Origin of the sequence: Pseudoalteromonas amylolytica, from assembly GCF_001854605.1 — a bacterium.
Taxonomy (GTDB): Bacteria; Pseudomonadota; Gammaproteobacteria; order Enterobacterales; family Alteromonadaceae; genus Pseudoalteromonas; species Pseudoalteromonas amylolytica.
This window is the reverse complement of the sequence record NZ_MKJU01000025.1, coordinates 922,743-980,413: the sequence shown is the minus strand read 5'-3', so window position 1 is coordinate 980,413 and position 57,671 is coordinate 922,743. Positions and strand designations below refer to the sequence as shown.

General features: G+C 44.5%; 27 protein-coding genes (1 of these 27 only partly in view). 21 read left to right on the top strand and 6 right to left on the bottom strand.

Annotated elements, in window-relative coordinates; all coding sequences use genetic code 11:
- Window positions 1-221: 221 nt before the first annotated feature.
- The 4 genes from BET10_RS10695 to bioA form a co-directional block, all read right to left on the bottom strand.
- Window positions 222-1,052, bottom strand: coding sequence for an acyl-CoA thioester hydrolase/BAAT C-terminal domain-containing protein (locus BET10_RS10695; protein WP_070985533.1), 831 nt, complete (start codon window positions 1,050-1,052; stop codon window positions 222-224).
- A gap of 57 nt (window positions 1,053-1,109) precedes the next feature.
- Window positions 1,110-1,481: a hypothetical protein gene (locus BET10_RS10690; RefSeq protein ID WP_070985532.1), complete on the bottom strand. Its 372-nt coding sequence runs from the start codon at window positions 1,479-1,481 to the stop codon at window positions 1,110-1,112.
- Between the two features lie 77 nt (window positions 1,482-1,558).
- Complete coding sequence (locus tag BET10_RS10685; protein WP_070985616.1) at window positions 1,559-2,896, bottom strand: KamA family radical SAM protein; 1,338 nt, start codon at window positions 2,894-2,896, stop codon at window positions 1,559-1,561.
- A 130-nt stretch (window positions 2,897-3,026) separates the two neighbouring features.
- Window positions 3,027-4,316: an adenosylmethionine--8-amino-7-oxononanoate transaminase gene (gene bioA, locus BET10_RS10680; RefSeq protein WP_070985531.1), complete on the bottom strand. Its 1,290-nt coding sequence runs from the start codon at window positions 4,314-4,316 to the stop codon at window positions 3,027-3,029.
- A gap of 120 nt (window positions 4,317-4,436) precedes the next feature.
- On the opposite strand from bioA, the gene bioB reads away from it, so the two are divergent.
- From bioB to bioD, 4 genes are read left to right on the top strand one after another with little or no spacing between them, the layout of a single operon-like run.
- Complete coding sequence (bioB, locus tag BET10_RS10675) at window positions 4,437-5,480, top strand: biotin synthase BioB (RefSeq protein ID WP_070985530.1); 1,044 nt, start codon at window positions 4,437-4,439, stop codon at window positions 5,478-5,480.
- Window positions 5,480-6,619, top strand: a complete 1,140-nt coding sequence (locus BET10_RS10670; protein WP_070985529.1) for an aminotransferase class I/II-fold pyridoxal phosphate-dependent enzyme — start codon at window positions 5,480-5,482, stop codon at window positions 6,617-6,619. Before bioB ends, BET10_RS10670 begins: the two co-directional genes overlap by 1 nt.
- Window positions 6,616-7,404 (top strand): methyltransferase domain-containing protein, encoded by a 789-nt coding sequence (locus BET10_RS10665; protein ID WP_070985528.1) that lies wholly within the window; start codon window positions 6,616-6,618, stop codon window positions 7,402-7,404. Before BET10_RS10670 ends, BET10_RS10665 begins: the two co-directional genes overlap by 4 nt.
- Window positions 7,401-8,084: a dethiobiotin synthase gene (gene bioD / locus BET10_RS10660; RefSeq protein ID WP_070985527.1), complete on the top strand. Its 684-nt coding sequence runs from the start codon at window positions 7,401-7,403 to the stop codon at window positions 8,082-8,084. The genes BET10_RS10665 and bioD overlap by 4 nt, the downstream gene beginning before the upstream one ends.
- 23 nt (window positions 8,085-8,107) lie before the next feature.
- Here bioD and BET10_RS10655 read toward each other — a convergent pair whose 3' ends face one another.
- Window positions 8,108-8,320, bottom strand: a complete 213-nt coding sequence (locus BET10_RS10655; protein ID WP_070985526.1) for a hypothetical protein — start codon at window positions 8,318-8,320, stop codon at window positions 8,108-8,110.
- 78 nt (window positions 8,321-8,398) lie between these two features.
- On the opposite strand from BET10_RS10655, the gene BET10_RS10650 reads away from it, so the two are divergent.
- On the top strand, window positions 8,399-8,887 hold the full coding sequence (locus tag BET10_RS10650; protein ID WP_070985525.1) for a GNAT family N-acetyltransferase: 489 nt from the start codon (window positions 8,399-8,401) through the stop codon (window positions 8,885-8,887).
- A 33-nt stretch (window positions 8,888-8,920) separates the two neighbouring features.
- Here the strand turns inward: BET10_RS10650 and BET10_RS10645 are convergent, their stop codons facing one another.
- The gene (locus BET10_RS10645; RefSeq protein WP_070985524.1) at window positions 8,921-9,442 is read right to left on the bottom strand and encodes a TetR/AcrR family transcriptional regulator; all 522 of its coding nucleotides are present in this window, start codon (window positions 9,440-9,442) and stop codon (window positions 8,921-8,923) included.
- A 137-nt stretch (window positions 9,443-9,579) separates the two neighbouring features.
- Between BET10_RS10645 and BET10_RS21480 the strand changes: the two genes are divergently transcribed.
- The 16 genes from BET10_RS21480 to BET10_RS10575 form a co-directional block, all read left to right on the top strand.
- On the top strand, window positions 9,580-9,750 hold the full coding sequence (locus tag BET10_RS21480) for a hypothetical protein (protein ID WP_170829133.1): 171 nt from the start codon (window positions 9,580-9,582) through the stop codon (window positions 9,748-9,750).
- Between the two features lie 91 nt (window positions 9,751-9,841).
- A complete protein-coding gene (locus BET10_RS10640) occupies window positions 9,842-11,434 on the top strand; it encodes an ABC-F family ATPase (protein WP_083330504.1) in 1,593 nt (530 codons plus the stop codon).
- Between the two features lie 249 nt (window positions 11,435-11,683).
- Window positions 11,684-12,166, top strand: coding sequence for a 5-(carboxyamino)imidazole ribonucleotide mutase (gene purE / locus BET10_RS10635; RefSeq protein ID WP_070985522.1), 483 nt, complete (start codon window positions 11,684-11,686; stop codon window positions 12,164-12,166).
- Between the two features lies 1 nt (window position 12,167).
- The gene (locus tag BET10_RS10630; protein WP_070985521.1) at window positions 12,168-13,316 is read left to right on the top strand and encodes a 5-(carboxyamino)imidazole ribonucleotide synthase; all 1,149 of its coding nucleotides are present in this window, start codon (window positions 12,168-12,170) and stop codon (window positions 13,314-13,316) included.
- A 54-nt stretch (window positions 13,317-13,370) separates the two neighbouring features.
- Window positions 13,371-14,303, top strand: a complete 933-nt coding sequence (locus BET10_RS10625; protein WP_070985520.1) for a YeiH family protein — start codon at window positions 13,371-13,373, stop codon at window positions 14,301-14,303.
- 235 nt (window positions 14,304-14,538) lie between these two features.
- The gene (locus tag BET10_RS10620) at window positions 14,539-17,022 is read left to right on the top strand and encodes a S9 family peptidase (protein ID WP_070985519.1); all 2,484 of its coding nucleotides are present in this window, start codon (window positions 14,539-14,541) and stop codon (window positions 17,020-17,022) included.
- A 112-nt stretch (window positions 17,023-17,134) separates the two neighbouring features.
- Window positions 17,135-18,598, top strand: a complete 1,464-nt coding sequence (locus BET10_RS10615; RefSeq protein ID WP_070985518.1) for a metallophosphoesterase — start codon at window positions 17,135-17,137, stop codon at window positions 18,596-18,598.
- 192 nt (window positions 18,599-18,790) lie between these two features.
- The gene (locus BET10_RS10610; RefSeq protein WP_070985517.1) at window positions 18,791-19,573 is read left to right on the top strand and encodes a sporulation protein; all 783 of its coding nucleotides are present in this window, start codon (window positions 18,791-18,793) and stop codon (window positions 19,571-19,573) included.
- Between the two features lie 878 nt (window positions 19,574-20,451).
- Window positions 20,452-30,519 carry a non-ribosomal peptide synthetase/type I polyketide synthase gene (locus BET10_RS10605; protein WP_240503673.1) on the top strand — a complete coding sequence of 3,356 codons (10,068 nt, stop codon included), beginning with the start codon at window positions 20,452-20,454 and terminating at the stop codon, window positions 30,517-30,519.
- Window positions 30,520-30,521: 2 nt separating this feature from the next.
- Window positions 30,522-40,418 carry a non-ribosomal peptide synthetase gene (locus BET10_RS10600; RefSeq protein ID WP_083330503.1) on the top strand — a complete coding sequence of 3,299 codons (9,897 nt, stop codon included), beginning with the start codon at window positions 30,522-30,524 and terminating at the stop codon, window positions 40,416-40,418.
- Window positions 40,418-52,492 (top strand): non-ribosomal peptide synthetase, encoded by a 12,075-nt coding sequence (locus BET10_RS10595; RefSeq protein WP_070985515.1) that lies wholly within the window; start codon window positions 40,418-40,420, stop codon window positions 52,490-52,492. Before BET10_RS10600 ends, BET10_RS10595 begins: the two co-directional genes overlap by 1 nt.
- Before the next feature lie 59 nt (window positions 52,493-52,551).
- A complete protein-coding gene (locus BET10_RS10590; protein WP_070985514.1) occupies window positions 52,552-53,514 on the top strand; it encodes a TauD/TfdA family dioxygenase in 963 nt (320 codons plus the stop codon).
- Between the two features lie 124 nt (window positions 53,515-53,638).
- Complete coding sequence (locus BET10_RS10585; RefSeq protein ID WP_240503669.1) at window positions 53,639-54,994, top strand: serine hydrolase domain-containing protein; 1,356 nt, start codon at window positions 53,639-53,641, stop codon at window positions 54,992-54,994.
- A gap of 208 nt (window positions 54,995-55,202) precedes the next feature.
- Complete coding sequence (locus tag BET10_RS10580; RefSeq protein WP_070985512.1) at window positions 55,203-55,754, top strand: YcjF family protein; 552 nt, start codon at window positions 55,203-55,205, stop codon at window positions 55,752-55,754.
- Between the two features lie 71 nt (window positions 55,755-55,825).
- Window positions 55,826-55,999, top strand: a complete 174-nt coding sequence (locus BET10_RS21475) for a hypothetical protein (RefSeq protein ID WP_170829132.1) — start codon at window positions 55,826-55,828, stop codon at window positions 55,997-55,999.
- A 131-nt stretch (window positions 56,000-56,130) separates the two neighbouring features.
- A protein-coding gene (locus BET10_RS10575; protein WP_070985511.1) for a cyclic peptide export ABC transporter crosses the window boundary here: on the top strand, window positions 56,131-57,671 show its 5' portion. The gene runs 118 nt beyond the window's last position; the window shows 1,541 of its 1,659 coding nt (coding positions 1-1,541); it begins with the start codon at window positions 56,131-56,133; its stop codon lies off the right edge, out of view.

Here is a 57,671-nt window from a genome sequence, read left to right as displayed (position 1 = left end):
ATTTACCAGTTGTGCAATAACAAGCTGCTCTGACACTGTCAGCGCCTCTAATGAGCTTTGAACCTACATTCCCACCCACTCGGGCTAGTTTGCCCTTGACCACTACAACCAAACGGGTAGAGGTTAAGTGTCATCATTACTAAGGTTTTGGCAGACTTTACGACATTGAGATGGTTGAGTAATTAAATGGCGCCAACATAATGATGTTGGCCCTTAAATGCTTAAAGCGTTGTGACAATGTGTTGTACAATTGACTGTTTGATTTTTGGCGCGGTTTGTTGGCTAAACCCGTGGCCTGTGGCATAGGTGTCATGCACTACTGGGTAGGCAAATTCTTTGCTATTTAAGTATTGTTCTATATCTTTTGCCATTTGATACGATGGCCAGACTTGGTCTTTCTGCGCAGAGATCATCAGTAGCGGGCCATTGATTTGTTCAAATTTGAACTGTGACTGCGCCACATTTTGTTTATTCTGCAATGACACGCTAAAGCGCTCCAGTAAATTGGCTTTGTTATCAAGTACTAAGGCCAGAGCTGGAATGTCTTTGCCTTGGTAGGTCCACGCTGACTTTGCTTGTGTTAATCCGTTCCATGCAACTTTACTGGGTGTGGTAACCACTATTGACTTGATACGTTTATCAAGCGTAGCCATTAAAAACGCAGCTTCAGATCCTCTTGAGCCACTGACAACGCCAATTCTGTTAGCATCTATTTTTGAGTGGGATGCAAGATAATCAATGGCATGAATAAAATACTCTATGGGGATTTGATCAAGTGTCTTGGCAATCCCTGGTGAATCAAAAAACGCAAGTCCAAGCACGGCAACACCGTGAGGTGCAATCATTTCACCGTTAGCTCTACCAGCGCTGAGTCCACCTTCTGAACCGCCAAAGGCGATGACTGCTGGGAGTTTATTTTGTGCTTCAGGTAGGTATAGCTCAGCTACTAAGTTTTTATATTGGACTTTTTCAATCGCGTAGTCAGCGCTTTTAGCGAAGGCTTTTACGAACAAAAATGGGGTAAGTAGTAAAATGGTAAATATTTTACGCATTATAAGTCCTTTTAAAGTTTGAGTTTTGGGTAAACTTAAATCCAAGTTTTTATTATCTTACAACGAGCTGTAACTAACAACTATACACAGTAGCGTAAAAACAACACCAAAGGTGTAAGAAAAAATTGCGTACCAGCGGGGGATTGTGACCTTAAACTCATTATCTTTTTGCCTCGCGGCTAATATAAACCCATATGCCCAGCCGATTAGATTATGAGTGATGTACAGAGTCGGCACCAAAACCTGTACTGCAGACAGCGGTAATTTGAATAGGGCAGTAATACTAATTACCATCCAGGTAAACTCAATCAACGATGTGATGATGGCGACTCTGTTGATTGGGACTGAGGCGGTATTAAGAATGTAGCGGGCTTCATAAATAACTACTAAGCCAATCAATATACTTAAGTCGAGGTATAAATTGAGCATTACTTTACGCCTGTATATTTAACTCAATGATAAAAGCGGGATGGAATAATTGGTACTCATCCCGCCATAACGGCTGTTTACATAGCGTTATATTCATCTTCCCAGAAAAACTTCTCTTGCCCAAACGCGGGCTTTAAATCACATAACCATGTTGCCTTTTCGTCATATTTAGCGAAAAAGGGCTGTTGCACCCAATCAGGGTTGCGGGCTTGAATAAAACGTAGCACAAATACCTTTTCCCCATTAATATCTGCAACGCCGCTTACCTCTACTTTACCTGGGCCGGCGCTCATAGATGGGCCACGAACCGTTCTGCTCACGCCTGAGACTTGTTTATAGGCATCGCGAAATATTTCCCACGTTTTATAAAGTGGTATTTCAAAATACCTTTTCGCACCGGTATCGCGTTCGATAAACATGTAGTAGGGGATCATGCCCAGTTGAGTTTGCTCTTTCCACATTTGTGACCACATATCTGCATCAACATTTATATGGTTGAGCAAAGGTGCCTGCGTGCGGATCTGCACGCCGGATTTTCGCAGCAGTCGAATTGCTTCTTTTGTCACTTCAGAACGTAGCTCTTGCTTGTGGTTAATATGCGCCATGATTGACACATGTTTGCCTGCATCAACCAGCTCTTTGAGTAATGCCAGTAGCTCTTTGGCATCAGGATCTGTCACATATCTAAACGGCCAAAAAGTGAGAGACTTGGTGCCGATACGAATCGTTTTAATATGATCAAAACGCGACTCTTTAAGTGCTTCTAAATACTTACGCAACTTAACGGTACGCATCACCATAGGGTCACCACCGGTCATCAACAAGTCTGTGACTTCTTTATTGGTACTTAAGTAATTGTGAAGTAAATCTGCGTCATTATTATTAAAGCGGGTTGCTTTGCCTACAAACTGTGCCCATCGAAAACAAAATGTACAGTAAGAGTGGCAGTATTGCCCTTGAGAAGGGAAAAATAATACGGTTTCTTTGTATTTGTGTTGGATGCCTTCAACACGCTCGCCTTCAAACTGTGGGACGTTTTTCTCCATCTGCCCGGCTGGGTGAGGGTTGAGTTTGTGGCGGATCTCAGTGGCAAGTTCGAACACTTCATCAGGTGTGTGCGAGCGCTTCAATAAAGCGGCCATTTGCTCGTATGATTCGTCATCTAACATACCGCGTTGTGGGAATGTCAGTTGAAAAATTGGATCATCAGGTACTTTATGCCAGTCAATTAGCTCTTCAATAACAAAGTTATTCACGCGGAATGGAAAGACGTTTGCAACGACCTTCATCTCAAAGCGCAAATGCTCAGGAAGTTTATCTAGTTGTTCAATTTTGTCGATTTGGCGATGTTGATAAACTTTAAACCTTGGCGCTTGATACGCTTGTGCAGGTTGTAAATGAACGGTTTGCTGCATAAATCCTCGTACTTTTACTGGTTGCTGTGTAAAAGCAATACATTGTAACAGCTTTTGCCAAGCAAGTTTACCTAACTGTACCAAATAAGATCACAATTAGGCGAAGCAAAGTGATTTCGCCTAATAACAGTTAATATTGCTGTTGCTCTATAGCTTGGTATATGGCGTTAGCTAAACGCTCGATATCCTCAGTGGGTGTTATGTAAGGCGGCATAATGTAAATCAGCTTGCCAAATGGCCTTATCCATATTCCCTGCTCAACAAAAAACCTTTGTATTTTAGCTACATCGACATTTTTGTCTATTTCAACAACACCAATTGCGCCTAATGTTCTAACATTGGTCACTTCATCTAATGCTTCACAGCGTTTTAGCGTGCTCATCGCTTGGTTGATACGGGTAATTTGTTGCTGCCAGTTAGTTTCAATCAATAAGTCAATACTGGCGTTTGCAACTGCACAGGCCAAAGGGTTTCCCATAAAAGTAGGACCATGCATGAGCACACCCGCTTCGCCTTCACTGATACCAATGGCTACTTTTTCAGTTGTGAGTGTTGCCGACAATGTCATTGTGCCACCGGTAAGTGCTTTACCAATACACATTATATCAGGGCTAATATTGGCGTGTTCACAGGCAAATAGCTTTCCAGTTCGGCCAAAACCTGTGGCTATTTCATCCAATATAAGTAACACATCATACTTATCACATAACTCTCTGAGTTTGGCTAAATAAGTAGGGTTGTAGAAATTCATGCCGCCAGCGTTTTGCACAATCGGTTCGATGATGAAGGCTGCAACTTCACGATGGTGTGTATGAAACGCCTGTTCTAACTGTTCAAGTTCGGCCAAATCAACAGGACCGCCGAACTTAGCCCGTGGCGCGTTTACAAAAACGTGTTCAGGCAAAAAGCCTTGATACATACTGTGCATTGAATTTACAGGGTCGCAGACACTCATCGCAGCAAAGGTATCACCGTGATAACCTTTTTGTGCGGTCATCAACTTATTCTTTTGCGTGTTGCCTTTGCTTATCCAATACTGCAGCGCCATCTTTATTGCCACCTCTACACTCACAGAGCCACTATCAGCGAGAAACACTCGATTTAATGGTTCTGGCGTGATTGCAACGAGTTTTTTGCATAATTCAACTGCGGGCGCATGAGTAATACCACCAAACATAACATGGCTCATAGTTTGGGCTTGTTGAGTAATTGCGCTTACCAATTTAGGATGGTTATAGCCATGAATTGCACTCCACCAAGATGCCATACCATCGATTAACACCTCGCCAGTATCAAGGTATAACTTATTCTGGTCTGTATGTGTTACTCCGTAAGATGGAAGGGGGTTGAGCATGGAAGTATAGGGGTGCCAGATATATTTTTTATCAAATTCTTTATCTATTGCTCGAAAATCACTCATTGGTAAACCTTTGCTAACTGGTTGGCGTTGACAATACTACGCCAGAAAGTAGACTAAGCCAATCACCGTCAAGTTAACTGCATCATTTTTAAGCAGTGATGTTTTACAATAAAAGAGAAAATAACAATGGCCACAGTTCGTCACGATTGGACTCATGAAGAAGTAAAAGCACTATTTGAAATGCCGTTTAATGATTTGCTATTTAAAGCGGCCAGCATTCACCGTGAGAACTTTAACCCCAACGAAGTGCAGATCTCGACACTGTTATCTATTAAAACAGGTGCTTGCCCAGAAGATTGTAAATATTGTCCACAGTCAGGGTATTATAAAACGGATCTAGAGCGTGAGCGCTTGATGGAAGTTGAAAAGGTAGTTGAGCAAGCGCGTTTAGCAAAACAAAAAGGCGCAACGCGTTTTTGTATGGGCGCTGCGTGGTCAGACCCAAAAGACAGAGATATGCCATACATAGAAAAGATGGTGCGCGAAGTAAAAGATCTAGGCTTAGAAACCTGTATGACACTTGGCATGCTAGACAATGATAAGGCCCATGCGCTTAAAGATGCGGGTCTGGATTACTACAACCATAACCTAGATACGTCTCCTGAGTACTACCAGCAAATCATCACAACTCGAACTTATCAAGACCGTTTAGATACCATTGATAACGTACGTGATGCAGGCATGAAAGTATGTTCAGGTGGTATTGTTGGTATGGGCGAGCAAGCAGCGGACCGTTTTGGTCTGTTAATGCAACTTGCAAACCTACCACAACAACCTGAAAGTGTGCCAATCAACATGTTGGTTAAAGTCAAAGGCACGCCGTTGGAGGATGTTGAAGATTTAGATCATTTCGAGTTTATTCGTACTATCGCTGTTGCACGTATTATGATGCCAAAAAGTTATGTTCGTTTGTCAGCGGGGCGTACAGCAATGAATGAACAGATGCAGTCAATGTGCTTTTTCGCGGGCGCAAACTCAATCTTTTATGGCGATAAATTGCTAACTACTGAGAATCCTGAAGCAGATGCGGATATGAACCTGCTTAAAAAGCTAGGCATGAAACCTGAAGAGCGTCACGATTATTCAGATGAAGCGTACGAAGCATCGCTCTCGTCAGCCATTGCGGACAAAGCAACTTCTGAGCTGTTTTACGAAGCAAATTAATGGCGTTTGAGTATATACAACAAAGCTTAGCTGCGCGTAAAGAGCAAACTTTACTTAGAAGTAGGGTATTGGTTCAGCATAGCAATGCGCGCAGTATAACGATTGCTGGCAAGTCATATTTAAATTTTGCCAGCAACGATTATCTAGGGCTTGCTGATCAAAGTTTAGAGGGTAATCACGGTACCACGGGCAGCAGAAGCTCAGCCTTGGTCACGGGCTATCAGCAAGTACACAAGCAGCTGGAAGATAGATTGTGCGAGTTACTCGGCTATGAGTCTGCGCTGCTATTTAGCACCGGCTTTAGCGCTAACTCCAGCGTATTAAAAGCGTTGTTTAATGACAGCGCGCCACTGCAAAACTGTGCTATTTTTCAAGATAAACTTAACCATGCCAGCTTAATTGATGGTGCTTTGCAAAGCACCGCAAAGCATATCCGCTTCAATCACAATGATATGGGCCACTTGCGTTCTCGATTAGAAAAATCAGCAGCAAGCAATAAGCTTATTATCAGCGAAGGTGTGTTTTCAATGGATGGCGACAAAGCACCACTGGAAGCTTTGTTTAAGCTCAAGCAGCAACATAATGCATGGTTGATGTTAGATGATGCGCACGCTTTTGGGGTGGTTGGGGAGCATGGTTTAGGCTCTTGTGAGCGCTATCACGAGAAACCAGAAATACTGGTGATCACCTTCGGAAAAGCCATGGCTAGCCAAGGTGCAGCAGTACTGACTAGCAAAGCTGTGGCTGATTATATGTTGCAGTACAACCGCGATTATATCTATTCGACCTCGATGTCACCTTTGATGGTAGATGCTGCTCGTTTTCAACTAGAGCGTCTAGTGAAAGCTGATAATGAACGAGCGAAGTTGAATGAAAATATCACCTTGTTTAAATCGCTGGCAGAGCAAGCGAGCATCGCTTTGATGTCGTCGGATACCGCTATCCAGCCTGTTGTGTTAGGGAGCGCTGAAAATGTTCTCAATGCGCAGCGTGCGTTACAACAAAAGGGCATTTGGCTTGGTGCAATTCGCCCACCAACCGTACCGGCTAACACTGCTCGGTTGAGGATCACGTTGACCGCGGCACATACGCACGATGATATTCGTTTTCTGGTCCAGCAACTTGAGGGTTTGCTATGAATGCAATATTACAAGATGTGCAACTTGCTTCCTCGAGCCTCAAGCAAAGCACTGCACACAGGTTCTCAAAAGCTGCACAGTGTTACCAGCATCACGCAAGAGTGCAACAGCAAGCCGCCAAACAACTTTTTACAATGCTGCAAAGTGGTCATGATTGCCTATTGGATTTAGGAGCTGGGCCTTTATTACATCATGATAGTCTTGCACGACATGCGTCCCATGTTGTGAATATGGATTTAAGTCATGGTATGTTACAGCAGGGCCATAGCGACGCATGGCGCATATGTGCAGATATGGACCGTTTACCCTTGCAAGAAAAGAGTATCTCTGCGGTATTTTCAAATTTTGCGATACAGTGGAGCAGCTCACCCGCGCAGTTATTTAAAGAGTTGAGCCGCGTGTGCAAACCCGGTGCTCAATTGGTTATGTCTAGCGTGTTAGATGGGTCACTCAAGGAGATTGCACAAGCGTGGCAAATGTTAGATAGCCGCTGTCATGTAAATCAATTTCTTAACCTTGAGCAGCTGCAACAGTTTGCAACCAGTGCAGGCTTTGAGGTTAAAACAGCACAACAGGTTTGTTTGAAAGACCGCTTTGCAACGCCCAAAGAGGCGTTTAAATCGGTAAAACATATCGGTGCCAACCAAATCCAGTCACGAGATGGTAAACCAAGCGGCTTAATGGGTAAAAAACGATTTGGCCAGTTGTTGTCTGGTTATCCGCTTGAGAACGAACAGGCCGTGGTAAGTTACGAGGTCGCAATTATGGAGCTTATCAAGCTATGAGTGCATTTTTTATTACTGGTACAGATACCGAAGTGGGTAAAACCCATATCACAGCACTGCTGCTAAAGTTTTTAGCACAGCACAAGCGCCAAGCGATTGGCTTTAAGCCCATCGCCGCAGGCGCTGAAGAGGCATTTGGTCAGCTAGTGAATGATGACGCACTAACGCTTATGGAGTCAGCCAACGTACATGGCAAATACGAGCAAATAAACCCAATTTGCTTAGCGCCACCGATTGCACCACACATTGCGGCCCAGCAAGCAGGTATAGAAATCACCCTAGACGAGCTGAGTCATCACTATCATGAGCTTGCAAAACTAGGTGCTGAGTTCACCTTGGTGGAGGGCGCTGGTGGTTGGGCTTTACCGATCAACGATAGCCAATACTTGTGTGATTGGGTACAAGAAGAACAACTGCCTGTGATCTTAGTTGTCGGGATGAAGTTGGGGTGTTTAAATCACGCTATATTGACCACTCATGCTTTAAAAGCACAAGGTGTAAAGTGTGTTGGCTGGGTTGCAAACCAAGTTGACCCGAACATGGCTAATTTTGACGAAAACCTTGAAAGCCTTCGTAAACGTATTGATGCGCCGTTACTTGCGGTTGCGCCTTACAGTGAAGAAAAAGCAAAATTACAAATTTACGCGGCATTAACGGATTTATTTGGTATTCATTTATAGGCCAACACATGTTGGCCTATATGCTACTCAGTTGATGCGTTTTCGCCATGCTGTTTTAAATAATTGGGTAGTAAATGCTCGACGATTTCTTTGGCGGCAATGGTGTAACGAACACCATTGAACATTACTGATGTGTGTTCATGAATACCTGTGATCCCTGTTAAGGTCCAACCTTCACCGCGCTCAGGGCACAGCACCTTGGTAGTTGGAGGAATAACTTTAAATTCGTCTGACATACAGCACTCCACGTTAGACTTATTTTTGCCTGCTAGTTTATACTATTTTGGCAAATTGCCAATCAGGACCTACCAACAATGCGTTTTACCACACCAAGGCTTGTCCTCAAGTCTATTACCCATAAAGACGCATTGGCATTGTATAGTGTTCTAAACGACCCACTGGTTGCCCAATACAACGATTATGGTGAGTCTTTATCTCATGAGCAGATAAAAGACTTGATCCAATGGGACTTGGAGCAGGGCTACTTAGGGTTGGGGTGCCGCATGGCGATTACCAATGCTCAAGGGCTATTGCTTGGCACTGTTGGGTTATATGACTTTGATGCTGATAAGCAAAGCGTAAACATTGGTTTTGAGTTGGCCAGTGCCCATTGGCGGCATGGTTATATGAGTGAAGCTGTTCAGTGCATACTGGCAAACATCGGTCAATTGTTAAATATATCTTCTGATATCAGTGTGTTTGCGCACCTTGATGAAAACAACGAGCGCTCAGCAAAATTACTATTGAAATTGGGATTTAGCAAACAATCTGACAATTTATATCGCAAATTATTAACTGCCTAACCATACTAAATAGCGCTTCTAGAACACATCTTACTATTGGATTGATTGTAGCTTATTACTGAGCAAACGTACCAGTGAATCAACATCCGAATGCTCATCGTTCAAACCTACAATCAAAGTCATGAAATAACAGTCCATCATGATATCGGCTTTATATGAGTCATAGGGTTGACCTTCGAATAGGGTATGCTTGAACGCTTCCAGCTGCTTACTGAAATAGTCGTGCTGCCACAAAATACCACCGATAAGCTCCTTACTAAACTCTCTATTGCTTAAGTAAAATTGATATAGAAATTTAGCATAGTGCCTAAGCCTCAGGCGTGGAGTGTGGAGCTTTTCAGATTGTGCGGCTTGGGCGAGTGTATCCTCGATTTTATCGTGCATAGCAGTTTTGAGAATATCTAACTTGGTAGGAAAGTGAGAAAAAACAGTGCCTGTGGCAACACCTGCCAGTTGAGATATTTGTCGCGTAGTAGTTTGCGCAAAACCTTGTTCATTAAAAAGCTGCCAACTGGCCTGTAGTATTTTATGTTTGGTTGATGTTTTTTTATTCATTTCATTACCAAATAGTTAGAGTTGAAGAGCATAACATAACGATAAAAAAATACCCAAAACACTTGAAATTGAGCGTGCTCATAAATAATAATGAGCATGCTCAATTTTGGGTTTCTTATCATTATGGAAGGTGTAATATGAATTTTTTGGGCTATGTGTTGTTTTTACCATTTATTGTTTTTTACAGCTACATCTTGGGGCCTGTACTTAAAGCTGTGTTGATCCCTGGAGGCTTGGCAATTTTACTGCTGATCATGGGGCCGAAGGCGTTTATATATCATATCAAACTGGCCCTTGATGATTACTAGGCAAACAAACCCGTAGAACTTACGTAGTTTTACAGCGCAGATTAGTTTAAAATTGGGTTTTTAGGCTTAGACAACTTCCTAGGAGCCCACTATTTTAAGCGCAGCTAATGTCACCATGCAGTTTGGTGCAAAACCTCTTTTTGAGAATATTTCAGTAAAATTCGGCGACGGCAACCGCTATGGTCTGATCGGAGCAAACGGTTGTGGTAAGTCTACCTTCATGAAAATCCTTGGTGGTGAACTTGAACCTAGCACTGGTAATGTCAGTGTATCTCCAAACACCCGTTTGGCTAAGCTGAATCAGGATCAGTTCGCGTACGAACAATACAGTGTTATTGATACGGTAATTATGGGCCATAAAGAGCTGTGGGCCATCAAAGCTGAACGTGATCGCATCTACGCTTTGCCAGAAATGAGTGAAGAAGATGGCATGAAGGTCGCTGACCTAGAAACTGAATTTGCCGAAATGGATGGCTACTCAGCAGAGTCAAAAGCGGGTGAGTTGCTACTTGGCGTGGGTATCCCTACTGAACAGCACTATGGCCCAATGTCTGAAATTGCGCCGGGTTTTAAACTGCGCGTGCTACTTGCGCAAGTGCTATTTGCAGACCCTGATATCATGCTGTTGGACGAACCAACCAACAACTTGGATATTTACACCATTAAATGGCTTGAAGATGTATTGAACCAGCGTGATTGCACCATGTTGATCATCTCGCACGATCGTCACTTCCTAAACTCTGTATGTACGCACATGGCTGACATAGACTACGGTGAGTTACGCGTTTATCCGGGTAACTATGACGAATACATGTTTGCTGCAACGCAGGCCCGTGAAAAGTTACTGAACGAAAATGCTAAGAAGAAAGCGCAGATTGCTGAGTTACAGCAGTTTGTGTCGCGATTCTCAGCAAATGCCTCTAAGGCAAAACAAGCAACATCACGTGCTAAGCAAATTGATAAAATCCAGCTTGATGAAGTGAAAGCATCATCTCGTCAGTCACCATTTATTCGTTTTGAGCAATCAAAGCAACTATTCCGTAATGCATTGGAGATCGGTGGCCTATCTCAGGGTTTTGAGAACACCTTGTTTTCGGGTGTGGACGCGTTAGTTGAAGTGGGTGAACGCATTGCGGTTATCGGTGAAAACGGTGTGGGTAAAACAACTTTGCTAAATACCCTAGCAGGGCGCTTGGCACCCAAATCAGGGGAGTTTAAATGGTCTGAAAATGCCAACATTGGTTACTACGCGCAAGACCATGCCGATGAATTTGAAAAAGACCTCAATGTGTTTCAATGGATGGAACAATGGCAACAAGAAGGCGATGATGAGCAGGTGGTGCGCAGTTACCTTGGTCGTATGTTGTTCTCACAAAATGACATTAAAAAGTCTGTAAAGGTGCTATCAGGTGGTGAACAGGGTCGTATGTTATTTGGTAAGTTAATGATGCATAAGCATAATATTTTGCTTATGGATGAACCTACCAACCACATGGATATGGAATCTATTGAAGCGCTTAACTTAGCGTTGGAACAATACGAAGGCACTTTGTTCTTCGTTTCTCACGATAGACAGTTTGTATCTTCGCTTGCCACCAGAGTGTGGGAGATCAAAGACGGTAAGGTTATTGATTTCAGAGGCACCTATGAAGAATATTTAGCGACCCAAGAGCAAGCTAAGTAATACTCGAGAAAACCGCGCCAACAGCGCGGTTTTTTTATTTATTTTTAATTTATAAAATGTGCTAAACCGAAATCAGTACGCAGTGACATCGCAACACATAGGCGGTGTTGACCAGCCTTAAAATAATGGTATTACGTGGCTGATTAGGTATAATAGCGCGCAAAAATTTAGGTCATATTGAGTACCCCAATTATTGCTCAAAATGACGTATCGTTACTGTATCGTTTAACTTAACACCGAGGATTTATTATGACGGTTGGCATTATCATGGGTTCAAAGTCAGATTGGCCTACTATGGCGCACGCAGCAGATATGTTGGACAAATTTGGCATCGAATACGAAACAAAAGTTGTTTCAGCACACCGTACTCCTCAACTATTAGCTGACTATGCCTCAAGTGCTGCACAGCGTGGTATCAAAGTGATTATTGCCGGTGCCGGCGGCGCTGCGCACTTACCTGGTATGGCTGCGGCGTTTACTAGCCTGCCAGTACTAGGTGTACCAGTTAAATCAAAAACACTTAATGGCGTAGACTCACTGCTATCAATTTGCCAAATGCCAAAAGGCGTAGCGGTTGGTACTTTGGCAATTGGTGATGCAGGTGCTGCAAACGCGGGTTTGTTAGCTGCACAGATCCTCGGTTGTCAGCAACCAGAGATTTTTGCCAAAGTTGAAGCGTTCCGCAAAGAACAAACAGAGACTGTGTTAGCCAACCCAAACCCTGCTGAGTAATATGAATATTCTTGTTTTAGGAGCGGGGCAACTTGCTCGCATGATGAGTTTATCTGCTACTCATTTAGACCTACATGTGCTTGCGTATGATGTAGGATCAAAGCAGGTAATTGATCCAGTAACTTTTGTAACAACAGATTTTACACTGGAACACGCTATTTCTCGAAGCCATGCCATTACAGCGGAGTTTGAGCACATCCCACATGATGTACTGACGCTGTGCGCGCAAAGTGGCAAGTTTTACCCAGGTGCTGAGGCTATCGCAACAGGTGGTGACAGAGCAAAAGAAAAAGCACTGCTAGATAAAGCCAAAGTTGCTTGTGCACCTTATCAGTTGATCACACAAAAGAGTCACTTTTTGAGTGCGATTGAGCGTTTAGGTATGCCTCTGGTTGTAAAAACCTGTCAGGCAGGCTACGACGGTAAAGGCCAATGGCGTGTTAAAAGCCAAAATGATGTGGAACAGATTTGGTCAGAAATGGCTGAGTTTATCGCCTCTGGTACAGAGCATGCACCGCATTCTATCATTGCTGAGAAAATGATCCCTTTTGACCGTGAAGTGTCAATCATAGGTGTAAGAGATAAGCAAGGACAGTGTAAAACCTATCCACTGACAGAAAATCAACATACAAATGGCGTGTTGACCCTGTCTATTGCTGGCAAAGAGAAACACGAAATTGAGCAGCAAGCACAAGATGCATTTAATGCCATAGCAAATGCCTTGGATTATGTTGGTGTATTGGCAATTGAGTTTTTTGATGTGCAAGGCACCTTGCTGGTGAATGAAATTGCGCCGCGCGTTCATAACTCGGGACACTGGACGCAACAAGGGTGCCATGTGAGCCAGTTTGAAAATCATATGCGTGCCGTGGCAGGTTTACCACTAGGTTCAACAGAATTGCTAAGGCCTACGGCGATGATCAATGTGTTAGGGCAGCCTGCAATTGCACATTCAGTACTCGCGGTGCCTGACACCACCAGTCATTGGTACTCCAAAGCGGCCAAACCAGGTCGTAAGATGGGCCATATCAATGTTTCAGGTAAAGATCTCAAGCAATTGGGTGAGCGCTTGGATGAGTTAGCTGCGATTTTGCCCGAACAAGATTATCCCGGCGTTAAAGCCACCGCGTGCAGTTTAATTGGCGCTTAAGTAACATGAAACCGAGCTTTTTGCTCGGTTTTTTTTATAAATAGTGATGTCGCTATGCTCCCAATACAAGCTGTTCAATACGTCTTTATTGGCTTATTTATATTAAGCTTTGCGCCTTTTGTTAGCCCAACTTTGGCATTGGGGCTTGGTGTTGGCTTTGCTTGGCTTTTGGGCAACCCATTTGAGCAGCTCAGTAACCTGTGGAGTAAATGGTTGCTGAAAGTAGCGGTGATAGGCCTTGGTTTCAACGTTAATATCCAAGAAATCATTGAAGTTGGTCGCAGCTCATTGGTTTTAACCATTGTTAGCATAACAGCCATCATTGGCTTGGGAGAAATCCTTACACAGGCATTTCGACTCAATCGCAATACCGGGGTGCTTATTTCTTTTGGTACTGCCATTTGTGGAGGCAGTGCCATAGCTGCTATGGCGCCGGTGATAAAAGCCAAACAACATGAAATAGCAGTGGCACTAGCCGTGGTGTTTTCTCTTAACGCGATTGGATTAGTGTTATTTCCATGGCTTGGACGTGCACTTATGCTCAGTGATGAGCAATTTGCACTGTGGGCAGCATTGGCAATACATGATACCAGTAGTGTGGTGGCGGCTGCAGCTACATATGGCCCTGTGGCGGTTGGTATTGCCACGACGATAAAACTGACTCGCGCCATGTGGATCATTCCGTATACAGCGGCGGCAGGTGTATTTTGGCGCAGTGAAGAGCGTGCCAGCATTCCACTTTTTATTTTTGGCTTTTTATTGGCTGCGCTGTGTAACAGCTATTTTCCTCATTTTAATGAACTATGGCAGACGCTATACATCGGTGCAAAGCATGTATTAGTTGCAACCTTATTTTTGATTGGCGCAGGGGTATCAAAAGCAGTTATAAAACAAACTGGTTGGCGAGTTTTTGCCATGGCAATCGTGCTATGGGTCATCGTTAGTGCGGTGCTGTTACTACTCATTCTTGACGGTTTAATACAATAATTACGAATTTTTTTGAACTGTTTTATGTTTCTGTAGTCCTATACTTTGAGGCGTGGATAGGCCTCATTTCATAATCGTTGTCCATCAACGACTATGTGAGCGCAGAGAGTATTTGGCCAGTATCACTTACTGGCCTTTTTTTTGTCTCGAAACTCGGTCATTAATCTTAAATTACATGAATTTCCACGCCACATTTGATTTAATGGTAACAATATTACAATCAATAAGAAGCGCTATGATCAAACAATCAATCCTTTCGATTGCCGTGGCATCAAGTTTACTGCTCACGGGTTGTCAAACGACTCATCAAGCTGCAAAAAGCAGCGAAACAAAACAAAACTTTCAGCCTGTAGTTGCAACACCTGTAGATTTTGGTGGCGAGAATATCACACTTGAGCAAGCTATGGCGCACCCTGATTGGCTGGGTCGACAGCCAGAAAGCGCCTTTTGGGCAGCTGATAGCAAGACGGTAATTTTTGAGCGCAAGCAACAAGGTAATGAACTTAGGGATACCTTCTCTGTTACTGTTGATACAATCAGTGGCTTTACGCCAAACCAAGTTCAACTTAGCCAGCTACATACCATCGGCGCTGACGATGCAATTTACTCTAAAGACGGTAAATATCAGGCCTACACCTTTGAAGGGAATATATTCTTAAAAACCATTGCTAGTGGCGCAATCACGCAGCTAACCCATAGTTCAGAGCGTGAGTCTAGCCTACAATTTTTACTCACAGGTGAATTATCTTATCGTATCGATAACACCTTCTATAAAATTGACTTAGCGACCGGGCGCTCTGTGGAACTTGTTAAGTTGCACTTGAGTGATGAGCCTGCCGGTTTAAAAGAACCCAGTAGCTATATTGCGAAAGAACAGCACAAGTTAATAGAGTTTGTTGCGTTACAACACAAAAATAAAGCGGATAAGCAAACACGTACAGAGCAACTTAAAGCACAAAATAGCACGCTTGCCGACAATCACATCTACCTTGGCAAAGGAAAGCAACTTTTTGAAGTCAGCCTCTCTCCAAAAGGTGACAAGCTAATAGCGGTTATTGGTGATAAGCGCACTTGGCGAGATGAGGGCGATATCATGCCAAACTATGTTAGCCAAGATGGACACATAGAATCTGTGCCAGCCCGACGCAAGGTCGCAGATGCGAAAAGTCACTCTTCAGAAGTCGTCTTTATCGATCTATTAAAACAGACACATACCACATTGGCATATGACACTTTGCCTGGTTTTGACGAAGATGTACTTGCTGCGGTTAAAAAAGAAAACGCAGCTCGTGATGGCAAAAAGTATGAGTCTAAAAAGCAGCCCAGAGATATCAACCTGCTACGCCAAAGAGGGCAAGACGCGATACAGTGGAACAGCACGGGTGAGCAGGTAGCATTGATGCTTGAAGCATGGGATAACAAAGACCGCTGGATAGCAACAATTGACTTTGCGAAGCAAGCGCTTGTGTCGCAGCATCGTTTACATGATGATGCCTGGATAAACTACGCCCATAATGACTTTGGTTGGTTTAATAACAGCGATACGCTGTATTACTTATCAGAGCAAAGTGGCTATAGCCACATCTATACTAAGCCGTTACAGGGCAAAGCTAAACAACTGACCAAAGGCCAATATGTTGTTTCAGATCTGACCTTGAGTAAAGATGACAATCACATCTATTTTAAGGCAAATATTGAGCATCCTGGGTTGTATGAAATCTACCGTGTAAATACCCAAACGAACCAACGCGTACAGCTCACCAACTTAGATGGCATGACGGATTACAGCTTAAGCCCAGATGAAAGCCAGCTTTTACTTACTCATTCTAAAATCATGATGCCGCAAGAGTTATATGTGTCAAAAGTGGCGCCAAATGCGACAGCTACACGTGTGACAAACACGGTGTCCGAGGCGTTTTTAGAGAAGAAGCTGATAGCGCCAAAAATTGTTGCCGTTCCTTCGAGCCATGGTGAACAGCCAGTGTATGCCAAGGTGTATTACCCTGCAGACTATGTGGAGGGGGAACAGGATAAAAAGCGCAAAGCGGTTATCTTCAATCACGGTGCAGGCTATCTGCAAAACTCTCACATGGGTTGGTCAGTTTACTTTAGGGAGTTTATGTTCCACTCACTGCTAGCAAGCGAGGGATATGTGGTCATGGATATGGACTATAGAGCGTCAAAAGGCTATGGCCGTGATTGGCGTACCGCAATATATCGCCATATGGGTAAGCCAGAAGTTGAAGATTTGGCCGATGGTGTAAAATGGATGGTTGAGAATGCCAATGTTGACCAACAAGCCGTGGGAACTTACGGTGGATCGTACGGCGGTTTCATGACCTTTATGGGGTTGTTTACTCAACCCGATTTATTCAAAGCTGGAGCCGCGATAAGACCTGTAACAGATTGGGCGTATTACAATCGCGGTTATACATCGAATATTTTGAACCATCCAGATGTTGACCCAATCGCCTATGAGCGCAGTTCGCCAATTTACTTTGCAGAGGGCTTAAAAAACGAGTTGCTGATCAACGCCCCTATGTTGGATGACAATGTGTTCTTCCAAGATGTTGTTCGTCTTGTACAGCGCTTGATAGAACTTGAGAAAACGGGTTTTGAAACCGCAATTTATCCAGTAGAGCCGCATGGTTTTAGACAGCCATCGAGTTGGTTGGATGAATACCGACGCATTCACAAGCTGTTTAAAGAGAACCTTTAAACAATGAATGATCTTAACGCCAGCATATAAGCTGGCGTTTTTTATACAAAAGCGTGTGAAAATGGCATTGTATATTAGACTCTATACGAGATTTTATTAAAGGAATGCTGCGATGCGATTACCCACACTAATTATCACCTCATCTTTTTTACTTGGCTGCATGGAACAAAGTAACAACCAACCATCAGCATCTAACCAAGATACAACCCCCGTGGCAGCTTATGCCATGCTGGCACCTGGAAAGATTGGACAGACCTTAATATATGGACGGGTTGTTGTCCCGCAGGTGTTGAATGATGACAAGTCCTGCCCAGCCTTACAGGGTGATGATGGACGGATTATTCGAACCAAAAGGCGAAACTTTAGGCCTGATGTAACGTTATTTCCTGTGACTGTATGTGAGGCTGTATTAGCGCCAAATACGAGTTACACAGTGCAGGGTAGTACCTTGCGTCTTGCTGAAACGACACTCGCGCCGAAGCACATTCAAGTGTTTGGTGACACTGGGTGCAAGGAAAAAGTGTGCGACAACACACCTGCCGAGCCGTTCAAAACACTGGCGGATCTAGCTTCACAAAGCAGCAAAGATCTTATATTGCACATGGGTGATTTTAACTATCGTGGCACTTCAGGCAGCATCAGCGCAGACACGTATGCATATGACGCAGGTGATGGAGGGTATGGGGGGCCAACATGTGGGCTTGAAACTACCTACTACAGTCAAAACGCCAACAATAGCCCCAGACCAGACAGCTGGAACAGTTGGAAGGTAGATTTTTTTGAACCTGCTAGCAAATTAATGGCGACCGCACCTTGGGTGTTTGCAAGAGGAAACCATGAACTATGCTCAAGAGCTGGGGTGGGGTGGTTTTACTTTTTTGGACCCGGGGCGCAATTTGAAGACTCTGTTACGCAACAGGCTTGTCCAGATCAAGGGGATTATAATAACCCGCCAAAAACTGCCGCGCCTCATATTGCCATGATAGAACCCTATGGCTTAGAGCTGGATGATTTGAACTTATGGGTATTCGACTCTGCTAACGCCTGTGATGAGCTGGCTACAAATGATTTAACCGCACAATATACAGCACAGTTTGAACAACTAAACACCTTTGCTGATTCTGACAATGCAACTTGGATGATGACTCACAGACCCATATGGGGACTTAATAGCGCCACACCTTTGGATACGCTTAATATTCAACTGCAAACCGCACTCGCTAAAACGAAACAAGGTGTACTGCCTTCTCAAGTGGCATTGTCTCTATCCGGTCACATGCATATTTATCAGTCGGTTACATTTGAGCAGAACAGTCGAAGACCACCGCAAATCGTTGTGGGCAATAGTGGCGTTAGTTTGAGCAGCGACAGTGGTAACGAAAGTGTGACTGCTACTATCGATTCGCAGCAGGCAATGACCAATACGCAGGGTAAGTTTGGCTACCTTTCGTTGACAAAAGTCGCTAATACAAAACAATGGACAGGTGAGTTCATAGATACGCAAGGCGCTGTATTTATTACATGTAGCCTAGAAAGTGCCAAGCAAGGGCTACCTGTATGCGATAAAGCTAATTAATCCTTAATGATCTAAGGTGAATAGCGCAACAATCATGGATATAAAAATATTTATTGTTGAATTTGATACGCTTAAACATAATGTATTCAAAGCTTATCCCATGTCTTGTTGCGCTTTAAACTTTGCTATATGACAATACCTTACGAGAAGGTAGACCCACATACACGGTATTTTGAATATAGAAGGATGAATATGTCGTTTTTTAAAAAAGTCTTAAGTAGCGTTGGTATTGGCGCCGCGAAGATAGATGCAGTATTAGATCACCACCAAGCAGCTCCGGGAGATGAATTAACTGGGGTTATTAAAGTCGTTGGTGGTAGTGTTGCACAGGAAATCAATAAAATTGACCTAGATGTGGTATGTAATTATACCGTTGAAGTTGAAACAGAAAATGATGATGTTGTCACTGAAGTGAGAGAGTACACTTTGGCGCGTTTTGTGTTGGACGAGAAGTTTACAATTGAGAGCGAACAGCACAAGGAATTTCCCTTTGTATTGGCGCTTTCTGAGGATACGCCACTTACTGTTGGTCACTCTAAAACTTGGTTAGAGACCAATCTCGATATAGATATGGCGCTTGATAAGTCAGATAAAGACTATGTGCACGTGGTGCCAAATACGCTACAACAGGCGGTTATTGATACGTTAGAAAGCCTTGGTTTTAAGTTGTATGAGGCTGACTGTGAAGGTATCGATTCAATGTCTTTTGCAAAGCTTCCGTTTGTGCAAGAACTAGAATTTAAAACCATTGGTGGTCAATTTCATGGTCACTTCGACGAAGTCGAGGTAGTATTTTTTAATCGAGGTGAACAATTGGAAATCATTTTTGAAATTGATCGTAAAGCCAGAGGATTAGTTGGGTTCTTCAAAGAAGCGATGGACTTGGATGAGTCAAAAGCTAGATTACTCATCAGCAGTGATGATCTCCCACACTTGGCAGATATGATAAACCACTTATTAGAACAGCACTGCTAGATTAAGGCATCAAACTAATCGGCGGACTTGCCTAACCTGAACTCGGATAAGCTGCATGCTATCGCACTATGCTTATGTTTATTTCTGCATCCCGAGTTCAGGTTACCTAATTTAATAGCGGGTTTTCACTTAGTACCCTATAGGTCAGCTTTGATAACATTAAACGCTCAACAAGACTCCCTCATAGTTAGAAAATCTACACGTTCAAAAAAGTCAAAGTACATTAATTGTCACATGATTACGGCAATCTCTTAAAAACTAAAAAACGTCTACACGCGCATCGCCGATCTTCAATATCAAATTATTAAAAATTTCATAAGCCTGAAATAAGCTAAGCAAAATAATATAGTTAGGCTACACTTTTCTAAAAACAACGGCTAAAGCTGGTTGATGGCGAAATTTGATTATTTTTACAAGTGGTGTGATCAACACGGACGGCTGGTATAACTACCGTGTAAGACGCTGTAATTTACCTAATCTTAGTGATTTTATACTATACAAAGGTAAATTAAATGCACAAAGGTGTTCTTTGTGTTAATTTTTTGTATTTATTTCTTTATTAGTTTTCTGGGTGTGGTAACATTCTGTTCTAATAGGTAATTTTTTAGACCGTTAAGTTTTTTGAAATTGTTTGTGGTGCCGTAGCTGTTTAATACGAGATTTACGATTTCTGCTTAGCAAATATTGTAATTAGCACGATAGTTTTATGTGTTGATTGAAGTAGTTGTAGTAATAAGAAGCAGTTGATTAGAGAACACTTTCTCTGATTATTCTTAGTTAGCACTCAATGGATGTTTTGCATATATGCATTTGTTGATCTAAATGAATTAGTTGATTTTTATCAATTGTAAGATCGTAAATGTGCGGTGTTGCCATTGATGTCACTTGGCGGTAGCCACAGTGATCTATGTGGTAATACGGTACTTATCGTTGATGGGCATGGAATGAATACAAACATAGTGGCGTCTTTAGTTTCATTGGCTAAAACGCGTGGCGATGATGTCGCATATCAATATTTCTTCGAAGATGAGCAAGCAAGTAAAACCCTTACCTACGCACAGTTAGACCAAAATGTAAGAGAGATTGCATCACAATTAAAGATCCACTTTAAAAAAGGCGACCGAGCCTTGCTGCTTTACAACTCGGGTTTTGAGTTTGTTGAAGCATTCTTTGCCTGTTTATATGCGGGTGTTGTTGCGGTTCCAGCGTACCCTCCGAAGAAAAATCAAAATATTGATAGGCTGCGTAGCATCATAGTAGATGCTGGCGCCACAGGTGCATTGACCACAAGTAGGATCAACGACATCGCAAGACCGCTTTTTGAGTCTGAACCAAGCTTGACCGCATTACCCATTTTCACAACTGATGTGCGAAATAGCGAGCTTGTTGAACCACTTGCATGGCAAGACATTGACATTAAAGGTAGCGATCTTGCCTTTTTGCAATATACATCAGGTTCTACTGGTAACCCAAAAGGCGTGATGGTCGACCACGCGAATATCATTGATAACGAAGAAATGATGAAGCTTGCATTTGGCCACAATGAAAACACGCCGATTGTGAGTTGGCTCCCGCACTTTCATGACATGGGCCTTATCTTTGGGATCATGCATCCAATCTATATCGGTGCACCTGCAGCATTGATGAATCCAACTTACTTTTTGCAAAAACCAGTGCGTTGGTTGAAATTACTTAGCGAAACAAAGGCTTTGACCTCCAGTGCGCCTAATTTCGCGTATGATTTGTGCGTTGATACGGTTAAAGATGAAGAACTCGCTACACTAGATTTATCACACTGGCGCTGTGCGCTCAATGGCGCTGAGCCTGTTCGAGCCAGTACGCTTGAGCGCTTTTATCAAAAATTTAAACGTTGTGGCTTAACGCGTCAGAGCATTTCCCCATGTTATGGCATGGCTGAAACCACATTATTTGCCACAGGTGGACGCCTGTCACAGCTGACCAAGGTGCTAAAACTCGATGCGGAGCAAATGCACCAAGGTAAGGCGGTGTTAGCCGAGCAGTATCAACAAGAACAGCCTTTTTACGATTTGCAGGCTGAGGATAACGAACAAGCATACCATGCTATATCTTGTGGCGTGAGCTGGCAAAATCACACGATTGTTATTGTTAACCCAGAATCAAAGCTGCGCTGCGACGAAGGTGAAATCGGTGAAATATGGGTAAAAGGGGCAAGTGTTGCCAAAGGGTATTGGCAAAACGAGCAAGCAACCGAAGAAACCTTTAATGCCTTTATTGCTGATGAGCATGATGGCCCATATTTGCGTACTGGCGATCTTGGATTTATGTATCAAGAAGAGCTTTATGTGACTGGTCGTTGCAAGGATGTGCTGATTTTCAGAGGGAAAAATTATTATCCGCAGGATATAGAGCTGACTGTTACAGAAGCACACGATGCGCTAGATAACAACGGAGGCGCAGCATTTTCGATAACGACCGATAATGGTGATCAAGGGTTGGTGGTTGTGCAACAGGTTAAGCGCACAGCACTTAGAAAGCTCGATGCACAGCAAATATTTGCAGCGGTGACTCAAGCTATCATCGAGCAGCATGGCATTACCCCTTATGAGCTTGTACTTATTAAACCAGGAAGAGTGTTAAAAACCTCTAGTGGTAAGATTCAACGGCAAGAAAATAAACGCCACTATCTAAATAACGGCTTCGAGCCCGTGGCTCGAAGCCGTGATATACCGCATACACAGGCCAACACATCGTCAGTTTCCGTCAACGGCGCAAGCGCTAGCAAAGCAATGCGAGATGCAGTGCAAAAGGTGCTAAAAGAGGTGATAGCGTTTGAGGTGGATAAAGACCCTAAGTCTCTTGATATTGATGCAACGTTTCAGTCGTTGGGTATTGATTCTATGAAAGCTGTGCGTATTTCCGGTGAATTAATGGAAATTCATAACATAGAACTTGAAGCCACAGTGTTATATGAATACCCAAGTATTGCGCAGCTGACGCAATACCTTTGCGAATTTGAGTCGATACAACAGGCATTCCAAAACTCTGACAGGCAAGTAAAAAGTGAAAATGAAACGGCTAAGTCAGATATCACTCAACCAGCAAAGCAACAAAACATATCTGACGATGCACAGGGTGATATTGCCGTCATCGGTATGGCATGTCGCTATCCACAGGCAGAGGGCTTAGCTGCGTATTGGCAGTTACTGGTTGATAAGGTTGACGCCATCAGCAAACCCTCTGTAGAGCGCCTTTCATTGTGTCAGCAATTGGATGCACATCGTATGGGCGGCTATCTGGACGAAGTCGATTGCTTTGATCCCGCGATGTTTGCGCTCTCCCCAAGCGAAGCGAAATTTATCGACCCCCAGCACAGAATACTACTTGAGACCACTTATCATGCTATGGAAGCGGCGGGCTATCGACCGGAGGAATTAGCGGGCGAAAATGTGGGGGTGTATGTTGGTATATCACAAAATGACTACTTTCTATTGTCACGACAAGCTCTGTCAGAAAACCCTTATTTAGGCACGGGGACGGCGCTAAGCATTGCTGCTAATCGTTTGTCATACACCTACAACTTTACAGGTCCGAGTGTCGCTGTCGATACGGCGTGCTCGTCGTCTTTGGTGGCTTTACATCAAGCGATGCAAGCGATACGTAATAACGAAATCCCACTGGCGTTGGTATCTGGTGTCAATTTGATCTTAAGTAATGAGGTGACTGATGCTTGTGAAAGCGCACAGATGCTCTCAGCCGACGGACATTGCAAAACTTTCTCACAAAGCGCCAATGGTTATGTACGAAGCGAAGGGGTAGGGAGTGTTTTATTAAAACCTTTGGCTCAGGCTGTAAAAGACAATGACCCAATCTACGGTGTACTTAAAGGCAGTGCAGTCAATCAAGATGGTCGCAGCAATGGCTTAACAGCGCCTAATAGCGGTGCCCAGCAAAAAGTGATCAATGCAGCTTTGGAAAATGCGCTTGTTTCAGGTGGCGATGTCCAGTATGTCGAAACTCATGGTACGGGTACAGAGCTTGGAGACCCTATTGAGGTCTCTGCGCTAAATAAAACATATGGTGTTCATAAAACCACTTCTCAGCCGCTCATACTCGGCTCAACAAAAGCCAATATTGGTCATTTAGAATCTGGTGCGGGTATTGCTGGGCTTATCAAGGCGTTACTGTGTTTAGAAAATAAACAAATCCCTGGGCAAAGATACGTAGAGCAACTTAATCCTCATATCGCGTGGGATAAAATGTCGCTGACGGTAAAAAGTGAGCTTACTGCTTGGCCTGAACACCCAGGCAAGGCAGCAATGGCAGGGGTTAGTTCATTTGGATTTGGTGGTACTAACGCCCATGTGATCTTAAGTGAAGCACCTGTGCAAAAGGCTGCCAAGTTGGATTTATCAGCAACAAACACGCCTTATATTTTGCCGTTGTCAGCCAAATCTGAAGCATCACTTGCAAAACTCATCGATAAATACGCACAAACATTAAGCACCCTCAGTAACGAACAGTTTGATGCTTTAATTTATACCGTAGCGCATAGGCCTTTTATAAAAGGCTTCAGGGCTGGAGTGTATGCAACATCGCGTACGCAATTACTTAAGAACTTAAAACAAGGCGTACACCAAGCATCAAAAGATAGTGCTAACAAACCAGACCTTGTCTTTTTGTTTACTGGGCAGGGCGCACAGTACCACGCGATGGGCAAGGCGCTTTATGATACGCAGCCCGTGTTTAAAGCGGCGATAGACAAATGTGATGCGCTGTTGTCTGACAAGCTCGGTGAGCGCCTGTTGGATGTGTTGTATGGTGATGAGACAGATGAACTGTTAGATCAAACTAAGTGGACTCAGGTTGCTATTTTTGCCATTGAATATGCACTGTGTGAGCTTTGGATAAGCTTAGGAGTGACGCCAGACAAGCTAGTCGGCCATAGTGTGGGGGAATACGCAGCAGCCTGTATTGCAGGTGTGTTCTCACTGGCAGATGCGATTAAGCTCATAAGTGCACGCGCGCAACTTATGCAGCAACTTGAAGCAACAGGGAGTATGGTGTCAGCCCGTTGCGAAGAGTCGCTGGCTGAAGAGTTAATTAAACCTTTTAGTCAAGAAGCTGCCATTTCGGCCTATCACGGTGAAAGTGGAGTGGTGTTCTCTGGTAGCGATGAAGCCATACAGAAAATTAGTGAGCAACTAACGCAGCGAAGCATAAAATATAAGGCATTGAACACGGCGCGGGCCTTTCATTCTCCGTTGATGCAACCTATGCTTGCAGATTTTAAAGCCGTTGCCGAAACGTTGAATTATGCACCGCCACGTTACGAGTTTATATCGAGCGTAACAGGGCAGAGCGAACACGAAGCATTGTGTCAGCCAGCATATTGGGTCGAGCAGATAACCCAGCCTGTTCGGTTTGCTAAAGCGCTCACACATCTAGCATCGCTTGAATATTGCTGTTTAGTCGAGGTAGGACCAAAACCTGTACTTAGCACCATAGTTCAAGAAAACCTGCCAAGAGCAAATTGCGAATACATTAGTGTTTTACATCCCAAAGGTGATGGATTTGAGCGCTACGGCGCGGCTATTGCTCGTGCGTTTGAACTTGGCGTGGATCTTAACTGGTCCACAATATACCCCGCTTGTGATGTACAAAGACAACCCATTCCTAGCTATCCATTTGCTAAATCGCGCTTTTGGGTTGTGGGGGATTCATCCAATTACGAGGTTGTTGACTCACAAGTGCAACCTCAAGGTTCTACGCAGTCACGCCATGAGGTTATCAGCGGGTTCGTTCTCAATACGTTGTCATCGCTGTTATCTATGCCTGTAACTGATATTGATACTCAGCAGCCTTTGTTGGAAATGGGCGTGGACTCTTTGATGATCATGCAGGCGGTTAGAACTTATGAAAAAGAGTTTTCGTTAGAGTTCAGTGTTAGGCAGTTTTATGAAGAGTTAAGTACAGTCGAGCGCTTAGTCGATTACATCGAACGCCACAGCGACTATCAAAGTACGCCAGAACTGTCGGCACCAACAGAGGTAGTTGCACAGAGTCATAACGACATTACCGCAGCGAGTAACAATTCGACGCATGCTGTAAACGAACAAATTTTGACAGCAATCTGTAAAGAGCAATTGCAGGCTGCGGCAAGCGTTACCTCAGAGCAGGCAAGGTTAAGTGTTGATGCTGTAAGCGCTAGACAACTACAAATGTTGCAGGGTTTTGCGCTCACACAAACGGCTTCTACAGAGATGCAAACGACAAATCTAGCAACTGCAAAGCTCAAAGTTTCGAAAATCGCCGCTTCGGTACGCCCACAAAGCACCAGTGTGCTGCCAGGTTTTGCATCAAAACAGCTAAGTGCACAGCAAAGCGGCGAGGTTAGCAAAAGTTATCAAGCGCAGTTGGCAAAAAGCTATTGCGAAAAAACCTCTAGCTCAAAACAACTGGTTGGCGAGCACCGTTCACATCTAGCAGATTGCCGAGCTTCGGCAGGGTTTAGGTTGTCGAGTAAGGAAATGCTGTACCCAGTGTTTGGAAAACGCTGCCAAGGTGCGCGTATTTGGGATATCGATGACAATGAATATATTGATATTACCATGGACTTTGGGGTTAACCTGTTCGGTCACAAACCGGAATTTATCACTCAGGCGATGTACGAACAAATCGACTCGGGGTTACAGCTGGGCTTGGCAAGTCCTTTGGCCTGCGATGTGGCTAAGCTTATCAGTGAGCTGACTGCTTTAGAGCGGGTTACATTTTGTAACTCGGGAACCGAGGCGGTGATGACTGCGGTTCGTTTAGCCCGTACCCACAGCAAAAAAGACAAAATTGTTCAGTTTAATGGCGCTTATCATGGCCATTATGATGGCACGCTAGCCCATCCAACGCCGGCTGGTGATGATGTTGAGCCAATGTGTTCAGGTGTACGCCATGGGGCCATTGCAGATAATTTAGTGCTTGATTACGGCAGCGAACATGCTTTGGACGTTATTCGTGCTCAAGCGGATTCTATCGCTGCGGTGTTGGTGGAGCCTGTGCAAAGTCGTCACCCTGAACTGCAGCCTTGGGCGTTTTTACATCAGCTACGAGCATTGACCAAAGAGTTGGGAATAGCCTTAATTTTCGATGAAATGATCACCGGCTTTAGAGCACACCCAGGTGGGGTACAAGCATTGCTCGGAATTCAGGCTGATATGGCGACCTATGGCAAGATTGTTGGCGGCGGAATGCCCATTGGTGTGGTTGCAGGCAGTGCACAATACTTAGATTGTATTGATGGGGGGGCTTGGCAATATGGCGACCAGTCATATCCACAAGTTGATACCACGTTCTTTGCGGGTACATTCTGCAAACACCCATTGGCGATGGCGAGCGCAAAAGCGGTACTGAGTGAAATTAAAAAGCGCGGCGCACAATGTCAGGAGCAAATCACTGAAAAGACCACGTATTTAAAACAAACGCTGAACACATTTTTTGAATCTAAAAATATCCCCATTAGTATTGAGTCGTTCGCGTCTTTGTTCCGTTTCAGATTTAACCAAAACTTGGATGTGTTTTTCTATGAAATGCTTAACCGTGGGGTGTTTATTTGGGAAGGCCGTAATTGTTTCTTAAGTGATGCTCACAGCGATGCCGATGTAGAGGCTATCATCCAAGCGGTAAAAGACAGCGTATTGGCGCTTCAACAAGCGGGGTATTTCGGGCCGATAGCCACGCTAACATCCGCTGGTGTTAACGAGTTTGCGCTCACCGAAGCTCAGCAACAGTTGCTTGCTTTGGCCCTTCGCAGTGAAGAGGGCGCTAAAGCGTATCACCTGCAAGCGACACTCATGCTTCAAGGTAAGCTTGATAAAGCACAGCTTCAAAATGCAGTCGCTCAGGTATATCACACTGTGCCGATCCTCAATTATGGTGTAAATACCGACAAGCTGTGTCATCAGAGATTGGAAAAGCAAACACCACAACTTGACGTTATTGAACTCGGCCAGGGAGATAAAATTGACGAACAATTGCAAACGCTGCGCTATAGGCCGTTTGATTTTGAGCGCTCAGGCTTATGTCGTTTTACATTAATTGCAACTGATGAAAACACCCACTATTTAAGTGTGGTTGCCCATCACTTGTTGTTTGATGGCATTGCAATGGCGCAGTTGCTTGAGTATATCGCCAAGTTTTATTGCCAACCTTTCGCAGCAACTAGCCAGCAAGTCGTACACTTTAGTGATTATGTTGAAGCCTTGGAAGAGTATCGTGCATCACCAAGTTTTACGGCAGATGAGCAGTATTGGCGAAAACAATTGGCGGATTGTCCAAGTGTGTCTTTACCAAAAAGTGCTAACAACATTCAAACAACACACTATGCGGTAGATAGCTTAAACTACATAGTTGGCAGTGATGCTATCAATAACATTGCTACATTGGCCAAACGCCAAGGCTGTGGTCAATTTGCAAGTTTGCTTGCGATATACATGTTGTGGCTGCACAAACTCAGTACAGAATCCGTTGTTACTGTGGCTATTCCCGTATCAGACAGACAATTGCTAGCAGGGAGGCGTGACTCTGCGTTACTAGACCAAGCGCTTGTAGGGTATTGCACCAATATTTTGCCTATCTCAGTGAATGTAGGTGCATGCCAAGACGTTGGAATATTGATAAAAACTGTTCAAGCTCAACTGCTTGATGCGTTTGAACATCAACACTATCCGTATTCGGCACTCACTCAGCAAGCGGTTAATTTACCAGCTACATTGTTTAATTTAGACAAAGTACAGAGCTTGCCTGATTTTACTGGTTTGATGACTCAAGATATAAGTAGTTCGGCTCAATATGGACAATTTGAACTGAGCTGCAATCTAGTTTGTATCGAGCAACAATGGTCATTACACATAGAGTTCAACCAAGGCAAATTTGAACGAGATATGGTTGAGTGCCATGTGCAAAGCCTGATGTCACTGCTATGTGAATTACAATGTGATGATGCTTTGTCGAGCAGGACTTGTTCATTACTTGGCAAACAGGAATATCATTCGGTGTTGCTTGCGCCATTGCAACACGGTCAACATAAGCTCCCAAGCAATAGCAGTGTTATCAGTGACTTTGATAAAGCTGTAACACGTTTTCCCAAGCACATAGCATTACAAAGCGAGCTACAGAGCCTGAATTATCAGGAGCTTGATGAGCGAGTTAATCAAATGGCTCATTATCTGGCGCAAAAAGGTGTATCGGAGAGGCAACTAATCGCCATAGCGTTGCCAAGACGCAATGAATTACTGATCACTTTGCTGGCGGTTATGAAGCTTGGGGCTGCTTACTTACCTTTAGACTTAGCTTACCCAGAATCGCGTATCAAAGACATTCTTGAGGATGCTACCGTCAGCATGTTGATATGTGACAGCCAAAGCGCTGACAGTGTTATCCAGCAAAGCGACTACATCATAGCGGATATCGACAACGATGCGCAGTTGATAGCAGCGCAAAAAAGCACGCCTTGTTCGGTAGATTTAACTCCTGCGCATCGTGCGTATGTTATCTACACGTCCGGCTCCACAGGTAGGCCAAAAGGCGTTGAAATTAGCCATAGTGGTTTGGTTAACTTGCTTCGAGCTATGCAAGCTGAGCCTGGAATAAGCGCTAACGATAAGCTGTTTGCCGTTACCACTATCGCGTTTGATATCGCCATGCTTGAGCTGTTTTTGCCGCTAACGGTTGGGGCCACAACGGTCATTGCGAATGAGCAAGTTTGCAGCGACCCACAGGCAATTACTGCACTTATCAAAAACAATGACATCTCCGTCATGCAGGCAACGCCAACGCTTTGGCGACTACTACTCAATACCGAGCCTAGCTGCGTCAACGGGTTAAAGGTTTTGTGTGGTGGAGAGCCATTAGATCAAGCGCTTGCTTGGCAGGTTATGGAAAATGGTGGTGAGCTTTGGAATATGTATGGGCCAACAGAGACAACCATTTGGTCAGCGGTCAGCCACATAACTGATGCCCAACGCATCACCATAGGCGACGGCATAGCGAATACCAGCCTGTTTGTTATGGATGAGCAAGCTCAAGATCAGGCATTGCCATTACCAATTGGTGTATGGGGTGAGCTGTGGATTGGTGGCGCTGGTGTTGCTATGGGCTACCTCAACAGAGCGGCGCTTACGAGTGAGCGTTTTGTTAATCATGATTTTGCAGCACAACTTCAACAACGCATCTACAAAACAGGTGACAGAGCAAGGCGTTTAGCAGATGGTCGTATCGAGCTACAAGGGCGACTCGATCAGCAGGTCAAACTCAACGGACATCGTATCGAGCTCGGGGAAATTGAATACCATATTTCTCAGCTGCTTAGCAGTTCATACATCAAGGTACTGATTGTTGAGCTGAGCGTCGGTCACAACGCACTGTGCGTTTATTGTCTGGCGTCCGAAGAACAGCAATCACAGTGGACGTTACCTATGCTGCGTCAGCAGCTCGCACAGTACTTACCGAGCTACATGCTGCCTGAATACTTGTGCTGGCTCGAACATTGGCCAACCACGGCTAATGGCAAGCTCGACACGAAGGCGTTACCCGAGATACAGGTACAGCAGGCGCAAGATGTTGAGATGCGATTGCCACAAACCCCCAGTGAAGAAACGCTATTGCAATGCTATGCAAACATTTTGCAGCGCGAAACCCTAGCTACCACCCAGAGCTTTTTTGACATCGGTGGTAATTCGGTACTTGCCATGCAACTGGTATCAAGTATCAACGCGGCGTTTGGGGTGCGTATAACGGTTGCTGATGTATTTGATTACCCGAGTATTTTGCAACTGGCTCAGCGTATTGATGATTTATTAAGTGCACGAGCTGCCGCAGGTGCTTCTGTGAACGTACAGCAGGTGAGCGATGTGGTAAGCGGCCGTGATATCAGCGACGCGTTAGCGGATCAATCCATGACGGAGATGGACTTGTAATAATGGATAACTTAGCGATTAAAGATTTGTTGGCCGAGCTAGACGGCCTAGGCATCTATGTGTATCTACAAGATGGTAAGTTAAAGCTCAGAACCAAATTAGCCAGTGTGCCAAGTGAACAGCTAGAGCGAATTAAGGCACATAAAGAGCAATTGATTGCTTACATGCAGCAGCACAACAAAAAGCAGGGACGATTATCATCGGCACAGCAGCGGATCTGGTTTATCTCACAATATGAAGGTCAGTCCAATGCCTACAACATGGCTGGGGTCGTAAAGCTTTCTGAACCTGTGACTACTATTGAGGTTAAAGAGGCAATCGATAGTTTGCTCATGCGCCATGAGGTACTTAGGAGCAATTTTATTTACCATGAGCAAGGCACTATCCAGCGCGTAAACGAGCAACCAGAGTTTACTTTGCACACGCAACACGTTGCTCACAATGAAAGTAAGGCTGAGATCATTGAGCGTTTGGATACAGAGCTCAATTACTGCTTTGACCTTGAGCATGATTTGTTGCTTCGCGCGACCTTGTTTGTGGATGAAAGCGCCCAACGAGGACAGTGGCTATATGTTGCGATGCACCATATTGTTGCCGATGGCTGGTCAGTTGGCTTGTTTATTAAAGCCTTGTTGGTTGAACTCAGTGAACAAAGTGACACAACGGCTAGTCACGCCTTGCAATACTTAGATTACGTACACTGGGAGCAGCAATATCAGCTTAGCGATGATTACCAAAGTCAGCTTAGCTATTGGCGTGAACAGTTAAATGACCTTGAGCTGTTCGAGTTGCCGACCAGTTATCCACGCTCTGCCAGCAAAAATTATCATGGCAGCACGTATCACTTTGAAATTAATAATCAGCAAGTAGCGGCGTTTGAGAAGCAGTGTCAATTATTCGAAGTCACACCATTTGTGGGCTTGTTGAGCGTATTTTATGCCGTATTACATCGCTATAGTCAAAAGTCAGATATGACTTTAGGCGTGCCTGTACTGAATCGTTCTATGGCCGAGTTTGAGTCCATGATCGGTTGTTTTATTAATACCTTACCGCTGCGGGTTAAGTGTGAGAGCAACGTAACGCTTCGCGGGCTGTCTGAACAGGTCAAAGAGGTGGTCAAGCATGGGCTGGCAAACCAAAGCGCCGCTGTTGAAGATATTATTCGCTCGCAAGATTTAGCCAAATCAAGTGCGCATTCGGCACTGTTCCAAGTGTTGTTTAATTACAATGGCGTTGCACTCGATACCCTGTCGCATGGCGGCTTATCGGCTCAGTTATTCCCTGTTGATAACCATAGCGCTAAATTTGATTTGACCTTGAATATTGCAAATAGCGAGGCTGGTCTCGCCGTTAATATTGATTATTGCAACAGCCTGTTTGATGCACAACTTATTCGAGACTTTAGCGATGACTTTGTGGCGTTAGTTGCTGCATTTTATCAACATGCGGATGATTTTATCGCTCAGTTGCAATTGCCAAGTGTTGCGAGAGTCAATCAGTTATTAGCAAGTCAAAACAAAACGAGCAACCAATCCGTTGTAGAGACAATGCTAGCCCACGCTCAAACTCAGCCGCATAAGGTTGCCTTGCTTGAAGAGAGTCGGCAGTTAAGTTACGGAGAGCTTGATAGGCAAAGTGCTTTAATTGCAAATTCTATTGGCGCGCTAAGCGAGCTTGTTGCTAACACACCCATAGCCATATTGGTGCCGCGCTCAATCAACAGTGTAGTGGCAATGCTGGCGGTGATGCGTTCAGGTCACGGGTATCTACCGATAGAGCAAGGCACGCCTGTTAATCGTGTGATAGAGGTGTTAGAGCAAGCTCAGTGCGACCAGTTAATAATCATTGATGATGCGCCGCTATCCAATGCTGATTTAGAGTCATTAAACAGCGCAAAAGTAAAAATGCATCATTTTGCAAACTTGTGTGAAGGGGATTTAGTCGCCAACCAAGCTGCACATATCGAACAAAACGATTGCGCTTATGTGATGTTTACCTCAGGCTCAACGGGGACGCCTAAAGGCGTGATGGTTTCACACCAAGCACTAAACAATTATGTTGCGGGCGTGAGTGAAGTGTTAGCGTTTTCATCTGAAACTCGCTCGGCGGTGGTAACGGGTCTGGCTACTGATTTATGCTTAACAGGGCTCTATCCTGTGCTCGCACAAGGCGGCAGCGTAGCGTTGATAGCTGCACAGTGTGAGTATCCAGAACCACAACAAATCGTGGCAGAGCTTTGTCACTGTCAGGCGAATTTTATTAAGATCACACCGTCTTTCGCTAATGAGTTATTGCCACAAATAGCCGAGCTTGAACAAAAACCAAACATAGAGCAGTGGGTGCTCGGAGGTGAGGCACTCACAGGCAAACTGGTAGAGCAGATCCGTGAAAATTTTCCACTGGCAAATATCATCAACCATTACGGGCCGACAGAAACCTGTGTCGGCGTTACGTGTAACAAGCTTACGTCACAAAGTAGTGAGAATTGGGGGAGCTTTGCCATAGGTAAGCCGCTTTCTCATGTTGAAGTGAGAGTGTTGGATGCCAACCAGCAGAGTGTCCCCATTGGAATGCCTGGAGAGCTTTATATAGGTGGCCATAGTGTAGCTTTAGGTTATATCAATGCACCAAAGCTCAGTGAACAAGCTTTTGTGACGTTGGAAAACGATAAACGGTTTTATCGCAGTGGTGACAGAGTCCGGTTGAACCAAGTGGGTGAGATTGAATACCTCGGCAGATTAGATAATCAACCCAAAGTAAGAGGCTACCGCGTAGATCTGGCGGAGATCGAAGCAAAACTTAACGCATTAGCTGAGGTTCAGGTGGCTGCGGTGGTGTGCCAAATGAGCAACGAACAGGCAAGCGTGGTCGCGCATGTTGTTACAAAGCCAAGTGTGTTAAGTGCAATGCAGCTTAGGCACAGTATCAAGTCTGCGCTTAAGCTACGTTTGCCAGAACCTATGCTGCCAAGCGTAATCGTGCTTCATGACAAGTTGCCTATGCTTGCCAACGGTAAGATAGACCGTAATCAACTGCTACAGCATAAAACAGCTCTGTTGGGCCTTAATGAGGCTGAAAACATCCCACAAACACCGCTGCAAAAAGAGCTAGTGCAGTTGTTTACGCAAATTGTTGTAACTCAAAGCGTGGGAATTCACGATGATTTTTTCGCCATCGGTGGCCACTCGTTGTTAGCAATGCGTTTGCTAAACCAAGTTAAAACCCAGCTGGGTTATGTATTATCACTTAAAGAAATCTTTGCCAATCCAACCGTTGCCGAGTTGGCAAACATCATTGAGTGTCAGAGCAATCAAAGCAAAGACTTGCCACAGAAGTTAGAGGAACATGCGTTGGTGGGCGAGCACCCATTGTCGTTTTCTCAGCAACGTCTTTGGTTTGTTGACCAGATGCAGGGGCACAGCAGTCAATACAACTTACAGGGCGTTTTTAAGTTAACTGGTCTGTTAGATGTTGATGCACTGACTCGTGCTTTTAAATATGTCATTGAGCAACATAGTATTTTGCGTTTTAACTACCGAATGGGTTCCAAAGGACAAGCGGTTCAGTATCTCAATGATGCGCTAGAGTTTCGTATTATCGAGCGCTCACTCAGTGAGTATGACGCGCAGACGCAGGCGCATAAACTTGAAGAAATGGTACTGGCGGACTATCAACGAAGTTTCGATTTAACATCAGACTTGATGTTACGCGTGACGTTAATCAAGCAAAGTGAAACTCAGCACTCGTTGATAGTGACGATGCATCACATTGTCTCAGATGGCTGGTCTATCGACTTGTTATGTCGCTCGTTATCACAGGCTTACCAAAGTATTCGCAGCGGTCAACCGCTACCACCAGCGCAGCATTGCAGCTATATTGACTATGTATATTGGCAGCGCGAAGGCCAAGGTACACAAAGCACAGCGCGAGACCTTGAGTATTGGCAAGCACAGTTAGCTGATGCGCCTAAGGTACATGAGTTGCCAACGGATCGTGAGCGTAGCAACAAGGTGATTGCAGGCGGTGCGCTGTATTGCCAATACATACCAAGCGCTTTAGTACAGCAACTTAGAGAATTTATAAAGCGTTCAGGTCATACGTTGTTTGTGACGTTACAGAGTGTTTTTGCTTTGTGGCTGAGTCGCGTGTCTAATCAGAGCAAAGTGTTAATAGGAACGCCTGTTTCGGGCCGAACCAACACTGAATTTGAAGCCATCATCGGAAACTTCATCAACACCCTTGTTTTAAGTAGCGAGTTTGATGCTCAGACAACATTTGAACAGACCTTAAATCGCGCTAAGGCAACGCTGAACGACGCACTAAACCACCAACAGCTTCCGTTTGATGTGTTAGTTGATGCACTCGCAACAGAGCGAAGCTTAGCCATTCACCCATTGATGCAAATTGTGTTTCGCGTGAATAATCAAGTCAATGAGGCGCTTACGCTTGATGGTTTGCAAGTTGATATTGAAGACTCGCAAATACGCAGTGCCAAGCTAGATTTAGAGGTTAGCGTCATTGATGATGGTGAGTGCATGGTCATGGAGTGGCTCTATGATACGGCGCTTTGGGATGAAAATAGTGTCGCGCAGTTTTTTGAGCAATATTGTCATGTGCTTACGCAATGTATTGAAAATCAAGTATGTCAGGTCAAGCAGCTGGAGCTATGTTCACCTGCAAAGCAACAACAGTTATTAGCTTACGCACAGGTGTTAGAGGTTGAGTCACAAAATCAACATTGGCATCAGCGTTTTAGCGAGCAAGCTAAGCGTCAACCCCATGCCATCGCGCTACGAGATGGAGCGTTAACGCACAGCTATGAACAAGTCGATAAGCTATCAAATCAGCTGGCCCAATGCCTTGTAGAAATGGCGTTTGAACCACAAAGTCGGATTGGCATTTTATTACCATCGTGCGCGCAAATGGTGGTTGCGGTACTGGCGATTCTAAAGGCACAGCATGTGTATGTGCCGCTGCATAAAGATATGCCCGCCAGTGGTCTTGCTGACATTGTAGAAGATGCCGACATGATAATGATATTGGCTTTTAGTGACGAAACTGAAAAGTTGATAGACAGTGGCACAGACTTTTTACTGTTGGATGATATTTTTGATGAAGCGTCTAACTTCAGTGGCTACAGCGACATGCCACTGGACATCGAAAATGGTGAGATAATGGCTCAAACGGGCCACGACGCTCTGTGTTACATCATTTATACCTCAGGCTCCACAGGCAAACCCAAAGGCGTAGCAATTACCCATACAAATCTCAATGCCTACTTGCAACACGCATGTGATCATTATCTTGGCAAGGCAGCTTTGCGTGAAGCTGTGGTAAGTACGCCATTGGCTTTTGACGCCACCGTTACGTCATTAATCCCCATGTTAACGAGAGGTGGTACCGTTACGCTCATCAATGAGGGCGCTGAGCAACTATCGTCATTGGTTCAGATCATGTTTTGCGCACCGACCGATAAGCTGTTTAAATTGACGCCTGCACATCTACGTATTGTTCTAGCGCTATCAGAGCGCTTGGAAGCGAGCAACTGTGCGCACACCATGGTGGTCGGTGGTGAAGCATTAAGTGCAGACTTGCTGTTGGCATTGTCAGAAAAGCTCCCGCGCTGTCGATGGATAAATGAGTATGGACCCACGGAGACCACGGTAGGCAGCAGTGTATATGTTGTCGAATCAAGTGATGAGTTGGCGCAACTGACTCAAGCGCAAGATGTACCAATCGGATTGCCAATAGCACAGGCCGGCATGTTGGTTGTGGATCAATATGATCATATTGCCCCTGTGAATGTTGAAGGAGAACTGTTGATATCTGGCCCAGTTTTGAGCCCAGGCTATATCAATCGAACGCAGCTTAACAAAGAAAAGTTTGTTGAACTGACTCTACCTACAAGCAAGGGTGGTGCTATCAAACAGCGCTTTTACAGAACGGGAGATAAGGTACGCTGGCAAGCGGATACCGATGGCAAACCTAGTTATTTACGCTATTGTGGCCGCCAAGATAACGTCGTTAAATTGCGTGGCTATCGCATCGATATGGGGGCAATATGTCACCATTTACTCACGATACCTGAAGTTGTCGACTGTGCAGTCACATTAGATGACGAGCAAGGTTCGCTGTGTGCACATTATGTATGTGCTACGCAAAGCCAAGATAGTGAGCAACAATACAAAAGTCATTTAGCGCAGTTTTTGCCCGCTTATATGGTGCCAAGTCAGTTACACCGCGTTGATGCACTGCCGCTTACCAGCAATGGAAAAGTAGACGCTGATGCACTAAAAGAAAGCGTTAAGCTGGTGTCTCGTCAGGTAACAGAGCGCATAGAGCTTACTTCACTAAGCCCGTTGCAGGCGTATCTACTACAGCTATTTAGCGAAACATTAAAACGTGATGACATAGGCTTAAATGATAATTTCTTTGAGCTTGGTGGGCACTCATTGCTGGCTATTCGTTTGATAAGCCATATTCGTGATGAAAAGCACCTTGATGTCACGCTGGAGCAGCTTTTTAAAGCCCCAAGCATTTCAACGCTGTCTGAGGCGCTTGAGCATAGCCAGCAGATTGCGTCTGCAGAGGGAATTGTGCCAGTAGTACGAACACAGCGCTTACCTCTGTCGTATGCTCAGCAGCGTTTATGGCTGATTGAACAAGTACAACAAGGCTCCATGCAGTACCATATGCCAGCCAGCTTTAAGATTAATGGTCAACTGGATATCACAGCCTTTGAACAAGCTTTGCAGGCTATTGTTCAGCGCCATGAGGTGCTGCGCAGTATTATTTTGCCAGGCAGCAGTGGCGAGCAGCCAGAACAGTTGGTAAACGACCAATTTAATGTCCCGCTACAGGTTGTTGACTTATCATCGTTTGATGCGCACACCCAGCAGCAAAAGTGGCAAGAGTTAGTGGCTCACGCTCAGCAACAGCCGTTTGATCTCTCTGCGGACTTGCTCATCAGGGTGCTTCTTGTGCGCTTTACAGAACAAGATCACAAAGTGCATTTCAATATGCATCATATTGCCAGTGACGGCTGGTCGATGGCTATTTTAGTTAAAGAGTTTATTGCTTTTTATCGTCACTTTAGTAATGAGTCAGACTATCAATTGGCTGCGCAATATGTGCAATCACTGCCCGTTCAATATGCAGATTTTGCCCATTGGCAACGCCAAGAAAAGCATCAGCAAAGCATCACTCAATCATTACGTTATTGGCAGTCGCAACTGAGAGACTATCCACCTTTACATCAATTGCCATTGGATTACCCAAGGCCCGCTGTACAACAGCTATCGGGCGATACATTGGTACAAAACTTATCAATTGAGCAGCTTGCGGCAATTAAGCTACAGTGTGCGCAGCAAGGGGTGACCCTGTTCATGTGGTTACACAGTGTATTTTCATTAACGGTCATGCGTTTTAGTCAAACACGAGATGTGATGACGGGCTCTCCCGTTGCGGGTAGGGAACACAGTGAACTGTCAAACCTCATTGGTCTTTTCGTTAATACACTGGTTATCAGGGCGCGTGCAGACGAGACAATGAGTTTTGTTGACTTTTTAGCTCAGCAAAAGCAAGTCGTGTTGGATGCATTTAAACACCAAGCAGTACCGTTTGAGCAGTTAGTTGAAACCTTAAACCCAGCGCGTGACTTGGGTCATCAGCCACTGTTTCAAATTCTGTTTGCTTTACAAAACAACGAAGTCGTCGACTTGACCCTGCCGGGAGTTGAAATAGCGCAGTTGCCCGATGATGGTCATAACATGAAGTTTGACATAGAAGTAAATGCTATCGAATCTGCATCAGGGATTAGCTTGCAATGGAACTTCGCCACATCATTGTTTAAAAAGTCCAGCATCGCTTTGATGGCAAACTCGTTCAATGTGATGATCAATGCGTTACTAGAGAACCCTCATCGTTCGGTTGATACAGTTCCCGTGATGACTGAACAACAGCAAAGCAAACTGCTACAGGCACATACCCATGAGCAAGTGATTGACGACAATCGCACGATTGTGGAGCGCTTTGAGGATGTTGCAACACGCTACAGTCAAGAAACGGCTGTGATTGGCCCTGATAATACTCAGCTTAGTTTTAGCGAACTTAGAGTGCAGGCGCAAAAATTGGCAGCCCTGACTCACTCACAAGGCGCAAATCAAGGTGACAACATTGCCATTTGTTTACCAGCGTCAAGTGAGATGATCGTTGCGATGCTGGCCGTGTGGCAGCTAGGTTGTGCGTATGTGCCTATCGACCCTAAATTACCAAAGCAACGTATACAGTTTATTTTAAATGACAGTCGTGCTCGTACTTTGCTGGTAAGCAAAGCCTCGTCTGAGTTCGCACTCCAGAGTCAATGCAATGTTGTAGTGGTTGATGATGCAACACGTTGGCAAGGAGTGCCTGTGCTTGATCTACTGCCAAACATAACTGTGCAGACATTGGCATATGTAATTTACACCTCAGGTACAACAGGCCAACCAAAAGGGGTAGAGATCAGCCATGCAAATCTGGCGTTGTACTTGGCACATGTACGGGAAAATTACCTAAACAATGCGCTCACATGCTCGATAGTCAACACACCATTAGCGTTTGATGCAACCGTAACCTCAATATGGGGCGCGTTGTTACACGGTTTGAGCGTTAAGGTTGTCACCGATGATGACACGCAGTTAGATGTACTGTGTGAGGAATTGTTCTCACCGTCGGCCAAGTTGTTCAAGGTCACGCCTGCACACTTGCAAGGCATCCTCAGTATGAGCGCAGGCAAAGAGGCATTCACTGAGCATACCGTGGTGGTCGGTGGTGAGGTTTTAACCACTAAAGTACTAGAACAACTAAGTTACAGACTGCCCAATGTGTTATGGGTTAACGAATATGGCCCAACGGAAGCTACGGTTGGCACCAGTGTTTACTATGCGCGAACGGCGCAGATCCAAGCGTTAGTTGCCCAGCAGACGCATAGTGTGCCGATTGGCCGAGCTATTGCAAACACACAACTTGTGGTGCTAGATGAGCAACACAACCCTGTACCACAGGGCGTGGTCGGTGAGTTATACATTGCAGGTGACAACCTCGCCCGTGGCTATCTGGGACAACCCTCATTGAGCGCACAGAAATTTGTATCCTTACCTTTGTCTGCAAATGGCGCGCCAGTGAGGTGTTATAGAACAGGCGATAAAGCAAGGTGGCTGAGTTGTGACGCAGGCAAAGCGGATCAGTTACAGTTCTATGGTCGAACTGATCATCAAGTTAAGTTACGTGGTTACCGTATTGAATTAGGTGATATCAGCCATTATTTAAACGCGCTACCGGATATTAAAGAAGCCGTTGTAGCACTTAACAGTGATGCATCAAACCTTGAAGCTTATATTGTTCTGACAGCAGGCGACACCCAGCAGTTGGCTGATAAACAAGCCAAAGTGATGAGCGCTCAACAAGCCGCTCCATTATTGTCGCAATTGGCCGAACACCTACCCAGCTATATGTTGCCGCAAAAGTTTGTGGTGCTTGCGCAATTGCCGCTGACAAATAACGGCAAAGTGGACGTTAAAGCCCTGCAAGAGATTGCGGCCGAAACGGCCATTGATACCGAAAATGTTGCACCTAGAAATGAGTTTGAGCAAGCACTACAGAGTATTTTTGCAGCGCTGCTAAACGTCGAAACTTTAGGTATTACCGACAATTTCTTCGCGCTTGGAGGGCATTCATTGTTGGCAACGCAATGTGTCGCTTTGATAAAAGAGCAGTTAGAAATAGATATGCCCGTGCGGGTATTGTTTGAACGGCCAACGATAGCGGCTTTATCACAATGGTATGCAATTTCTGAGGCGGTGAATAACGCCACACCCAGCGATAGTCAAACTGACACTTCTGAAGAGATGTTTTTGTAATGAATGAGCAAACCTTATTAATTGAAAATCTGATTGGTGAAGCACTGGCCGCAGGTATTACCTTATATGAAAAAAATGGTGGCTTGGCATTTAAGCAAAATGGTGAATTTCCTGATGAGTTGAAGTCTCGTATTGTCGCAAACAAAGCTCAGATCATTGAATATTTTGTACAACAAAAGTTTGCGAAAAATAGCAATAAGAGTAGCAACAAAGATCTGCTTATGGTGTCTCGCAGTGAACCTTTACCACTGAGCTTTGCACAAGAAGGCTTGTGGTTTATAGAGCAGTTACAAGGTTCAAAGCAATATTACATGCCTGTAGAGTTCAAGTTGTATGGCTCAATCGACGTTGGCGTCTTTAAGCAAGCCATTGCTGAGGTGATCAGCCGTCACGAGTTGTTGCGCACGCAGTTTGTCGCAGATGGCAAAGGCATCCCGCAGCAACATATACAATCGCAAATAAGTACGCCATTTACGTGGATAAATGCCAGCGAATTTCCATCTTCCTTGCGCCTTGAAAAAGTACAACAAGCGCTGATAGATCATCAACAACAAGGGTTTGATTTAGAACGTGGCCCTTTATTGCGTGTACTGTTGGTGTCGGATGCCAATGAACACTGGTTAGCGTTTAATATGCATCACATTATTTCAGATGGCGCGTCAATGGTGCGCCTAGTGATGGAAGTAGAAGCTATTTACCGTGCACGTTTGGCGCATGTTGAACCATCTGTACCAGAGCTTGCGATTCAATATGCTGATTATGCGCATTGGCAGCGTGACACGCTCAGTGATGAGTATTTGACAAATGCCATAGGTTATTGGCAAAGCCAGTTAGCGGATTTAGACCCGATCCAGTCTTTACCAACAGATAGGCCAAGGCCTGCCGTGCAGGCGTTAGTAGGACAGGTACTACGCCAGCAGCTGAGTGTGGCATTTAAACAAAGCTTACTCGAACAAAGCGCTAAGCAAAATGTTACCCCATTTATGTGGGTGCTAAGCTGCTTTATGTTATTCATTGGCAGGCTCAATCAAGCCGATAAAGTGTTGGTTGGCACGCCCGTTCATGGGCGGATTCATCCTAAACTTGAGCCGCTCATTGGTTTATTTGTTAATACCATAGTGATCCCCGCACAGCTTAAAGAAGACAGCCCCTTTTCTGATTGGCTGCAAAAGCAAAAAGAGCAAATATTGCAGGCATTTGAATATCAAAATATGCCGTTTGATAAGCTTGTGGATGCGCTGCAGTGCAAACGAGATTTAAGCCATCATCCTTTAGTTCAGATCTTATTCACGTTAGAACAAACCCAACAAGACTCATTTACTCTACCTGGGCTTGCCATTGAAGAAGTTCGAGCGCAACAAAGCGATTGTGCGATTAAATGTGATCTTGAGCTAAATGTACAATTGAGCGAGCAAGGGGTGTTGCTTAACTGGAAATTTGATAGTGCTTTGTACGAGCGTGCGACCATTCAAAATTGGGCAGACAGCTTTGTCTTACTGCTTGAGCATGTCAGCGCTTGTCCAGATACAGTCTGCGCGAGTATTCCCGTAGTGACGGCGCAGCAACAGCAGGCATTACTTGCTCAACCGCAGTGTAACCATGTTAGCTGGCCGAAAAATACAAATCTAGTCAATGTGTTTGAGTCATGTGTAGAGCGCTTTGGTAAGCGCATCGCACTCACTGATGAAAAGAGTACCTTAACATACGAGGAACTGAATCTACGCGCTAATAAATTAGCTCGGGTGTTGTTGGCACAAGGTGTCAGTAAAGAGCAACTGATCCCAGTCAGTGTGGGTCGCAGTGTGGACCTTGTTGTAACACTATTGGCTATTCTAAAGTCAGGGTGTGCATACGTGCCGATTGACCCTGATTACCCACAAGATCGAATTGATTACATCATCAATGATGTGAACGCTGCTAGGGAGAGCACCAGCTTACTTGTTTGTGATGAACTCAGTTATACACGCCTTCATACGTTAGCTGACAATGTTATCAACATTCATGACCTAGAAATTTATCGTGGCCTTGACGATACATCGAACCCAAATATCGATATTCAGAGCACACACTTGGCGTACATGATTTATACCTCAGGGACCACAGGGCGACCAAAGGGCGTGCAGATAGAGCATCGTCAGGTTGTGAGGTTGTTATTTACTGAGCCGAGCTTATTCGATTTTAATGAACAGGACGTTTGGACGTTATTCCATTCTTTTTGCTTCGATTTTTCTGTGTGGGAAATGTATGGCGCGTTGCTATTTGGTGGCCGCTTAGTGGTGGTGAGTGCCGAGCAAAGTAAAGACAGTGATGCATTTGCAAAGCTATTAATCGAACAACAGGTGAGTGTACTTAACCAAACACCTAGCGCATTTTATGTGCTACAAAGCACTATGCTGGCACTAGACGAAAGTCAGCTTGCCAAAAATCAAATACGCTATGTGATATTTGGCGGCGAGGCGCTTGCGCCCGCGAAACTTGCGCCGTGGGCTAAGCGTTATGCCGAATGCGCGCTTATAAATATGTATGGCATTACCGAAACGACGGTACATGTTACTTATAAACGTATTACTGAGCATGAGATATCCCAAGGTGCCAGTAATATTGGGCGTCCCATTCCTACCACATCTTGTTATGTATTAGACAAACAGCAGCATTTGCTGCCTGTGGGGGCGATTGGTGAGCTGTACGTTGGTGGTGATGGGGTTTGTCGTGGCTACTGGCAACGTGCAGACCTCAATGCTGAGCGCTTTATTGCAGACCCTTTTTCAAATGGCGGCAAGCTATATAAAACTGGTGATCTAGTTCGCTATTTAGCAAACGGTGAACTGCTATACATAAGCCGTATAGATGATCAAGTCAAAGTACGAGGCTATCGTATTGAGCTGGGAGAAATTGAGAACCAACTTCGCGCCCACCCATGGCTTGATGAAGTTGTGGTCTTGCTTAATCGTGATGACACGCTAGGGGCGAGAATTTGTGCCTTTGTGGTTGTTAGCAGCCAAGCACAATTTGATGATTTAACATCGCAGGTGCAGCAATACTTACGTCAGACACTGCCTGAGTTTATGCTGCCAAGTAGTGTGATTGCTGTGTCCGAAATGCCGTTGACCGTTAATGGTAAGGTCGATAAAAAAGCGCTATTGGCGCTGGACATTGTGACCTCATCAAGTGACTCGTTTAGTGAACCCAGCACACCCATTGAAAAGCTCATCGCAAACTGCTTTTCTGAGGTGTTACAAGTGCCTAAGGTTGGTCGCGACTGCCATTTCTTTAGATTGGGCGGCCATTCATTGTTGGCAACGCAGGTCATTACCAGATTGCGTGAGCAGGCCAAACTTAATCTCACTTTAAAAGACTTATTTCAGCAACCCAAAGTCAAGTCTCTCGCTGCTGTTGCACAGAACAACCAAATTCAGCGTGATTCGGGCTTTGCAATGATACCCATTGATCGTAGCGAGCAGCCTACATTGCCGTTGTCATTTGCACAGCAACGTTTGTGGAGTATCGATCAGCTCCAACAAGGCAGCCTTGAGTATCATATGAGCGCGGCGTTTACGCTCAAAGGTATGCTGAACATTGATGCATTTTCGCAAGCTTGGCAGGCAATTGTTGCACGCCATGAAGTATTAAGAACCTGTATTGTTAAGCTCCAAGACGGCAAACCGAGACAGAAAATCAATGAGGTACGCGATAACATCGTCAATTATGTTGACGCCAGTGCGCTCAATGAAGAACAAAAGAATAGACTGTGGCTAAAGGTGTTGCGTGATGACAGACAAACGCCATTTCGGTTAGACAGTGATTTAATGATCCGCGTTGTGTTGGTGAAGTGTAAAAGTGACAATTACAAACTGTTAGTTAATATGCACCACATCGCATCAGATGCAAAGTCTCTAGACATTCTGGTGGCGGAATTTACCCATTTTTATCATCACTACGCCCATACTCAGGCGTTGCCAGAAAACTTGAGAAATGCGTTGCCTGTGCAATACGCCGATTATGCGCTTTGGCAAAGAAACACCCTAAGCGGCGATACTCTAAAGCAGCATAAAGCATTTTGGGTCAAGCACTTGGAAAATGCGCCACCTTTACACCAGTTACCGCTGGATAAGCCCAGAATGAAACAGCTGGCGACACAAGGTGCGCATGTGACGCAAAGATTCAATAAGGCAACATGTGAAGCTATTCGTGCTCACTGCCAACGTTTGGACGTTACCACATTTACTTGGTTACACAGCGCTTATTCGCTATTGATAGCACGCTTTAGCAACAGCCGAGATGTAGTAATTGGGTCGCCTTTTTCGGGTCGAAACCACACGCAGCTTGAGCCGTTGGTTGGCTTTTTTGTCAATACTTTACCGATCCGAACGGTTTTGACGCCCAATATGAGTTTTGAAGGGTTGGTACTTGCACAAAAGAATCTACTGCAAGAAATACATCAGCATCAACATATGCCTTTTGAGCAAATTGTTGAGCAATTAAAACTCAGTAGAGACTTAAGTCATCAAAGTGTATTTCAGCTAACATTTTCGTTGAATCCCCAGATTGATACGCGATTAAAGCTAGCTGGCCTTGAAACGAGCGCAATAGAAACCTTAGCGGATCAGGTTAAGTTTGATATTGAACTAAGCTGTACCGAAGAGCTGGATGACCAAGGACAATCGCAGTTGCGTTTTACTTGGGCGTACAACACTCATTTGTTTAGTGAACACACCATGCATGCCATGAAAAATGCGTTTGCGGTACTTGTAGAGCATATTATTCAGACGCCAAATCGCAACGTGTTTGAATTACCTTTGCTAAACAAAACTCAGATACCCAGCCATATCATTCATGGCAAATATAGCGAGGGTGGCCATGGGCAAACCGTGATTGATCAAATCGCCAGTGTTGCCTTCAATAATGTATCGAAAAATAACATTGCACTGATAGACCCAAATAGTACCCAAACCGCGAGCTATCAATGGTTGCTGCAGCGCAGTACAGAGTTGGCGCAGTATCTACTGGCAAAAGGACTGTTAGCAGAGCAGTGTGTGATGGTCAGTATGACCTCGGGAATAGATCTTGTGGTGAGTATGCTCGCGGTATTGAAAGCTGGTGGCTGTTATGTACCAGTTGACCCGGATTACCCGCAAGCAAGAATCGATTTTATCGCCTCTGACTGTCAGGCAAATTGGTTAATTACTCGCAGCGAAAATATCGATAAATTTTCGTCTACTTACCTCGCTGACTGCCACGTATTGTGTATTGATGACTACCACTTAGAGCATGATGTTATGGTTGCCTCTAAAGAGGTTATGGGTTTACCTGTGGTGAAGCCAGAGCAACTTGCATATGTGATTTATACATCTGGCACCACAGGTAATCCTAAAGGCGTGATGATCCCGCATCAAGGTTTAATGAACCTGTGCTTGTGGCATCAGCGAGCGTTTAATGTGTCACAGCAAAGTGTTGCCAGTCAAACTGCCAATATTGCGTTTGATGCCGCAGCGTGGGAAATATGGCCTTATTTGTGCTGTGGTGCCGCAGTATTGACTATTACCAGAGACACGTTAAATTCGCCGTTGGCACTATCTGACATGTTGACGCGTCATAAGGTGACACATAGCTTTTTAGCGACCCCAATCGCTGAAGTTATGTTGGCTGACAAAGAATTTTCGCCGCAGTATTTGCATTACTTGCTGGTAGGTGGGGATAAGCTTAATCAAGTGGATGTATCCGATCACCCCTTTATTATTGTCAATAACTATGGACCAACCGAAGCGTCGGTTGTGGCCACCTCGGGTGCTGTGATAACCAAAAATCAAGCGCCTGATATTGGTTCCCCAATAGACAATACGAGTTTGTATATTCTTGATAATTTGCAACAGCCTGTACCTAAAGGCATGGTGGGTGAACTGTACGTGGCAGGAGAAGGGCTAGCCCGAGGGTACTTGCATCAAGCTCAGTTAACACAACAACGTTTTGTCACACTTAATTGTGGACAAGGCAAGGCCGTCAGAGCCTATCGTACCGGTGATTTGGTGCGTTGTGTGGATAACGACAGGGTTGCGTATGTTGGTCGCAATGATGAACAGGTAAAACTACGCGGCTACCGAATTGAACTGGCAGAGATAGAGCAGGTACTACTAAACCATGACTCGATTGATGAATGTGTTGTCCAGATCTGTTCTTCATCTAAGCAGATCAAACAGTTGGTCGCGTTTATTGTTGCCAACGAGGATACCAAACAGGCATTACAACATGGCGTGAGCCAATTGGTCACCCGTAAACTTCCTGTATACATGCACCCGCATCGCTATGTATTTTTAGCGCAGTTGCCACTAACAGCGCACGGTAAAGTTAATCACAGAGCGTTAAATGAATTGGCCCTCGAGGGCGAACAAGTCGTACAAAACAGCGTGAGTAATATCAGTGAACCACTTGACAGCACACAGGCGCAGCTTTTAAACATTTATCGTGATGTGCTCAACAGTGAGATGTTCTTGGCAAACGATGACTTCTTTGCCCATGGTGGAGATTCAATACTGAGTATTCAAATTGCCAGCCGCGCTCGTGCAATTGGTTTATCAATTTCGGTTGCGGACGTATTTAACTACAGTAGCGTTGAAGCACTGGCCAAACAAGTACCACAGTTAAACACTGGACAAGACGCATTGTCACAAGTACAACCTTATGCTGGCAAGTTTACTGCACTGCCTATCCAGCAGTGGTTCTTTGAACAGCAGTTTTCACAACCGACCCATTGGAATCAGGCGCTGATGCTGTCGCTGGATAAATCGGTGTCTTTACATCACATTGAACAGGTGATGCATACGCTGATAGCTCATCATGACGGCTTGCGTATTGTGGTTGATGGCACACAGCTTGAAGTGGCCAAAGAGGTTGCGCTTGATGAAGTGATGGAGCATATTGATCTTACGTCAGAGTCTAACTGGCGCGCAAAGCTTGTTAAAACAGCTCAGCAGCTACAAACGAGCTTTACATTTGAACGTGGCAGTTTATTACGTGCATGCTATATCATAACGCCAGAGGACGAAAGTGCTAACCGACTTCTACTCGTCGCACACCATGTGTTAATTGATGGCGTGTCGTGGCGTATTTTGCTTGAAGACATGCAACATGCAGTTGAAAATGTATTGAGCGCGCGTGCGCCGAAGCTGCCTAAACTCACCACAAATTTAAAGCTTATCAGTGACTTTTTTGCAGCTCAGGGCCAAGTACTGACGCATTTAGAAAAGTGGCAGAGCTTGGCGCAGCATGCTAAAAGCCCCAGTGTTTTAGCGCTGCCAGCCATTAGGAAAACACAACCTGCAAGCTGTGCAAACTACAAGTTTAGCTGTTCGGCAGAGGCAACGAGCACGTTGCTCAAAGAGGCGAATCAAGCCTATGGCACGGGTGCGCAAACATTGTTGCTCAGTGCATTGCAGTGGTCGATGATGCGCCATTATCAAACCAAGTCCCAGATCATTATACTTGAGGGGCATGGCCGTGAATTGCTACAGCAACAGTTTGCGAGCGATCGCAGCGTTGGTTGGTTCACATCTTTGTTTCCACTACATTTATTCAGTAACGCAAATAACCTAACAGAGGTTATTTGTAATGTTAAAGAACAGCTTGCCACCACAACTCATATTGCAAGTAGTTATGGTGCGTTGCGATACAACCACTCATCAAAAGCTGTGCGTGAGTCATTACACATAGACACCCAAGATAAGATATTTTTTAACTACCTAGGCCAGCTCGATGGCGCGCTTAATAAAACAGGGTTGATAGCGGATGCACAAGAGTCGGTTGGTGACTTACACAGTGATTTAAATCACCTTTATTATGGTCTGCAAATTACAGCAGCAGTAAGTCACTCGCAGCTTACATTATCGTTTGATTTTGATGAGAATCGCATCAGCGAACAGCGCGTTGGAGCGTTTGCGGAGCACTTTGTACAAAGCTTGAATGAGGTGGTCGGTCACTGCATGGCGCAAACCGATAGGCACTATACACCGAGTGACTTTAGTTTATTGAAGGATGTGTCAAGGCTTCAGCTACAAAACCTGATAGCGCCATTTGCGAAACAACACATCGAAGATATCTACCCGATGAGCATGTTGCAACAAGGCATGTGGCTACATGCACAACGACACACGCAACATGCACCGCCATATCTAGAGCAAGCTGTCATGAGGTTTGAAGGTGAGCTTGATATAGAAGCGTTCGCCTATGCTTGGCAGCAAGTGATTGCTACACATAGCATACTTAGAAGTGCCTTTGTCAACGCAATTGATGAGCCGCTGCAGTTAGTTTTTACACAATGTGAGCTACCGCTGCACATTGATACACCTGTTTTAGCGCAGCAAACTGTAGAGCAAATGTCAGCTCATATTGCCAACATCGCTGAGCAAGAGTATGACGCGGGCATTGATTTAACGCGCGCACCTTGTATGCGCTTACGTCTTATTCCCTTTGCTGATGATCAATATGGTTTTATCTGGACTTACCATCACTTGATTATGGATGGCTGGTCACTACCCATTTTGTTTGCCAATTTAATGACTTTATACAATGGACGTATAAAGGGGCAGGCAATACAAATAGTAAAAGATAATTATCGTGATTATATTGCTTATCTATTAAACAAAGACGCAGATGGGGAGCGCGCATTTTGGCGAGATTACCTGCGTCACGCTAGTGAGCCAACCTTATTAAGCGCACATATTGCCACGCATACTCTAAGTGAACCGCAAACAATTAGAGAGCTTGAGGTAGAACTTGAGCCTGAGAAATATGAGCAATTGAGACAGTTTGCTCAAGCTCATGGCTTTACTCTCAATCATGTGTTGCAAGCGGTTTGGGGATACTGGCTTAGCATTTGTTGTGATAAAGACTACGCATTATTTGGGCAAACCATTTCAGGCAGGCCGAGCGACTTTGTCAATGTGGAGCAAAAAGTTGGCTTGTATATTAATACTCAAGCCGTGAAATTGAATATACCGACCTCAGGCACTGTTACTGATTATATCTCTTCGGTTAAGCATAACCATTTGCGCCTAGCAACGTACAGCCATAGCGCGCTGACGTTGGTGCATGACTGTAGCGAGATTGAAAATGGCAGTGAACTGTTTGATGCACTGTATGTTTTTGAAAATTACCCAAACGACCCTTTAGATAATACTGAACATACTCCGTTTAAGGTGATTCAACAGTCACACAAAGATGAGACTCATTACCCAATTACCTTTGTGGTAGGCACTGGGCAACGTTTGTCGTTGACACTCGGCTATGACACAAGGCTGTTTAGCCATTGCACAGCCAAGCAAAGTTTAGAGACCATCCAATGGCTGCTAAGTGCCTTTATCAGCGCGCCACAAACTCAGTTGAACACAATACCTTTAATAGCAAATGATAAACGCTTTTTAGACATAGATACATTCAGCTTTGCTGTACCAAGCAATTCAGATTTTGTGCCGTTTGACAACCAGAGCACCATACAGCAAAGGTTTTCTGACATTGTTGAGCGCAGCCCACAGGCCACTGCGATAGAGTATTATGCTGATGACCAGTTACAAACTATCAGCTATCAAATGCTCGATAAAAAGGCCAGTGATTTAGCGTGTTACCTCAAACACCAATTACCAGAGCGTGATGCACAACCCATCATCGCGGTGTGCTTAGCGCCTAGCTTTGAGTTGATAACGGCGATTTTGGCGTGTTTAAAGCTAGGGGCAGCCTATTTACCTGTATCACCACAGCTACCATCCGAGCGCCATCATTTTATGGTCGACAATGCTAAAGCGGCAGCGCTTATTACTAAGTCAGATGCTTGGCAAGGTGAGCTACCTGAATGTTTGTGCATTGACATGCAAAGTGCTGACACTGACGCATTTGAAAACAGCAACCTCGAGGATGTGGTTCATCATCAGCAAGACGTGTGCTACGTCATTTATACCTCAGGCACGACAGGCGTTCCCAAGGGCGTAATGGTAGAGCAGCGCAGTGTATTGAATTACGTATCATTCTTAAGTGAATGTTACACCATCACTGCTCAAGATAACTATTTACAATTTGCCAGTTGCAGTTTTGATGTGTTTGCTGAAGAAGTGTTTTGTACGCTGTTGAATGGGGCCACGTTGGTGATGAGTGACACCAATCAGCTGTTATCGGCAAGCGGCCTAGCAAAAGTTGCCAAGCGCTGCGAGTTGACTTTGATGAGTTTACCGACGGCCTATTGGCACCAGTTGGCATTAGAGCGTGTTGATTTGGGAGAGCAGTTGCGAGTGATCACCATAGGCGGCGAGCAAATGCAATTGTCAGCGTTATCGGCCTGGCAACGTAATTACGGCAGCCGAGTCCGGTTGATTAATGCTTATGGTCCGACTGAGGCGACTATTTCAGCAACTTTGCAAGATGTCACCAACCACATCGAGGGTGATATTTCCATTGGTAAACCGGTTGCGGGTGTGCAACTGGCAATCTTAGACAGGCACTTAAGAGCACTGCCAAGTTACATATGCGGCGAACTACACATCAGTGGTCACGCTTTGGCTCGCGGTTACTTGGGCGATACTGAAAAAACTAACCGAGCCTTTATTACGTTACCTCACTCCAAACAAAGACTTTATAAATCAGGCGATAAGGTACGTTTGAACGAAAGCGGTGAGATTGCCTTTATGGGTCGATTGGATGAGCAGGTTAAAATTAGAGGCTATCGTGTAGAGCTTGCGGAGATTGAGCGCAATTTGCTGCTGGATAATAAAGTTGCAGCGTGTGCCGTGGTGACTCGTGATGACGCATCTGGCTCAAAACAATTGGTGGCGTGCTTGGTGACTCACAAGCCTGTGACTGAAGCACAAGTTTGTGCTGAGCTTGCATGTAAAGTGCCTGAATATATGATACCTCAGCATATCGTTTTCCTTGAGGAACTACCGTTAACCACCAATGGTAAGGTTGACCGTAAGCGCTTGGTCGAGCAGGTCAAAACGCTTCAGCAGCATGTAAACACCAAGATGAGTGAAGTACATACCCCTTTGCAAAGTGCGTTATCAAGTCAGCTCAAAGCATTACTGAGTTTAGAGCACATTGGTCTTGACGATGACATATTTTCCCTAGGTGCTCATTCTTTACTTGCGATGCGCTTGGTGGGTCAGCTTGGGCATATATTTAATTTATCTGTGCCTATTGATTTTGTGTTTCAACATCGCACCATCAGAGCGCTCAGCGATGCCATAGAATCGCTTTTACACGCCAAAACGCACAGTAGTGAGCCATCTGCGTTGAGCACTTTGATGTGTTTACAAGCTGGGCAAGCAGGATATGCACCGATTGTATTAATTGCTGGTGCTGGTGGCCTACTCATGGCATTTCAGACACTAGTGCAAAACTTAGATGAACGCATCCCAGTCTATGGTTTACAGCCTGATGAGATTGCCTGTGAGTCTCATATCATAGCGTCGGTTAGTGCCACTGCAACTTACTACTTAGATGCACTTAAACAAGCAGGATTGACCGAACAGGTACATTTAGTTGGACATTCATTTGGCAGCTTTATTGCCTATGAAATGGCACAACACCTACAGACGAATCACTTGGGTGTCACTTTGACTGTTTTGGATACACCAGTACCAACATCCCAAGTCGAGCGCTTTGATGACAAACAGTGCGCGTTGTTCATTCTAGAAAACTTTAACCAATTTTTCTCCTTACAGATGAGCGCCGAGCAGTTATCACATTATCAATCATTAGACTCACAGCAACAGCTTCAGTGGCTGAGCAACTACTTGGCTCATTCTGGCTATCGTTTTTCAATCGAACAATTGGATAGATTCAGACGGGTGTTTAGCGCTCAGATTAACGCACCAGTTCAGTGTGACAACAAACTGGATGAAACCCCAACATTGGTGATTAAGGCCAGTGATACATCAAGTTTTGCCGGTGAGGCGTTAAGTTTTGATATGGGTTGGGCTCGGCTTTGTGAGCAAATACAAGCAGTTGAACTGTCTGGTAATCATCTAACAATACTTCAGCACGGTAATGCCCGTGAAGTTGCTCTGTTATTGGAAAAGAATTATGTACTCAATTAACAAATGTAAAAAATATGTTCTACATTGTAGGCCTTATCTAACAAAAGGATGGGATTAAAATGGATCAATTACTATCAGTAAAGATGGATAAAAGCTCCGAGGTTATCGATCATCGGATCCATGACCTGTCGTCACAAAAACAGAGTGGTTTAGCTTGGGTGAAGGACCATGTCGAACAGATTAATCACTGGGTTAATTCTGATGGTTTTGCGCTGCTAAGAGGGTTAAATATTGTTAGCAGTAATCAATTTAGCACCATATTGGAAACCATATTTGGTGAGCCTTTGAGTCAATATGTATATCGCTCATCACCACGTACGGCAATGAGAAACAATATTTACACCACAACTGAATACCATGCCGATCAGGTGATCTTACAACATAATGAAAATGCCTACTCAAACCGCTGGCCGATGCGAATGGGCTTTTTCTGTGTTGTTCCGGCAAAAACAGGTGGTGATACGCCGCTTGCAGACAGCCGTGTGGTCTACCAGAACATACCCGAGTCTATACGCGATAAATTTGAGCGCCTCGGTGTGATGTATGTTCGCAACTACGGCGAGATAGATTTGCCTTGGCAGGAAGTTTTTCAGACACAAAGCAAAGTGGAAGTAGAAGCTTACTGTAAGGAAAATGATATTGAGTTTGAGTGGCAAGGTGACAGGCTACAAACTCGCCAGCACCGTCCTGCAGTAGCAACACACCCGCAAACGGGCGAAAAGGTTTGGTTTAATCAAGCGCACTTGTTTCACAGCTCCAGTATTGATGGACAAATGCCTGACTTGATGCGCGCCAGTATCGGTGAACAGCGGCTGCCAAGAAATGCTTATTATGGTGATGGTAGTCCCATCGCGGATGAAGATATTCAAGTGATAAATCAAGTCTATAAAGACGCAACATTCTCATATCAATGGCAAAGAAATGACATTTTACTGCTAGATAACATGCTTTATACCCATGGCCGGCAGGCATACAGTGGTGTCAGAAAGGTGCTGGTCGGTATGGCAAAAATTGTTAGTTAAGTATTCACGTACAGACTAACGCGTGCTCAGCTTGTTTACTCAAGCGCGGTTAGGTTTTGTTAGTAGTTATGTAGTTAGCAAATAACAAATACTCATTGAAGGAAACATAAAAATGAAACGGCTAATGCATTCAAGATTTAAAATTATGGTGCTGTGTTTTATCAGTTTGATACTCGCCTCCTGTTTACAGAAAAAGAGCGTTGCGAAAAACACCACCATTACAGCCAGTCAGATAGAAATGATTGAAACCACGGTAAATGATTACTGTAACAAGATGGTATTTTTTGGAACCATCTACGTTACAGCTGCTGATAAAGTTGTATATGAAGCTAACTGTGGACCTCAAAACATGCAGTATGAGGTTGACAACACAGTTGAATCTAAATACCGGATCGGCTCGAACACCAAGGCGTTTGCTGCAGCGATTCTCATGCGCATGTTAGAGGGCAAAGACTTGCGCACTGAAACAATAGGTGATTATTTGCCTTGGTATCCAAAAAACCAATGTGCGGATGTGTCACTACATCACTTGCTTACAATGTCATCGGGCATTGACAATTACAGTGATAACGAGGAGGTGTACGACAACTACGGGTGGCGTCCTTTCCTCTACGACAGTAAAACCAACTTAAATGGCCCTGAAGGCTTCAGCAACCGCTTTTGTACATGTACACAGCAAGGTGATGCGCCTTCTTTTACACCAGGCTCTCAGTATCAATACAGCAACTGTAATTACTACTTGATAGGTAACATTATTGAGCAGCTAGCAGCGGGCCAACAGGGGGATATTAATCGCGAGTTCTGGTTTGAAAATATTTTAAGAGAACAAATCTTAGACCCGCTTAATATGACCGAAAGCGGCACATTCAGTGCTATTGGCATCTACAAAAATATGACAACAGGTTATATCTACAAGGATAACCAATATTTGCCGTTGGCAAATGGTCGTCCACCTGCAATAGGTGGGCCCGCACCATATGAAGATATTTTAGTCAACCCATACAGTAACCCGCTGGTGTTGTACTCGGCAGGTGATATGTATTCAACAGTTGAGGATATGCATAAGTGGGATCAGGCTTTGTATGGCACGCAGGTTTTGGACGATGTGCAAAAGCTGGCGGCATTTGCACCTTACTCAAACACTGGTAGCACAGAATCTTGCGAATATTATGGCTATGGCTGGTTTGTAACATTTATCGACCCGAATCAATACGGAAAGGTGGCTGACTGTCCACAGAACCCCAATGACACAAACTTAAGGCAGTATGAAAAATTCTTACAGTATTCAGGCAGCTATCCATATTCATGGGTCACGAGCTTTAACCGACTGCTAGAGCGAGATCAGTCAGTCATGGTGTTTAGCAATTACGTTAAAACGGGTACTGAATCTGACTGTATTTCAAGTGAGATCAGAAACATCATTTTCTATAGCGATAGCCATAGAAGTACAGCTTGTCAGGGCGTGTTGGACGGGGCGTAAGTTTTTAATTGGGCGAAAGGGAAATAGAGCAGTTGTATTTCGTTTTCAATAAATGTGCTGAAAATTTTTTGCACATACAAAGGATTACTGTTCATGTCTTACAGAGGTGAACAGTGAAAAAGGGCAAGCTAAAGACTAAGCTTAAACGGCTTTGACGTAGTTTGGTAAGTTTAACAACTGTTTAATTCTAAATCATAGAGGACTTAATATGACAGCGACAAAAACAGCAAAGGAAGAAAAGGCAAACGAAGTGAAGACCGAGCAGGATGCCAATCATGTCGAGGTTGAAAATCGTGAAGCCGTTGCACAGCTAATTGTCGATAAGTATACCAAGTGGTCGTTTGGCAGTGGATTGATCCCAATTCCAGCGGTCGACTTGGTTGCTTTGACAGGCATTCAAATGAAGATGATCGGCGAAATCGCCAAGGTGTACGGTCAATCGTATAGTGAGAACAAACTACGCGGTACGATCACTGCGGTTATTGGTGGTTCATTCCCACAAACCCTTGGCGGTGCAGGTCTGAGCAGCTTTTTGAAAGCTGTGCCTGTACTTGGCACTTTGAGCGCTTTGGCATTTATGCCAGTTGTTTCAGCTGCTTCTTCACATGCGGTCGGCACGACTTTTATCAGACACTTTGAACATGGCGGAACTTTGTTAGACCTTAATCTTACAAGTATTAAGGGCGACATTTCTGAAATGGCAGCGAAGTATCGTAAAGATAAAGGTAATGAAGACGCTCAAGTGAATGCTGCTAGTTAGTAGTAACTTGATAAACCAGCAGATTTCTGCTGGTTTATTTCTCACACACTTGTTAACTTAAGGAATTGAAGATGCTGGTAATACTGTATTTAGGGTTGTGTATTTTATCTGGTTACTGGGGGCGAAATACGTTTGCAGGACCTGTTGGATTCTTTCTGATCTCTTTGGTATTTACGCCTTTAGCAGGTTTGCTAATTTTGTTTTTAGCGAAAAGAAGAGAACCTGTCGAGGAGGAGGAAGAATAGCTAAGCGCAGTGTACGAGTTTGTAGTTATGCAACGCCCAAGCGTAGTACCTACATTAAATTACATGGAATTTAGGCATAGTCTCAGGCACATAACAATCTGCTGAGTACAAAAACAAGAAAAGATAATGAGATGGTATTATACGATTTAATTAGTCGAAATATAAAAATAAAGAGAAGGACCTTCGTTGCTTTAGGCTGTATCTCGGGCCTTGCGAACGCCTTGGTACTCGCTTTAATCAATAATGTAGCTGAGAACATTTCTGATATAAATCGCGAAAATCACATACTTTACTATCTGGCTTTATTCAGTTTGACGATCGCAATTTATGGTTTAACCCAGCAGCGACTCATGACTAAAGCTGCAAGAACGGTAGAACGCGCCATTGCAGGCTTGCGTGTTGAGTTGTTTGAGTGTGTGCGTTACACCGAACTATCAACGCTGGAAAAAATCGGTAAAGAACGTATTTTTAATACACTGAGTAAAGAGTTACAGACTATTTCTCAGTCTGCTCAATTATTTGTGATCATTGGTCAATCTATCACGCTGGTATTTTTTACGTCCTTGTATATTGCTTATCACTCGTTTGTGGCTTTTTTGGTCATTTCTGTGTTGATTATGCTTGGTGCCAGCATTCACCGTTTGCGTGCGAATGAAATCCAAAAAAACATGCAGCTTTCATTCGAGAGCGAGAACATGCTGATCCAAAGGTTATCTGATTTGCTAGATGGTTTTAAAGAGGTGAAGCTAAGTGTGCCTCGGGCAGATGATCTAGAGCAAGAGTTTATTGCAGATTCAACGCGTGCCAGAAAAGCCAAAACGACCACCCAAACATTGTTTGCTACGGACTTTGTGCTGTCACAAATCACTTTCTTTGCTGCAACGGGGGCCATGGTGTTTTTAGTGCCAATGTTATCTAACGTTTATACCGAAGTTGTGATCAAAGTGACGACCGCGTCATTGTTTTTAATCGGTCCAATTACCAGTATTGTAGGGGGGATTCCGATTTATACCACAGCTACGGAAGCCGCCAATAACGTATTAGCGCTAGAAAATGAGTTAAAACAAGCTACCCAGCGTGGCAAAAATAAAGAGGCACGTGCTACAGACATTCGTACCTTTGAGGAAATACGCCTCGAAGGTGCCTACTATCAGCATAATCGTCCAGCAGGAGACAGGCCATTTTTTGTTGGCCCTGTTGATTTGTCTATCAAGCCTGGACAAATCACCTTTATCACAGGCGGCAACGGTAGCGGTAAAACCACGTTCATTCGTATGTTAACTGGGTTGTATGAGCTACAAGGCGGTCAAATCATGCTCAATGGTCACGGTGTGTCCAGCGCTGAATTGGACAGTTATCGAAGCCTGTTTACAGCGGTATTTTCTGACTTTCATTTGTTTAAGCAATTGTATGGTATTCGAGTGAGTTCCCAGCAAGAGATTGATGATTGGTTAGTCTTTTTAGAAATGAATAATAAGGTTAGTGTAGAAAACTCGGAGTTTAGTACCACCGACTTATCCACGGGTCAACGCAAGCGTTTAGCGCTGTTGAGCACTATTTTGGAAAACCGACCGGTGTACATTTTTGACGAATGGGCCGCCGATCAGGACCCAATTTTTAGACGTAAATTCTATGAACAGGTACTACCTAAGCTTAAAGCACGAGGTAATAC

Coding starts and splice junctions, on each gene's coding strand:
- BET10_RS10630 (WP_070985521.1), top strand. CDS start 12,168: ATGAATATTCTTGTTTTAGGAGCGGGGCAACTTGCTCGCATGATGAGT.
- BET10_RS10645 (WP_070985524.1), bottom strand. CDS start 9,442: ATGAATAAAAAAACATCAACCAAACATAAAATACTACAGGCCAGTTGG.
- BET10_RS10695 (WP_070985533.1), bottom strand. CDS start 1,052: ATGCGTAAAATATTTACCATTTTACTACTTACCCCATTTTTGTTCGTA.
- BET10_RS10670 (WP_070985529.1), top strand. CDS start 5,480: ATGGCGTTTGAGTATATACAACAAAGCTTAGCTGCGCGTAAAGAGCAA.
- BET10_RS10585 (WP_240503669.1), top strand. CDS start 53,639: ATGCATTCAAGATTTAAAATTATGGTGCTGTGTTTTATCAGTTTGATA.
- BET10_RS10685 (WP_070985616.1), bottom strand. CDS start 2,896: ATGCAGCAAACCGTTCATTTACAACCTGCACAAGCGTATCAAGCGCCA.
- BET10_RS10605 (WP_240503673.1), top strand. CDS start 20,452: ATGTCACTTGGCGGTAGCCACAGTGATCTATGTGGTAATACGGTACTT.
- BET10_RS21480 (WP_170829133.1), top strand. CDS start 9,580: ATGAATTTTTTGGGCTATGTGTTGTTTTTACCATTTATTGTTTTTTAC.
- BET10_RS10655 (WP_070985526.1), bottom strand. CDS start 8,320: ATGTCAGACGAATTTAAAGTTATTCCTCCAACTACCAAGGTGCTGTGC.
- BET10_RS10600 (WP_083330503.1), top strand. CDS start 30,522: ATGGATAACTTAGCGATTAAAGATTTGTTGGCCGAGCTAGACGGCCTA.
- BET10_RS10690 (WP_070985532.1), bottom strand. CDS start 1,481: ATGCTCAATTTATACCTCGACTTAAGTATATTGATTGGCTTAGTAGTT.
- BET10_RS10620 (WP_070985519.1), top strand. CDS start 14,539: ATGATCAAACAATCAATCCTTTCGATTGCCGTGGCATCAAGTTTACTG.
- BET10_RS10580 (WP_070985512.1), top strand. CDS start 55,203: ATGACAGCGACAAAAACAGCAAAGGAAGAAAAGGCAAACGAAGTGAAG.
- BET10_RS10615 (WP_070985518.1), top strand. CDS start 17,135: ATGCGATTACCCACACTAATTATCACCTCATCTTTTTTACTTGGCTGC.
- bioD (WP_070985527.1), top strand. CDS start 7,401: ATGAGTGCATTTTTTATTACTGGTACAGATACCGAAGTGGGTAAAACC.
- bioA (WP_070985531.1), bottom strand. CDS start 4,316: ATGAGTGATTTTCGAGCAATAGATAAAGAATTTGATAAAAAATATATC.
- BET10_RS10650 (WP_070985525.1), top strand. CDS start 8,399: ATGCGTTTTACCACACCAAGGCTTGTCCTCAAGTCTATTACCCATAAA.
- BET10_RS10595 (WP_070985515.1), top strand. CDS start 40,418: ATGAATGAGCAAACCTTATTAATTGAAAATCTGATTGGTGAAGCACTG.
- BET10_RS10610 (WP_070985517.1), top strand. CDS start 18,791: ATGTCGTTTTTTAAAAAAGTCTTAAGTAGCGTTGGTATTGGCGCCGCG.
- BET10_RS21475 (WP_170829132.1), top strand. CDS start 55,826: ATGCTGGTAATACTGTATTTAGGGTTGTGTATTTTATCTGGTTACTGG.
- purE (WP_070985522.1), top strand. CDS start 11,684: ATGACGGTTGGCATTATCATGGGTTCAAAGTCAGATTGGCCTACTATG.
- BET10_RS10665 (WP_070985528.1), top strand. CDS start 6,616: ATGAATGCAATATTACAAGATGTGCAACTTGCTTCCTCGAGCCTCAAG.
- BET10_RS10590 (WP_070985514.1), top strand. CDS start 52,552: ATGGATCAATTACTATCAGTAAAGATGGATAAAAGCTCCGAGGTTATC.
- BET10_RS10625 (WP_070985520.1), top strand. CDS start 13,371: ATGCTCCCAATACAAGCTGTTCAATACGTCTTTATTGGCTTATTTATA.